Consider the following 47,296-nt stretch of genomic DNA (forward strand, 5'->3'; position numbering starts at 1 on the left):
GAAGAAGGTGCCTTCGTGGTCCGCGTAGAAGGTGTACGTGTGGCTGTCGCCGGGGTTCACGAGCGAGCTGGCGTTGTCCCCCACGTTGGCGCCGTCGTCGGCGATGCTCAGGTACTGCAATCCCTGCACGTGCACCGAGGCGCGGCGGGTATAGGGCGAGTCGTCCTTGTGGGTGGAGTCGAACTCCTTGTCCTGGCCCTCGAAGAACCAGAAGCCTCCCACTGCCTTGCCCTCCAGCATCGAGGCGATGCGATCCCACGTGCGCGTGAGCAGCCAGGTGGGCAGCACCTTGCGCACCACCGAGTAACCCGAGGCCGGATCCTCCACCTGCGAGACGGTGGGCTGGGACTCATGCGGGCTGGGGATGGCCGAGCGCGTGGGCGCCAGCCAGTTGGTGAAGTGGATGCGCAGACAGTCACCCACGTTGGCGCGCAGCGCGAGCGGGCGCGGACGTTTGTCCAATCGCAGGCGCGCGTTGCCCGGACCGGCGGGCTTGCCCGAATCAATGGGCTCCACGTCCCGCTTCAACGCATACATCATCCCCGTGGGGTTGTAGGCGCCGAACCGGTTGTAGGTGTAGACCTGATCCAACGCCACCACCTCGGCGGTGAGGGTCCGTTTGCAGTCCACCTCCAGCGCGGGCCGGGGCTGCGCCTCCACCAGGGGCATCTGCTGGGAGGCCATGGCCTGGTACCCGGGCTGAGAGGATGCGGCTCTCCCCTCCTCGGAACCGGCTCCGCCACCCTGACAGGCCACCGCCGAGGCGAGCACCGCCGCCAGGAACGCGCGGTGCGGCACCAGGGCGCGCCCTGATGACCTCGCTCTCTCTTCTCTTGCCAATGACGACACGTTTCCCTCCCTGAATGGACAGGGCTGTCTGTCATTCCTGAGAGGATTTTCAGGCTGAGAATCCTCTCAGGAATGAGCCCTTCACGGGGAATGCACTCGCACCGGGTCCGGAGCTATTCGTGCTTTCCTGGCTCCACTAGGGGGATGCGGCATGTAAAAGTAAAGCCACCGCGTAACCCCATGAACTCACGAGGGGGGTGAACGGTGGCTCGTTGCTAGCTGAGAATTTTCTGAGGAACGCGGGGTGTTACCGGACGCTGGCACGCGCCAGGTCACACTCCTCGCAGTGCTCCTCCGGCGCACAGAGGAACACGAGCGGCTCCGCCGCGAGGAGCTCGAGCGCGACGGAGACGATGGCGCGTGAGTCGCACAGCCGCGCCTGGGCGTGGCCCACGAGCCCCTCGTGCTGCAACCCGCGCGCACGCAGCGGTGCGTCGACCCGGTTGAAGCCCCGGCAGCAGTGGTCGGTCTCGGGAATCATCACGGTGCGTGCGGCACCGTCGACCTCGACGACGCAGGGGTGCTCGATGGAGTAGGGGACCCCCGCGATGGCCTCCGCCAGGTGCAGTGTGGTGTCCTCGCCGTGGCTCACGCCGAGGAGCAACACCTGCCCGGCGAGGTCATGGACGCGGCCCACCGGGCTGTCCGGGCCGTGCGGCGGTGCCAGCGGCTGGGGGGCGCAGATGCGCTCGGCCTGTGGACCCACGGCCGCGAACGAGCCGCCCGGGTGCGTGCTGCGCCGGACACCCGGCTGTCTCCAGAACAGCTCGGCGGTGATGCCCATGTCGCACGTCGGTGTCGACGCGGGGTCGAAGACCGACTCGCCATCGGTCATCGTCGGCATGACCAGCGTGCCTTCCTCCCCGAGCGCGGACCTCAGCGCGGCGATCAGCCCCAGGGGACCTCCCTCCACCGGGCGCACCGCACGGAACGACGTGTGGACGAGCAGCACGCCGCCCCGCCGTACACCCAGGGTCCGAAGCTGGGTGACCACTTGCTCGATGCTCATCTCCGCCATCGTGTCGCTCCATCCGCCGGGTCCAAGAGGGGCGGTGGGACTCTACGCTGGCGGCCCTCTCCGGTGTCAGGCCGCGGCGGCGGAGACGCGCGGGTGCCGCAGCGTGGCGGCGGCGGTGGCCAGGGCGCTCGTGAGCACCAGCGCCAGGGCCGAGAGCCCCACCGCGTCCCAGTGGACGATGGGCAGGCCCCGGAGCGCCTGCATCGCGAGCACCAGCATCACCCCCGTGTAGGCGATGCCCGTGGCCCGGACGGCGGCCAGGCGCTGCGCCTCGGAGCGGTGCCGCCGGCGCGCGAGCAGCGCCGCGAGGATGGGCAGCACCTGCATGGCGTGCAGCCCGAGGAAGTGCGCCGGCCGCATGTCGCCGGCCACGGTGCTCCAGCCGACCAGGGGCAGGCCCGGGCCGCCGTCCTTCGCGCCGAAGGTGTGCGAGCCCGCTTCCACCATCCGCTGCCCGGCCTTCACGGCCTCGAGCTGCGCCGCGTTCGGGTTCGTCATGAAGTACCCGAGCCCCGTGCCGATCACCGCCGCGATGAAGCCGATGCGCAGCGCCGCCGCGAGCGGGCGATCCGCCATCCGCGTGCGCAGCAGCGCGACCGCGAGCACCATCATCGTCACCCACAGCACCGTGATGGCGATGCCCATCGTGCTGAAGACGGCGGCGTCGAACGGCGTGCCCACGTTGAAGTGGCTGCGGACCCCGCGCGCCGCCTGGAGCGTGATGGCGATGATCTCCAGGATGCTGGTCGCGGCGAGGATGTTCCCCGAGATGCGCACGAGCCGCCGCTGCTCGGAGAGGAAGGAGAAGAAGTACAGCACGGTGGCGTTGTACGCGGCCAACGACACGTAGAACTTCGTCGGCTTGAGCCAGAGGGGCTCGCCCACCAGCTGCCGGGGATCCAGGAAGAGCCCGAGCGTGGTGAGCACGGTCCCGAGCACCATGGCCACGGTGGAGACGGCGAGGGGAGGAGAGAGCGCCCAGGCACGGTTCCAGAGCGAGCGCATGGACAGGGCGGAGGTGGAGGCGGACATCAGCGGACTCCTTCGGTGGCCAGGGGAGCGGCCGGCTGGGGCAGCGAGGCGATGGCCGGCAGGAAACGCCGGGTGAAGAGGCGGACGGCCGCGTAGGCGAGGTATCCGGTGGGACCGAGCATGAAGGTCATCAGGAGGCAGGGCGCGACGAGCAGGTGGGGGATGCCGCGGCGCTGGGCGTCCGCCAGCACGACCCGGCCCACCAGGAAGTCGAACGCGAGGTAGTGGATCCACCCGGCCAGCAGCATGCCGGGGCGCTGGAGGGCGGCGCCGATGTGCTCCAGCGTGTCGAACTGGCCGAGCAGCCCCGGCAGGTGCGGCGCCACCAGCGTCAGGTAGACGACGCCAATCACCAGGGGAATCACGTCGCTCTCCAACACCCACCGCGTGAAGCGGGCCCGGGGGGCCAGGAGCATCGAGGCCCAGCCCAGCAGCACCGGGACGTTCAACACCTTCAGGATCAGCTCGCCGTCCATGGCTCCTCCAGCGGTTCGTCCGCTTTGATGTTTCTCATGTAAACATCGGATGTGGCCGCTGTCAACATGCGGTGGGACGAGGACCCGCCGGAGGGCGAGCCCTCGGGGCCTACTCCACCTTGCGGACCTGGAAGCCGAGCCGGGGGAAGTGCACGACGACCTCGCCCGCGCGCGCATCCACGCGCCGGATGGCGAGCTCGTTGGGGCGCGACAGCACGAGCTCGCCTTCCACCGGGTCGATGCCGTAGTCGGTGGGGGCGACCGTCACGCGTGTGCCGCGCGCGAGTCCGTGCAGGTCGAGGAAGGGCTCCTCCTCGGTGGGCAGCGGCTTGCTGGCGGCGGCGAGCGCGACGGCCTCACCGCTCTCCAGCTTGTCCCAGGTGCCGTGACCGATGGCCTGCATGCGCTCCATCCAGGCGGCCAGGCGCGGGTGGGAATCGAGGATGCTGGCGACGGGACCGGCCCGGCGGATGAACCAGAGCGGATGGTAGACGGAGAAGTCGGCGATGCTCGCGGAAGCGCCGAGCATCCAGCGCCGGCCGTCCCCGAGCTGGGTCTCGAGTTGCTCGAGGTACAGCCGCATCGCCCCGGTGGCTTCCGGAGGCGCCATGGGGGGCAGATTGGCGCGGAAGGCGGCGCGGTCGGCGAGGAAGGCCTTGGCCTGCTCGGGTGGCATGCCCTCGAACATGGCCTTCAGGCCCGCCGGCTGAAAGGTGTAGGGAATCGCGGTCCAGAACAGCGTGGAGTCCGCCCACTGCGCCTGGGTGCGCGCCAGCCCCGCCGATTCCGCGGGGTACAGCGTCGGCGTGGGCGCGAGCCGCTCCAGCACGTCGGCGATCAACGCCGTATCGCAGTAGATGTCCGCGCCGATCTGCAGGAGCGGGGTCTTGCGGTAGCCGCCCGTCAGCGCGATCACGTCCGGCTTGGGCATGATCGGGGGAATGAAGACGGAGGTCCACTGCAGGCCCTTGAAGCCGAGGACGGTGCGGATCTTCTCGGCGAAGGGAGAACGCGGGTAGTGGTGGAGCATGAGTCGGGACATGTCCCCGAGTCTTTCCAGGGTCCGCTCCAGGAGGCGAGCGGGAAGTCCGGGGAGTGCTTCCTGGTCAGCTCGCTCCGCGCGCCGGCCGTGGCTTGAAGCGCAGGCGCGAGCGTTCGCGCGCCTTGTGGGCCTCGACCTCGCGGTCCCGGGGTTGGGCCGTGGTGGACAGCGAGTCGAGCAGCACGCGGGCGGCGGCCGTGACGTCCTCCACGGCTTGCGTGAAGGCCGCTTCGTTGGCCTGGGACGGTTTGTTGAAGCCGCTCAGCTTGCGCACGAACTGCAAGGCAGCCGCTCGGATCTCCTCCTCCGTGGCGGGCGGCTCGAAGTTGAACAGCGTCTTGATGCTCCGGCACATGGCTGCCTCCAATGCTCGATCCTCCGGGATGATAATCTGCGGCATGCGTTCACGGATGCGGACGGCCTCGTCATGGCGGAGAAAAGCTTGAGTTGAAACGGCCGCGGCCGTCACGCTGAGCTGACTTGACCCCGGAGGGTTTCTGGACGAATCCCCAGGGGACCCATGCTCCGCTCCGCCTCCCGCACCGTCCTCCTCGTGGCACTCGGTGCATTCGTGCTCTGCACCGTCCTGGTGACGCTCGCGGCCCGCTCCTCTCCCGAAGCCTACAGTCCCGCGCAACGCGCCTGGCCCGATGCCCCCACGCTGCGGGGCTGGGTGCGCTTCGACAGCGGGTGGTACGCCGACATCGCCACCGACGGCTACTTCTACTCCCCGGGCCGGATGAGCCCCGTGGCCTTCTTCCCCGCATACCCCCTCGCCATTCGGGGGCTCGGGCTGCTCGGCGTGGACCCCTTCCTCGCGGGCGTGGTGCTCGCCGCCCTCTGCGGTCTGCTCGCCCTGGTGCTCTTCACCCGCTGGGCCAGCCTCCGGGCCGGAGATGACGCGGCGCGCGACGCGGGACTGCTGCTCGCCCTCTACCCCTTCGCCTACTACCTCTACGGAGCGATGTACGCGGACGCCCTCTTTCTCCTGCTGGTGGTGGGCGCGTTCTTCCTGCTGGAGCGGGGACAGTTGCTGTCCGCCGTGTTGCTCGCGGCCGTGGCCACCGCCGCGCGTCCGGTGGCACCCGCGTTGGTGTTCGGGCTGGTGGTGCGCCGGCTGGAGTGGAAGCACGAGCGCGGCCTGCGCTGGGAGGCCAGGGACGCGCTGACGCTGCTGGCCGGACTGGGTTTCGTCCTCTACATGCTCTACCTCTGGCGCGCCTTCGGAGAGCCCTTCGCCTTCGTCAAGGCGCAGTCCGCTCCGGGGTGGGATCAAACGCCGGGCTGGCGCACCTGGCTCAAGGTGCACTGGTTCCAGGGCTTCTCCCGGCAGATGGAGCTCGCGGACGGGCTGCGGCTGGTGGGGCATGCCGCCATCACCCTGGGAGCGCTCGCCCTGGTGTGGCCCACCGCGCGCCGGTTGGGCTGGGGCTATGGCGCCTATACCCTGGCCATTGTGGGACTGCCCGCCCTCTCCAGCAAGGACTTCATGGGCATGGGCCGCTACCTGCTCGCCGCCTTCCCGCTCTTCCTCACGCTCGCGGTGTTGCTGCGCGAGCGCCCCCGGTTGCGCTGGAGTCTGCTCGCCGTCAGCGCGGCGCTGCTCCTCCTGCTCGCGACGGCCTACGGCTCCGGCGCCTACGTCTCCTGACGGCACTCTGTGGCATTGCGTCTCACACGCTCCCGAGCCGCGAGCGCGGTCCGAGAAGGGGTCCGCGGATTTCCTGCATGATTCTCCAGGTCACCGTCTCTCCTCGGATGCGGGGCAGCGGTTCGCGCCCACCGGAGTGAATGCCCAAGGAGAGAAGGTCATGACCGCGATGAAGAAGTATCTGTTGGCCTGGCTGTGTCTTCAGCTCCCCGTGCTGGCGCACGCCGAATCCACCGGGTCCGCGAGCGTGGCCCCCTCCGAGGCCGAGCGCTACGCGCGGCGCTGCCAGTCCCAGACGCGCCAGCGCACCGTGAAGCCCCAGGGGACGATGCTGTGGGGCACCCGGCGGAGCTGGGACACCGAGAAGATGGCCCCCGAGCGCAGCAGCGTGCTCGTCTCGGCCAGCCTCACGCCCGTGCTGCTGGCGGAGGCGCAGGGCAAGGCCTTGACGCTCGAGGGCGGGCACCTGGTGGCGCCCTCCACGGGCAAGGGCGTCGTCGGCGCCGTGCTCCAGGGGACGGCGAGCGACGGCAAGCCGGTGGAGGTGGCCATCTGCGGCGCGGAGCCTTCCGCCGAGGATCCCGGAATGGTCTGGTACCGCATCGAGGCCTGGAACGCGGTGGCCCAGGAGTGGGAGAACCCCTGCGTCGCGCTGGCTCGTGTGCCGGATCCCCGCGCGCTCGCGGTGGGCGGCGTCTGGGACGAGAGCGGCGCCCACCATCCAACGCCCGGCAGGTTCACCTTCGCCTGTGAGAACGGCGCCATCACCAAGTGCATCGGCTGGGGCTACAAGCCCTGGGCGAGCCGCGATGGGCAATCCCTGGCCCCCCTCCACCAGGCCTGCACGCGCATGGCCCGCGCGGACTACTGCGGCAATGGCCGCAGCCACACGCACGAGGACACTCCCCTCGACATCTATGATCGGCTCGGCGTGCTCGCGCGGACGACCGAGTCCTCGGCGGGATGGGAGCTCTCGCGGGCGTCCTTCGAGGCGGCGTGGGCAACGGATGGCGCCACCTGCCTGGCCCGGACGCGTGACGGCCGCGCGATGGAGACGATCCTCCAGGAGTGCCCCCACCGCTTCCAGACGGACGAGGCGCTCGAGCTGGGCGAGGGAGACCGGTGCACGGTGCGGCGCACGGACGTGAGCCCCGGGGCCGCGCTGCTGCGCAACCAGTCCTATGGCCCGTAGGACGCCTCAGGAGCGGGGCTCTCCGTCCTCCTGCTTCGTCTCCTCACTCAACAACTGGCTCATGTGCATCCGGCTCTCGAGGGTGGCCAGGAAGCTCTTGAAGTCACGGTGGGAGAGGCCCAGCCGCTTCTCCAGACGGCGCTGCGTCTCCTCGTAGATGGTCTGCCGTGTCGTCTTCAACCAGCGGGAGATCGTCGATTGATTGACGCGGAAGAGCGCGGCCAGCTCATACATCGACAGCTGATCGACGAAGTAGAGGCGGAGCCGGTGGCGATCCTCGTCCGAGAGCGTGGCGAAGGCCTCGCGCACGGCCTGGCGGAATTCGACCTGGTGACGCCGTTTGATGAGCTCCAGCTCCGTGTTGTCTTCCGTCGGGAGGTCGATGTCACCCGAGTCCTCCTCGGGAGCGGGCTTCTCGCCGAGCTGATGCTTGATGGCGGCGCGCACGCCGGTGACACGCACCCAGCTCAACAGGGCGCCCCGGCCCGTGTACTCCGAGATCTTCGGGCCCCCCTCGGGCGTGGGGACCAGGAGCTTCACGCGCACCTGCTGGCACACGTCGTCGAGCGTCGCGGTGGGCAGCTTGTGCCCCCGGAGCAGCCCCGGCAGCTTCGAGAGGTAGTGACGATCGAAGAGCTCGAGGGCGGAGGCCATCCCTCGCGTGCACGCACACGCGAGGTACAGCTCCGCCAGGGAGAGTTGCTCGAGGAGTGGCTCGACGGGACTGGGGGGCCGTGCCTCGGGCAGCCGTTCGGCGAGGTGCGTCACGAAGGGCTCGGCGGACAGGGCGACCGTTGGCCACTTCGCGCGGGCGCTCTCCCAGTGCTGGAGCAGCAGGCCTTCGAATGCGAGGGGATCCGCAGGAGGAAGGAAGCGCACCTTCACATGCGCGAGAAACGTCGCCGCCAACACAGACCCTTGCGCCATTGGGATTGCTGTACCATGCGCTCCGTCAGGCCAGCAACGGGCGCCCGGGCGCACTTCTCTGTCAGTGAAAGAGCCTGATTCTTTCGACGCCATGCATCCATTCACTCCCAACGACAATGGGTCGGGTGCATCCGATTGCCTGACGGACGAGCTCCTGGTGGATCTCCTCGATGGCCGTCTGTCCGACGAGGCGCTGGCCCGTGCCCATCGGCACGCCGCCGGGTGCGGTACCTGCCGGGCGCTCCTCGTCTCCATGTCGCGCGGGGGCCTGGGGGAGATGCCGGGTGTCCCGGAGAGCTCCGGACCGGGCGGCGCCGGTGTGGAGGAGCCAGGTCCATCGTGGACGCCGCCCGAGGTGTTCGACGAGTTCCGTCTCGAGCGCGTGCTCGGCCGTGGCGGCATGGGTGTCGTCTACCTGGCACACGACACCTCGCTGGACCGGCGCGTGGCGGTGAAGTTCATCGCCTCCCGCCAGCCCGAGCCCCGCGTCCGTGCGTACTTCGAGACCGAGGCCCGTGCGCTCGCCCGGTTGCAGCACCCGAACGTCGCCACGGTGTTCCGCGTCGGTGAAGTAAGGGGTCACCCGTACATCGTCTCCGAGTACGTCATGGGCCAGAGCCTCGCGGAGCTGCCCGTGCCCATGCCCTGGCGCCGGGTCCTGTCGCTCGGCGTGGGTCTGGCGCGGGGGCTCGCGGCGGCACACCGCCAGGGCGTGCTCCACCGCGACCTCAAGCCCTCCAACGCCCTCCTCACCGAAGCGGGCGAGGTGAAGCTGCTCGACTTCGGTCTGTCCGAGCGCTTCGAGCCGGGCGAGGCCTCTTCGCCGTCCAGCAATCACCTCGTGGGCACGCGGCCCTATCTGGCGCCCGAGCTGTTGGCGGGGGCTCCGGCGTCTCCTCGAAGCGACCTCTATGCCCTGGGCCTCGTGCTCCACGAGCTGTGGACGGGCGAGCTGCCACGGGGCCCGCTCCAGGTGGCGGAGGTGGAGGCCGCGCGGGAGGGAAGGCCGGAGATCGATCCGGACTTCGCCCTCCTCATCGCGCGGTGTCTGGCGCCCGAGCCGCTCGAGCGCTTCGCCTCGGCCGAGGCGCTCCGTGAAGCCCTCGAAAGGCTCGAGCAGAGCATCACCCCCGCGCCCCTGGCGGCCAGCAATCCCTATCGCGGCCTCGAGCCCTTCGAGGCCGAGCACCGGGCGCTCTTCTTCGGACGGGACGCGGACATTCGCGCCGTGCTCGAGCGCCTGCGCCACCAGCCGCTCGTCCTCGTCGCGGGGGACTCGGGGGCCGGCAAGTCCTCGCTGTGCCGTGCCGGCGTGCTGCCCCGGGTGGAGGCGGGGATGCTGGGCGAGGCCCATGAGCGGCTCACGCTGTGGCCCGGGCTCCGCCCGCTGGAGGCCCTGGCCGCCGCGCTCGCACCCGTCCTGGGCCGGAAGGAGGCGGAGCTCGTCACCGCGCTCGCGGACACCCCGGGCTGGCTCGGACAGGCGCTGCGCGAGCTGCACCAGGAGGGGCGGGGGCTGCTGCTCTTCGTGGACCAGCTCGAGGAGCTCCTCACCCTCTCCGAGCCGGTGCAGGCGGCGCACTTCGCCCGGCTCCTCGGCGAGCTCGCCCTGCCGTCGCAGCGAGTGCGCGTGCTGTTGACGGTGCGGGGCGACTTCCTGACGCGGCTGTGCGCGTTGCCCGGCCTGGGCGACGTGGCCGAGCGGGCGCTCTACATCCTCCGTCCCATGCCGCCCGAAGGGGTACGGGAGGCCATCGTCGGCCCCGCGCGTGGCCGGGGTGTGGTCTTCGAGTCCGCGGAGCTCATCCAGACGCTCGTCGAGTCCACGGCGCGCGGCGTGGGCAGCCTTCCGCTGCTCCAGTTCGCGCTCGCCGAGCTGTGGGAGCGGCGCCACCCGGCCCAGGGCCGCATCACCCGGGCGGCGCTCGAGGAGATGGGCGGCGTGGCCGGAGCGCTGTCGCGGCACGCGGATGGGGTGCTCGCGCGCCTGAGCCCCCACGAGCGCGAGGCGGCGCGGCGCCTGCTGCTCCAACTGGTGACAGGGGAGGGGACGCGCATCGAGCGCGCCGAGGAGGAGCTCGTCGAGAGCTCGGATGGGGCCACCGGTGCCGCCCTGCGCGCGCTCGTCGAGGGCCGCCTCCTGCACACGCGCACCACGGGAGGCCAGGCGCGCTGTGAGATCGCCCACGACTCGCTCATCGAGAGCTGGGGGACGCTGCGGGGCTGGCTCGACGACGACACCGGCCATCGCGCGGTGCGCAAGCGGCTCGAGACGGCGAGCGCCGAGTGGGAGCGCCTGTTGCGCGCCCGCGAGGCCCTGTGGGGCGAGCGTCAGCTCGATGAGGCGCGTCCGCTCGAGCCCTCCTCGCTGGGGCCCCGCGAGCGGGCCTTCCTCGTGGCCTCCCGCCGCGCCGTGACACGCCAGCGGTGGGGCCGTTGGCTCGTCGTGCTCGTCCTGGCCGTCACCGCCGCCGTCTCCTCTGGCGCTCTTCGCCTGCAGCGCTACCTCGAGGACGCGCGCTTCGTGGCCGCCCAGGCCGGCTCGGTGCGGGAGGCGCTCGCCACGGGCCGTGCGCTCGCCCTGCGCGCCAGCGTGCGCCGGGAGGAGGCGCTGGCGTTGTTCGACGGCCGGCCCTCCTCGACCATTGGTCCGGGCACCCTGCCGAGCCCCCAGGACCGCAGGCGGGCCGCCGAGCGGCGATGGAGCGAGGCGCTCGTCCTGAGGGAGCAGGCCAACGCGGAGTATGCCCGCGCGAGCCAGCTCCTGGAGAAGTCGCTGGATCGCGACCGCGGCCACGTGGAGACGCGCCGGCTCATCGCGGAGGTCACCTATGCCCGGTTCCTCCTCGCCGAGCGCTTCCACCAGCAACGCGAGCGCGACGCCTGGGCCCACCACCTGGAGCAGGTGACCGACACCGCGAAGGAGGGCGCGCAGTGGAGGCAACGGCTCCATGCTCCGGCCGAGCTGGAGCTGGTGACGGAACCTCCCGGCGCACGTGTCGAGCTCGAGCGCTACATCAATCTTCAGGGAACGCGGCACCGCCAGCCCGTTCCGAATATGGGTCCCCTGGGGCCCACCCCCCTCTCCCGGCTGCGCCTGCCCGAGGGCTCCTATCTCCTCCACGTCACGCACCCGGGCCGCGTGCCGGTGAGACTGCCGCTGCTCCTCGAGCATGGCGCCCGCGAGCAGGTCCGCCTCGTGCTCCCCACCGCGGTGCCCGCCGGCTACGTCTACATCCCGCCGGGCTGCTTCCTGCTGGGCAGCGCGGATCCGGAGGAGGTGCGGCTCTTCATGCTCAGCGCGCCGCTCCACCGGGTGTGTCTCAACGAGGGCTTCCTGATTGGCAGGCGGGAGGTGACGTTCGGCGACTGGCTGGCCTACCTCGACACCCTGCCCGCGGACGCGCCCGCCAGACGGCTGCTCGAGCAGCCGCGCTTCAGCAGCACCGGGGCCGTCACGCTGCGGTGGCAACCCGGTACCGGGTGGATCTTCTCCTTCTACCGCTCGCGCGAGGACGTCTTCTCGGCGAAGGAGGGGGAGACGTTCCGCTATCCGGCGCGCACCCTGCGCGACACCGCCGACTGGCGCCAGTTCCCCCTGTCCGGCGTCTCCTCCGAGGACCTGGTCCAGTTCTTCTTCTGGCTCGACCACACGGGGCGTCTGCCGGGCGCGCGCCTGTGCAGTCAGAACGAGTGGGAGTACGCGGCCCGAGGTGCCGATGGCCGCCGCTACCCCCATGGCGAGCAGCTGCAGCCCGACGACGCCAACATCGACGAGACCTATGGCCGGCTGCCCACGGCCTTCGGGCCCGACATGGTGGGCTCGCACCCGGCCTCGGTGAGCCCCTTCGGACTGGAGGACATGGCCGGCAACGCCTTCGAGCTCACCCGCTCGCCGACCGGGGAGTTCGGCCGCGTCGTCCTCCGGGGCGGCGCCTGGTACTACAACTCCTTCGGTGCCTACGTCGCGCAGATCTCCGAGGGAGATCCGACGGCGCGGGATGCCGCCATCGGCGTGCGCGTCTGCGCCTCGTTCTCGCCCTGAGCCGTCCGCTCCTGTCCCCCGGCCCCGGCCGTCCGCTCCTCGGGCGGGCCTCTGCATTGAGCTCGGGCAAGTCCGACCGGAGCAGCGAGACGCGCGAGCTGCTGCTCGTCACGGCGGAGCGGTTGTTCGCGGAGCACGGGGTGGAGGCGGTCTCCAACCGCCAGGTGAGCGAGGCGGCGGGCCAGTCCAACAACTTCGCGGTGGGCTACCACTTCGGCACCAAGGAGGAGCTCGTGGTGGCCATCGTGCGCCGGCACTACGAGCCGATCGAGCGGCGGCGGTCCGAGATGCTCGCGGAGATCAAGGGGGAGGCGGAGGTGCTCGTGCGGCAGGGGATGACGGAGCGCCGTCACATCGAGCTGTTCTCGTTCGTGGAAGGCATCAACGACGTCTACCTGGTGGCCACGGTCGTCGCCCTGCTGGCCGTGCCGCTCAGCCTCGGCATCCGCAAGAAGCCGGTGGAGTTCCAGGCCGCCGTGGAAGCACGATAGGGATTCCTGAGTGGGCCAGTGGAGTCGTGAGGCGCAGCGGCTCCGGGAGGGGCTCTCCGAGCGTCATGAGCGGCTCCAGCCCAGGACGCCCACGAGGCCGGGCAGGACAGGGTCCGTTCGGAGAAGCGACGCCACGGCAGCCCTCCCAATCGGAGCGACAGGGGCGCTCCTCGTCCTCGCGCGCCCTTCCTAACTTGAGGGTGGCTCTGGCGTGCTCGCGCCGCGCGGTGCACAGCGCCGGAACAAGGGGGTGGCGTGGTGTCAGCCTGGAAATCGTCCAAGGAATGGGTGGAGCTCGAGCTCCGGCGCGCCGGGGCCGAGGTGCAGGTGCGTGTCCAGGGCGGGAGCCGGGATGAGCAGACCGAACCCATCTCCCTCGGTCCCGACTTCACGCTCGAGTCGCTGGAACGGTTCTCGGCCGACGTGGGCAAGGCCGCCCAGGGGTGCAAGCCGCTCGAAGGGGCCCTGCTCGAGCGGGCCCATGCCCTCCACCAGGCCCTCTTCCGCGGGAAGATCCAGACGGTGTGGGCTCAACTCCACGAAGCGGCGGGGAGCGGCCAGGTCCTGCTCCGGCTGATGCTCCACGAGCCCTCGCTCCAGGCCGTTCCCTGGGAGGCGATCTGCGAGCCCGGGACGACCATGGGCTTCCTGGGCAACTCGCCGGACGTGCTCCCGACGCGGGGCGTGCACTCGACGGATCCCTTCAAGGTGCTCGAGGTGTCCGGTGCCATCCGCGTCCTGCCCATCGCCCCCTCGGGCCCCGCGGCCCTCACGACGCTGAAGCAGGCGCTCGCCGAGCGCATCTCGACAGGGGAGATCGAGTGGCTCGAGCCCCTCACCGATTCCCGCGCCGGGTGGCGCTCCCTGTCCGACCGCCTGGCGTGCGAGCCCTTCCCTCACGTCATCCATTTCATCGGCCATGGCGGCCTCGAGAAGGGCATTCCCACCCTGTTCCTGGGGGAGGACGACCGCGGCGAGCCGTGCTGGATTCGCGTGGAGCTGTTGGCCCAGCAACTCCAGGAGCGGTTGCGCCATCACCTGCTGCTGATGGTCCTCGAGGCGTGTGAAGGCGCGAATCCCGGGGCGCTGGCCAGCGCGGCGGAGCTGCTCGCCCGGGCCGGCGCGGATGCGGTCGTCGCCCATCTCTGGCCGGTCAAGACGGACGTGGCGCGCACGTCCTCGGCGACCTTCTACCGGGAGCTCACCGGCAAAGCCAAACGGCGGGGAGACGTGGCGCTCGCCCTCAACGATGCCCGGCGGGCGGTGTTGGGCGAGTTCCAGTGCAGCGCCGAGGCCTTCTCGCCGGTGCTCTACCTGCGCGGGCACGACTCCGTGCTGTTCGATTTCGAGGGCCGGAGGGTCTCCCCTCCGCGGCCCCTCTCCCCGGGGGCGGCCGTGGACGTGGCACCGCCCTCGCCAGCCCTGCAGCGGCTGCTGGAGGGGCCCTTCACCCTGCTGCTGGGGGACCAGTGGAAGGACGAGCGTCTGGTGCTGGAGGGGGACTTCCGCCAGCACCTGTGCGAGGAGCTCGCGAAGGAGGGAGAGGATGGCGACGCGCTCCGCTGGTTGCCGCTGAGCGCCCTCACCGAGCGGTATGTGCTGCATTGGTCGGAGGAGCGGCTGCTCTGGCGGTTCCAGAACGTGTTCAAGAGCGTCCAGCCGGCCTCGCCCCTGCTCGTGTCCTTGGCGCGGCGGCTCGTGCCCGGGGTCCACATCACCCTGCTGCGCTTCCCCATGCTGGAGCTCGTCCTGGCCGAGCAGCGGCCGGAGCTCACGCTCTATGCCATCCAGCCGCCGGCGCCTGGCGCACGCTCGGACGCGCCGGCGACCATGATGCGGCGCGCGGCGGGCGCGGAGGGCTGGGAGCAGATCGCAGATCTGCCCAGGGAGCGCGACAGGCAGCGGGAGCTCATGGTGCTCCGGCTCTACAGCGGCTTCCTGCCGGAGCGGGACTCCGGCCAGCCCCTCATCACCGAGGACCACTACCTGCTGGGCATCCATGAGCTGAATGAGCTGCGTCCTCCCGAGCTCACCAGCTTCATCGGGGGCGAGCTGTACAACCAGCCCGTCCTGCTGCTGGGCATGTCGCTGCTGTCCTGGCACCACCGCATGTTGCTCCACCGGCTCTTCGGGAGGAGGCCCCTGCCGTTCGGAAGCGTGGTGTTGCTCGAGCCCGAGGCGGCGAAGAAGGAGCGGCGCCTGTGGGAGAGCGGCAAGGGCCTGCCGGGGGGAGAGGGGGGCGAGGGCGTGCAGGTCGTCGGCTCGGGTGTTCCGGAGCTGGTGGGCTCGCTCGGCACGTCCGAGGAGGCGAGGGCGCCATGAGTGGAGCGGAGCGGATCAATCCCTTTCCGGGGCCCAAACCCTACCGGGAGCAGGAGCGCGAGCGTTTCCTGGGCCGGGAGGAGTGCACGCGGCTGCTGGCCAACAACATCCTGATGCACCCGTGTGTCCTGCTCTTCGGCCCGTCGGGGTCGGGCAAGTCGTCGCTGATGCAGGCCGGGGTGGTGCCCCTGCTGGAGGTGCAGTACCGCTTCCGCACGGTGCGCGTGGATGCCTGGCTGAAGGAGGAGCCGCCGCTGGAAGTGCTGGCGAAGGCGATGTTCTCCCGCTTCGAGCTGGGAGAGGTGCCCGCGGGGATGGCGCCCGCCGAGGCCATCGAGGAAGCCATCCGGTGGGAGAAGCGCTCCTCGGAGCGGCCCGTCCTCCTCTACCTGGATCAACTGGAGCAGCTGCTGTTCCCGGACAGGAAAGCGGAGGAGCTGGGCGAGCTGGTGAAGTGCCTGGAGCTGCTGGCGCACAAGCCCGTCCGGGGGCTGCAGCTGGTGCTGGCGCTGCGGGAGGACTACCTGGGGCGCTTCCGGCACAGGGCGAGGGGACGGAAGGTGCTGTGGGAGCAGGGCTTCCGGCTGGGGCCGCTCACGGTGGGGGAGATGGTGGGGGTGGCCTGTCAGCTGGCGGGCATGGGCGTGCCGAAGCAGACGTGGGAGAAGGACGAGGTGCGCCGGTTGATCCTCCAGGTGCGGGAGAAGGGGCAGGCAGAGACGGACGAGGCGGAGGTGCAGGCGGCGTTCGCGCAGATCGTCTGCCATGCGCTGTGGGAGGAGCGGGCGGAGAAGGGAAGCGTGGCGGGGCCGGTGGATGCGGAGCCCATCGTGCACAGGTACCTGGAGGCGACGCTGGAGGGGTTGGGGCCGCTGAAGGCGGATGCGCGGAGGCTGCTGGAGGAGTACCTGGTGGCGAGCGACGGCACGCGGACGCTGCTGATGGAGGAGCAGGCGCGGGCGGTGCTGCCGGCGGGGGAGGCGCAGAAGGTCTTGAAGAGCCTGGAGGACGCGGCGGTGCTGAGGGCGGAGGCGCACGGGGGGAGCCGCTACTTCGAGCTGGGCCACGACTGGCTGGCCAGGAAGGTGCTGGAGCTCCGGAGCAAGCGGCTGGGGGAGGAGCGGGCGCTCGAGCGCGAGCGGCTGAAGCGGGAGGAGGCGGCGCGCAGGCGGCAACGGGAGCGGGCCAGCCGGCGCAGGTTGCTCCTCGTCACGGCGGTGTCCTCCGCGGGGGCGCTGCTGATGGGCGCCCTGCTGCTCTGGACCCTGGGACTGAAGCGACTGGTCCTGGATCAAGCCCTGATGGCGGGCGCTCAGGAATGGGTGGCGCGCGATCAGCCCGATACGGCGATCAGTCTGCTCTCGGAGATCAAACATCCGAAGAAGGTGCGGGGGTGGGTGGAGCTGTCGAACGAGGCGCTGGCCTCGAATCATCTCATCGGGGTGCTTCCCGCTGGGGAGCTCATCACGGCCGCGGCGATCAGTCCGGACGGGCAGCACGTGGTGACGGCCTCCGAGGACGGGACGGCGCGGGTGTGGCGCGCGGATGGGACGGGCGAGCCGGTGGTGTTGGAGGTGCACGAGGGGACGGTGAGGTCTGTCGCGTTCAGCCCGGACGGGCAGCACGTGGTGACGGCTTCCTCGGACGGGACGGCGCGGGTGTGGCGCGCGGACGGGATGGACGTGCCGGTGGCGTTGACGGGGCACGAGGCGGGTGTCACTTCCGCCACGTTCAGCCCGGCGGGGGATCGGGTGGTGACGACGTCCTCGGACGGGACGGCGCGGGTGTGGCGCGCGGACGGGACGGGCGTGCCGGTGGCGTTGAAGGGGCACACGAAGCCGCTCACGTCCGCCGCGTTCAGCCCGGACGGGCAGCGCGTGGTGACGGCTTCCATGGACGGGACGGCGCGGGTGTGGCGCGCGGACGGGACGGGCATGACGGTGGTGTTGAAGGGGCTCGCGGAGCAATGCACGGCGCGTCCACTCCAGGGGACGCCACGCCAGGAGGAGCCACTCCAGTCCGCCGCGTTCAGCCCGAAGGGGGAGCGCGTGGTGACGGCTTCCTTCAACGGGACGGTGCGCGTGTGGCGGGCGGACGGGACTGGGAAGCCAGTGGTGTTGTGCGGGCACACGGAGTCGCTCACGGCCGTCGTGTTCAGCCCGGAGGGGGAGCGGGTGTTGACAGCTTCCTTCGACGGGACGGTGCGCGTGTGGCGGGCGGACGGGACGGGCGAGCCGGTGGTGTTGAAGGGGCACACGAAGTCGCTCACGGCCGCCGCGTTCAGCCCGAAGGGGGAGCGCGTGGTGACGGCCTCCTCGGACGGGACAGCGCGGGTGTGGCGTGTGGACGGGACGGGCGAGCCGGTGCTGTGGGCGGGGCACGAGGGGCCGGTGCGGTCTGTCGCGTTCAGCTCGGACGGACAGCGTGTGATGACGGCCTCCACGGACAGGACGGCGCGGGTATGGCAGGTGGACGGGACGGGCGAGCCGGTGCTGCTGCGCGGGCCCGAGGAGCCACTCGTGGCGGTCGCCTTCAGCCCGGACGGACAGCGGGTGGCAACGGCTTCCCTGGATGGGACGGCGCGGGTGTGGCGGGCGGACGGGACGGGCGAGCCGGTGGTGTTGAAGGGGCACGAGGGGCCGGTGATGTCTGTCGCGTTCAGCCCGGACGGGCAGCACGTGGTGACGGCTTCCGAGGACGGGACGGCGCGGGTGTGGCGCGCGGACGGGACGGGCGAGCCGGTGGTGTTGAAGGGGCACGAGGCGGGTGTCACCTCCGCCGCGTTCAGCCCCAAGGGGGAGCGGGTGGTGACGACATCCTCGGACGGGACGGCGCGGGTGTGGAACGCGGATGGGACGGGCACGCCGGTGGTGTTGAAGGAGCACGAGTGGGCGATCGAGCCCACCGCGTTCGCGGGCGGAGGGGGCAAGCCGCTGGTCTTCGGGCGCACGAAGCCGCTCACGGCCGCCGCGTTCAGTCCCAACGGGGAGCGGGTGGTGGCGGCTTCCTATGACGGGACGGCGTGGGTGTGGCGCGCGGACGGCTCGGGCGAGCCGGTGAAGTTGTCGGGGCCCACCCGGGGACTCCAGTCCGTCGCGTTCAGCCCCAAGGGGGAGCGGGTGGTGGCGGCCTCCCTGGACGGGACGGCGTGGGTGTGGCGCGCGGATGGGTCGGGCAAGCCGATCGAGTTGCACGCTCGAGAGGCGGATGTCTCGGCCGCCGTGTTCAGCCCCGAGGGGGAGCGGAAGATGGCTGCTTCCGGGGACGGGGCGAGCGAGCCGAGGGGGTGGGGGAACACGAAGCCGCCCGCGGCCGCCGTGTTCAGCCCGGATGGGAAGCGGGTGGTGACGGCCTCCCTGGACGGGACGGTGCGCGTGTGGCGGGCGGATGGGAAGGGCAGGCCCCTCACGGTGTGGAAGTGGTCCACGGCGTCACTCACGGCCATCGCGTTCAGCCCGGATGGGGCGCGGGTCCTCACCGGTTCCGTGGATGGAATCGCGAGAAACTGGCCCGTCTCCATCGAGTCCATTCAGCAACTGCTCCAGGAGGCCCGCACGAACTGTCTCTCCTCCGAATTGCGTCACACCTATTTCGACGAGAGCGAGGAGACGGCCCGGAGCAGATACGAGGCATGTGAGCGCTCCCACCACCGCACTCCCCTGCCCGAGGAGGCCTCTTGAGCCCCCGCAGGGCCGCCCGTCTTCTTCGGGGGGGCCTCTTTCCCCTGGAACCCCCCGTCTCCAATTCAACAGGGGGAAACAGCCACGCGGAGAGTCCCATGCGAAAAGCCCATGTCCTGCTGCTCGTCACGCTGAGCCTGCTCGCCGCCCCCGCCCTGGCCGAGGAGATCATCCATCCGGAGAGCGGCCTGAAATTCGTTCTGCCCCGTGGGTGGACGTACTCACAGGACGGCGACGCCCTCATCGCCACCAATCTGAACGGGACGGTCTCCATGATCTTCCTGGTGACGGATATCGACAGCTCCGCGGATCTGCTCGACGCCATCAGCCAGGAGCTGGGCGACAGCATCCAGGATGCCCAGCTCACCAACCAGCCCGTCAGCCAGCAGAGCCACGGCCTGACGCTGGTTCATGCCGAGGGCATCGGCATCTGCGGGGGTGAGGCGTGTGATTGGGATCTCACCCTCGTGACAGGTGGCAGGAAGAACCTCTTCATGGTGGCCATCGGCGATATCGCCACCAACGAGAGCGCCATCCACCGCGTGTACGACTCCATCAGGAGTCAGTGAAAGCCATCCCCCCGCTCACGGGGGCGCCGGAGAGGAACCGCTCAGGGCCGCTGGACGGAGCAGCGGCCCTCGGCGCGGCGCGTGAGGTCCTCGGCCACGGTGCGCAGCAGGCCCCGCGTCAGCGCCGAGCGCTGCGCCTCCGTCTTCTCCCCCTGTGTGAGCCACTGCGCCATCTTGCCCAGGCTCGCCGCCGTCACCACCTGCAGCCGCACCCCCACCTCCACCTCGAGGGCCGCGCCGGCCTCCGGCTCCTCCTCCAGCGTCCACGCCACCCGCTCCAGCTCCAGCGTTCCCACGCCCGCCGCCAGCGGCCTGCCGTCCAGCAGCCAGCCGCCCTCCTTCGCCGAGTACGCCAGCACCTGCGTCAGCCTCGCCGCGTCCATCCGCTCGGAGAACCACAGCGGCCGGCGCCGCAGCAGCGTCAGCTCCACCTCCAGCCGCCCCGCCAGCCCCAGCCGCATCAACCGCTCCAGCTCGGGCGCCACCAGCGCGAGCGCCTCGGGCCGCACCACCACGCGCCGCCCCGTCCGCGCCGCCGAGCACGTCACCTTCGGCGGCTCCTCGCCCCGGGCCACGGGCGCGAGCAGGCCCAACGCGGCCACCAGCGCCGCGCCGGAACTCCTCCCTCTGCTCGTGCCAGTCGGCCGCATGGTGTCTCAGAAGGGCCGCACGAAGAGCAGCCGCGCCTCGGGGGAGAGCGACGCGCGCTCGTCCGTGCGCCAGGCCACCGACAGGTGCACCGAGTCCCCGAAGTACAGCTGCGCGCCCAGGCCCAGCTTCGGATCCATCCAGCCCAGCTCCTGGGTGTGCACCGTGCCCATGTCCGCGAAGACCCCGATGAAGTCCCACCGGTACTCCGCGCTCGCCAGCAGCGAGGCGTCCCCGCGGAACTCCTTGAAGGCGTAGCCGCGCAGCCCGCTCCACCCGCCCAGGGCCTCCTGCTTCTGCAGGGGCAGGTCCTCGCCGCCCGCCGCGCGCACGCGCAGCCGCAGGCCGTCATCGTGGCCGGTGTTCACGTACAGCACGTTGTCGCTCACCAGCTTCCAGAAGCGGTACTCCGCGCCACCGCCCAGCGCCGGGCTGCCCACCTCCAGCGTCAGCAGGTTGCGCACCGCCGTCCGCTCCGGCCAACCCCAGTCGTGCCGCACCTGGGACAGCTCGGGGTTGCGGAAGAGCGGGCCCCCGCGCGAGGAGCGCTTCGCGTCGCTCGCGTACTCGATGCGGCCCACCACCGACGTCATCCGTCCCTCGTCCACCAGCGGGTTGGGGAAGGGCGCCGAGTCGCGCCGGAAGAGCGAGAAGGGCGGCGAGAAGCTCACCAGCGAGTCATACGTGTCCCGGCGGTACTCCGCCCCCACGAGCAGCTGGGGCGACAGGCGCCAGGTGGCGAAGCCCGTGAGGCCCTTGCGCCGGAAGTACTCCGCGTCCGGGCGGTTGAGCAGCGCGGAGTAGATGTACGAGTCGATGGCGCCCATCCGCCACCGGTCGTTGGTGTCCGTGAAGTCATACAGCTGGACGCCCACCTCGGCGAGCCGCACCGCCGGCACCTCCACCTTCGCTCCCACCAGCCAGTTGAGCCGCCGCTGGAAGGCCGTTTGCTCCGGATCGCCCGGGATGCGCTGGCCGCCCCAGCGCAGGGGGATGGTCAGTGCCCCCTCCAGCGTCACGTGGGCCCGGTTGTGCACGTCCCACAGCTTGAGCGAGCCCGACAGGCCGGGCGCGAAGCCCGTCACCTGCGTGTGCATGGGGATGAGCTCCGCGTCGAAGCTGGAGCCTCTCGGGCGCGCGTGCACCACCACGCGGCGGCCCACGGTGGTGATGGCCTCGTCCCCGGAGCCGTGCTTCCACCCCTCCGCCAATGCCTCCCAGGACAGCTCCACGTCGTCGTCCCAGTGCTTGCGCTTCTTCTCGCGCTGCGTCTCCTCCACCGGCCGGTAGCGCCGCCCGCCGTTCTCCTCGCGCACCTCCTCGAAGCGCGTGGCCGGCCTGGGCAGCGCCTCCACGTCCCGCAGCTTGAGGAAGGGCATCTCGTGCTCCAGACGCTCCTCCGCCCGGCGCAGATCGCTGCGCAGCAGGACGTCGCCGGGCTTGATGCCCATGACCTCGCGCACCCGCGCCGCCACGTCCTCCTCCACGCCCCGCACCTCCACCGCCTCCACCGTGCCCTCGTCCACCCGCAGCCGCAGCTGCCCCTCCGGTGTCAGCGTGGCGTCGAGGCTCGCGAGCAGGTAGCCCTCGTCCTCGAGCTCGTCCTGTGCGCGCTCCAGCGCCTCGGGCAGCCCCTTCCACACGAAGCCCGGGTGGAACCGGCCCTCGTCATCGAAGAAGGCCAGCAGCTCCTTCGGCGGGTTCGGCGCCAGGCACTTCCGGGAGGACACGTGCCACCGGATTCCCTCCGCTCCGATGTGCACGAGGGTCTCCGCGTCGTCGTCGTCGTCGTCCTCCTCCTCATCGTTCGTGGAGGCGGACGGCGGCAGGCGGAACAGCTGGTCCTGTACGTCCTCCTGCTCGTCCTTCTGCAGGCCGGTGATGTCCACGCTCGTCACGTGGGGCTGCTCCTCCAGGGCCACCACCAGCACCGGCGTCGCGCCCTCCGCGAGCCGAACCGTGGGCGTCACCTTCGAGAACAGCCCCGTGCTCGCGAGACGCTCGAGGATGAGGGCCGCCTGCTCCGGGGAGAGCGTGCCCTTCTCCGGAACGTGCGCCAGTGCGCGCACCACGGGCTCGGAGAGGCGCTGGAGGCCCTCGAGCTTCACGTCCGCCAGCGCGCGGTTCTCCCCGTTGACGCTCAGCCGCAGCGCGCCGAGCACCTCGGAGTCCGGCGCGTCGTCCGCCTCGGCCAGGCAGGGGTCTTCTGGCGGCCGGGGTGGGGGCGCCTCCTGGGTGGCGGCCGGGGGCGTCGTGCCGTCCTTGCCGGAGGTCTCGGGCGTCTGGGGCGTGGCGACGCCCTGGGCGTTGGCCGCGAGTGACAGGAAGCAGAGAAGGTGTGCGATGCGGTTCATGCGGGACGGGAGGAGCATGAGGCGTTCCAGGCCGGCGGGCGCTGCAAGTGCGCGAAACCACAGGGGGCCGCACCTCGCGGAGGATGTCATCTCCACATCCTGATGTCGCGGGGTGATGTGCTGATGACATCGGGCGGTCTCAACCGGGCCTCTGCCGCGCCGCCGGGCTGGCCCCCAGCAGCCAGTCACGCACCGCGAGGAATCGTGCGGTCGGAGCCGAAGCACGCCGCCAGGCCAGCCACAGGGTGGCTCGAGGCTGGCGCAGCGGGCCGTGCCGCCGCTCCGGCCTGAGCGCCAACACCCGCCCGGCGCTCAGGCTGGCTTCCACCAGGTAGTCGGGCAACACCGCGATGCCGCACCCGGCCTCGGCCAGGGCCAGCATCTCATCCAGGTTGGCGATATGGCACACCACGCCCTGGGGCAGCGGGGTGCGCGGCCCGAAGGCGGTACGCCACCAGGGCGCCAGCATGGCCAGGTCCTTGTCGAAGGCGATGTAGCGCTGCGCGGAGAAGTCCGCCACGGTGCGTGGCGTTCCCCGCCCGTCCAGGTAGCGAGGCGAGGCCACCGCGATGAACTCCTCCTGGGCGATGGCGCGTGACTCCAGCGCCACCTCATCGACGGGGGCGCCGATCACCGCCAGGTCCACCTCCCCGGCGAGCAGCCGGCGGACCAGCACCGAGGCCACCTCGAAGCGCACCGAGAGCGTGAACTCCGGGTAGCGGGCGAACAGCGGCGGCAGGCGCGGCCGCAGCCAGACACGGCAGAAGGGCGCCGGGCCACCCAGCCTCACCTCGCCGCGCACCGCCGTCTGCTCGGCCCTCGCTTCCTCGACGGCGGCTTCCACCGCGGGCAGGTGCTCCCGCAGCCGCGCCACCAACACCGCCCCGGCCGTGGTGAGCCGCGCGCGCCGTCCCACCCGCTCGAAGAGCGTCAGCCCCAACTGGCCCTCCAACGCCTTGAGCTGCTGCCCCACCGCCGAGGGTGTCACCCCCAGCCGGGCCGCCGCCGCCGCGTGGGTCCCCGCCCGGCTCACCTCCAGCAACGTCCAGAGCGCCTCGTGATTGACAAGCATGGCTCTACATTATGCGTAGAAACCCGAGCGTTTCTAAACACAGCCCCCGGGCTATTCCTCCGTCCATCGGGTGGCGGGAAGGCCCCGCCCCGCATGAGGAGCCAGGAGCATGGGCGCAATGACCGCGGTGAAGGTGTTGAAGATCCTGTTGATTGTCACCAGCCACGAGCAGATGGGCGCCAGCGGCGAGCGCACCGGCTTCTGGATGGAAGAGCTCGCCGCGCCCTACGCCGAGTTCTCCACGGCGGGAGCGCAGGTGGACATCGCCTCGCCGCTCGGAGGCAAGGCCCCGGCGGATCCGCGCAGCCTCGGGGAGCAGTCGGAGGTGGTGCGCGCCTTCCTGGCGGACCCGGCCGCGGTGAAGAAGATGGAGAACACCCTCGCGCTCGAGCAGGTGAAGGGCACCTATGACGCCTATTTCGTGGTGGGTGGCCACGGCGTCATGTGGGACCTGGCCGCGTATGCGCCGCTGCACAAGATGCTGGGGAAGGAGTGGGATCGGGGCGCGGTGGTGGCGGCGGTCTGCCACGGGCCCGCGGCGCTGGTGGGGGTGAAGGACAAGGCCGGCAAGCCGCTGGTGGCTGGACGGCGGGTGGCCGGCTTCTCCAACGAGGAGGAGGCGGCGGTGAAGCTCGACAAGGTGGTGCCCTTCGCGCTGGAGACGCGGCTGAAGGAGCTGGGTGGCAACTACGAGCGCGGCCCCATGTGGAAGAGCTTCGCGGTGCGTGACGGGCGCCTGGTCACCGGGCAGAACCCCGCCTCGTCCGCGGCCGTGGCCCGCGAGGTGTTGAGCGCCTTGCGCGAGCGCTGAGGCGCCGGCATCCCCTCACGTGGCGGGGATGCCGAGCGCCTTGATGCGGCGGTGGAGGTTGCCCCGGTCCACCTGGAGCAGGCGCGCCGCCCCGGCGATGCTGCCTCCCTCCTCCAGCGCCGCCTTGATGAGCGTGCGCTCGAAGTCGTCCACGTGCTCGCGGTAGCTCTTCTGTCCGAGCACCAGCCGCGCGGGGGCCGCCGCCGTCAGCGCCGCCGCGCCCGTGAGCGACTCGGGCGTCAGCGTGAGCGGTCCCTGGCCTCGCAGCAGGTTCTGCCGCTCGATGTAGTTGCGCAGCTCGCGCACGTTGCCGGGCCAGGGCCAGGCGCGCAGGGCCTCCTCGGCCCCGGGTGCCAGCTCCAGCTTCACGTTCGGCCTGGCCAGCTCCGCCGCGAAGGCGCGCGCCAGCGGGAGGATGTCCTCGGGCCGCTCGCGCAGGGGCGGCAGCGTGAGCGGCAGCACGTTGAGCCGGAAGTAGAGGTCCTGCCGGAAGCGCCCCTCCCGCACCGCCAGCGCCAGGTCCCGGTGTGTGGCCGCCAGGATGCGCACGTTCACCGGAATGGGCATTCCTCCGCCCAGCCGCTCCACCTCCTTCGTCTCCAGCACGCGCAGCAGCTTCGCCTGCAGCTCCAGTGGCATGTCCCCCAGCTCGTCGAGGAACAGCGTGCCGCCGTGCGCCTGCTCGATACGGCCGAGCCGCCGCGCCGTGGCGCCCGAGAAGGCCCCGCGCTCGTGGCCGAACAGCTCGCTCTCCAGCAGGGTGGAGGGGATGGCGGCGCAGTTGACCGCCACCAGCCGTCCCTTGCGTCCGGAGACCAGATGCAGCGCCCGCGCCACGCGCTCCTTGCCCGTGCCCGTCTCGCCCGTAATCAGGATGGCGGTGTCGCTCGGGCCCACCCGGGCGATGAGCGTGCGCAGGGACTCCATGGCCGGGCTGTCCCCCACCAGGTGCCCGGGCCGGGCCAGCTCCTCGCGCAGCCGCTGCTGCTCCTCGCGCAGCTCGCTCAGCGCCAACGCGTTGCGCAGCGCGGTGAGCAACCGCTCGGGCGAGGGCGGCTTCTCCACGAAGTCGGTGGCCCCCAGCTTCAGTGCCTGCACGGCCTCGGCGGGGGAGGCCTCGCCGGAGAGCACCACCACCGGGAGGGGCAGGGGACGAGGCAGCCGCGCGAGCAGCTCCAGGCCCGTCTCTCCGGGCATGCGCAGGTCCAGCACCATCAACGCGGGAGGCTCGCCGGGGGCGTCGAGCAGGCGCACGGCCTCGGCGGTGGAGCGGGCCTCCACGGGGGAGAAGCCCTCGTCGGAGAGCAGGCCCCGCAGGCCCTTGAGGACGCCGGGGTCGTCATCCACCAGGAGGATGCGCGGGCCGGACGTCTGGGGGCGTGGAGCGGTGACAGGCGAATTCACGGGCCCAGCGTAGCGCAAGGGCCCCGGCGCCTGTTCAACGCGGGCTGTCGTCCGCCACCGGCGTCGCCCCGGCGGGCGCGGGTTCACTCACGGTGGGAAGGGCGCGGACCGCCGCCAGGTAGTCGTCTCCCCGCTTCTCCGCGAACAGGTCCAACACCAGCATCAGCGACGCCTGCATCACCAGCCCCACGCCCACCCCGTACAGCACTTCCTTGCGGCGGAACGCATACGCGAGCCCCACCCCCACCAGCACCAGGCCCACCTCCACCCGCTTGTAGAGCTCGAAGTTGCGCATCACGACCTCCATGCGCGGTACCTCCGCCCGCTGGAAGGCCAGGGGGGATGCGGCGAGCTGCTGCGTGAGCGCCGCCACCTGCGCGTCGGTGCGGAAGGCCACCGTGCCGCCCACCACCAGCTGGATGAGGCCCACCGCGATGAGCGGGTACGCCATGCCCCGGTACGTGTGGCCCGTCACCAGCAGCCACACCGCCACGCCCACCGCCACCACCCCCGCGAGCATGAACAGCCAGCTCTCCGCCTTCTCCGCCGCGAAGTAGCCCACCATCTGCTCCTGCATTCCCATGACCCACCCTCTCGTCACGGTGCTCTCTCCGCGACAGTTGATGACCTCGGGTCATTAAATGGATGAGTGAGGGTCAGCAGTCAAGGGGACCGGCCTCGGGGAGTGGAGGGAGGGCCGCGCCCTGTTCCCCAGGAGCGGGTGCGGCATGGGGGCATGTGTTACCGAGCACGCTGGATGAGGGAGAAGTGGGCCTGGGTGAGCGAGCTGGGCTCACGGACTGAGGGGCGGGAAGGATGATGCTAATGCCACCCCAGCTTTCTGTCCCAGGCAGCCAACTGTATGGTCACCGTGTATTTGTAGGCACTGGAGAAATCATCGAAGTCCTTCGAGGGAAGCGTCGAGAGGCGCTCGCGCAGGAAGCCCGGGTCGCTGAGCACCTCGGGGTGCTTGAATTCGGTGTCCGCCGCGACCAGGGGGGGAATCATTCGCAGCAGGGCCTCGATGCAATCCTCTCGGGTCGCGCGAGACATGCGCTCCACGGTCAGGGCCATGTGCTCGCGGACCGAGGCAGGGCCTCCGGGGCACCAGGCCTCCAGGGTCCTGCGGTAGATGTCATCCATGAGCTCTTCCAGCGTGTACTTCTGATCGAATGACCAGAACGCGTAGCGAAGGCCCTGGAGCACCTCCCAGAAGTGGAGCACGGCGGCGAGCCGTTTCGCCATGCGCTCAGCGCTCCGCAAGGGATACGGAGACACGACATGGTCGAGAGCCCCCCAAGGGGTGCTGAGGCAGAAGGACTCGAAGGCATCCCTCATGCGCTGGCGCTCCTCCTTCGGGACTCCCTCATTCAAGTACATGAAGACGTCGCCGAACATATGCATTCGCCAGCGGGGGTCGCCCGTGTCGAAGTCGGCCCCTGAGTGCATGAGTAGCACTTCGCCAGGCGGCACCTGGCGCATCTCCCGGGGCTGGGGAAAGGAACCGGTCTTGAGGTACTCCCGGGCCCACCAGCGGCCCTCGGCACCCACCTTGCGGCGAGTGGTGACCTTGGTGCCGTAGAGCATCGCTGGAAACTCGAGCGCTGGGGCTTGTTCCATGGGCATGGCTTTCGGCCTAACACGGCGGTCAACAGCTCCTCAATCGCCTCCCGCCTGCTCAGCGGCAATCCGCGGGCAGGTAGACCTGACCCTGGAATCCCTTGGGGCGTTCTCCTCCTTCATAAGCAGACCGGATGGCCTGCTCGGCCAATTCGCCGCGCTGTTCTACCTCTTCCCTGGGCAACTCCTCTTCCTTCTGGGCCGCTCGCTCCTTCCAGGAAGCACCGGACTTCTTGCGCCGGTAGCTCCAGCGGTACAGCGTCACTCCGGGTTCTGGCGTGCGCCAGGACAACCTCCAGAGTGCGCCCCCGTTTTCGAATTCGAGGAAGAGCGACCCTTCGAAGCCGGTGCCTCTCGTGAGCTTCTTGTCAGGGTCGACAGCCTCATTCAGAGCCGCCAGGTAGCGCCCCACCTGTTCTCTCCCTTCCTCGCGTGACGCCTCATTGTCCGGTTTGATCTCGAAGAGCACGAGGGCGCGGGTATCGGTGATGTCCGGACGCAAGAGCCTCACGAACTCCGAAAGGCGTTCGGGGTCCCCCAACTTCCCTTGCTCCACGATTTTGTAGAGGTTGATGGTTCCGAGGAAGACGGTGTTGGAGGGATGCTGCAGGCGGTACTCTTTGCCAATGGCGTCATGTGCGGCCTTGCCAAGGAAAGGGCCCCAGGGCTCCTTGGAATCAGGCTTCCGGCCAGGAAGCTTCGAGGCGGGCGGCTCCGCCCAGGCCCCGAGGGCCGCCACGAGCACCACGAGAAAACCCGCCAGCCCCCAGGTGCGCCCCGTCCTGCTTCCACTGCGCCTCATGTCCCTCATGCTCCTTCCGGTGTGTTGTGGTTCTGGGGCAGCTCCACGAGCGCGAGCGTGCCGCCACCGGGCGCGGGCTCCAGGCGCAGGGTGCCGCCGTGCTCGTGGACGATCTTCTGGGCGATGGGCAGTCCCAGGCCGCTGCCCTCGGGCTTGGTGCTGAAGAGGCCCCGGGTGAGGGCGGGGCCCTCGAGCACTTCGTCAATCCCACTGCCTCCGTCACGGATGGAGACGCGCACCGCCGAGGCGAGTGTCTCGATGGCGATGCGCACGGGGGCGGAGCCGGCCGTGGAGGCCTCGGTGGCGTTCTTGACGAGGTTGCCGAAGAGGCGGCGCAGGCCGTCCGGGTCCGCGGAGAGCGAGGGCTCGGGGCCGGGTTGCAACTCCACGGGCACGGGCGAGGTGTCCTGGTAGAGGGCGCACACGTCGGCGAGCAGCGGGCGCAGGGCCACGGGTTGGATGCGCGGCGCGGGCAGGCGGGCGAAGTCGGAGAAGCTCCGCGTCATCCGCATGAGCCGCTCCACCTCCTCCTGCAAGAGGGACACGGACTCGGTGAGGCGCGTGGCGTCCGGAGGCGTGTCTCCGCGCGACAGCCGCGCCAGCGCGAGCTTCATGCCGGTGAGGGGGTTGCGCAGCTCGTGGGCGAGCGCGCGGGCCACGTCCTGCCATGCCGCTATCTGCTCGGCGGCCTTGAGGCGCTCGCGCTGGGCGGCGAGTTCGCGGCCCATGCGGTTGAACTGGACGAGGAGGAATTGCAGCTCGTCGCGGGGCGTCTCGGGGGCGGGGAGCTGGACGGAGAGGTCTCCCCGCGCGTAGGCCCACATGCCGCGGGTGAGGGTGGAGACGGGGCGGGTGAGGGCGCGGCCGAGCAGCACGGCGGCGCCGGTGAGCACGGTGGCCGAGACGAGCAGCAGCACGCCGATGAGCCAGGGTGTGCGGCGCGCGAGCGCACGGCGGGCGAGCTCCGCCTGGGCGAGGTTGAGCCGGGCCTCCTCCAGCACGTCCTGGGAGCGGCCCTCGCGGGCGAGCCCCGCGGACACGTCCTCGAGCACCTGCTCCACGGGCGTCAGCGAGACGGAGAGGAGATCCTCCAGGGCCTGCCGGGCGATGAAGCCGAGCAGCACGAGCGGCACCAGCCCCGTGACGAGCATCACGGCGAGGAGCCGGCGGCGGAAGTTCGCGGGAGGAGGCGTCAGGTCGGAAGGCATCGGCGGGGCGATGTTGACGCCACGCGGGGCCCGCTTCCAGCTTTGGCTTCAGGCGGAGAGAGGCGCAGCCCCTGCTCCTCGAGGCGCGCGCTCGCCCAGCCCATCGCCTCGTGCTCCTGGGCGGTGACGAAGTACGGCACCGGCAGCGGCTTGAAGTGCATGACGGTGCTCACCGACAGCCGCATGACGGGCGAGGTGATGACGAACGCCATCCCGAGCACCACCTCGCGCAGGAGTCCCTCGTGCTCCTGCATCCAGAGGACCTGCCGCTGCCGCTGCTCGGGCGTGGGCAAGCCTCCCCGGGTCAGGTCGGTGACGCTGAGGTACCGCTCCCGCCGCCGCAGGCTGGAGGAGACCGTCTCCAGGTAGTGCTCGTACTGCCGGGGCGTGGGCGTTCCCACGAACCGGACGAGCCGGAGTGGCCAGCGCGAGTCATCGAAGGTGATGGAGGAGTCGGGAAGCATGGCACTCCACGAGGGCCGGGGATTCTGGGCGCGTCGGCAGCTTCCCTGTCCGCCCGGCGAGCAGGTGGGAAAAAAAGAAGCACCTCACGTACCTGTTCAGCAGCGGTCCATTCGACGGCCCTCCATTCGACGTTCGAGGCTGGTACCCTCCGGCGTGATGTCTCGTTTTCTCGCTTCCTCCCAGGCCTGGCTCTTCGGACGAGGCGTGGACCTCTCCGTCTTCGCGGGCAGCGCGCTCGTGTCGGTGGCGCTCGTGCTCGCCGCGCCCGCGCTGGGCGCCGTGGGGGATACGCCGCTGTGGGCGTGGGCGCTGTTCGTCGTCTGTGTCGACGTGGCCCACGTCTGGTCCACGCTCTTCCGCACCTACCTCGATGGGGACGAGCTGCGGAGCCGGCCCGGGCTCTACATCGCCGCCCCGCTCGCCGCGTACCTGTCGGGCGTGTTCGCGTACCTGCTCTCCCCGGGCACCTTCTGGCGGCTCTTCGCGTACACGGCGCTCTTCCACTTCATCCGCCAGCAGTACGGCTGGGTGGCCCTCTATGGCCGCAAGGCCCGTGTCCCGGACACCGAGCGCGTGCTCGATGCCGCCGCCATCTACGCCGCCACCCTGGGCCCCGTGCTCTGGTGGCACGCGAACCTTCCCCGGTCCTTCTGGTGGTTCGTGGAGAACGACTTCGTCTCCGGTCTGCCCGCGTGGGTGGGCACCGGGGCGCTCGCCGTGCAGGGGCTGGTGCTGGCCGCGTGGGCGGGCTTCCAGGGGGCGCGCGTCCTGCGCGGCGAGGGCCTCCAGGTGGGCAAGGTGCTGCTCGTGCTCGCCACCGCGGTGACGTGGTTCGGCGGCATCGTGGTGGCCCGGGATGACTTCGCCTTCACGGTGATGAACGTCGTCCTGCACGGCGTGCCCTACTTCGCGCTGCTCTTCCGGTACACGCGCGGGCGGCTCGCCGAGGGGGGTTATGGCTGGCTGGGGCCCGTGGTGCGCGCGGGCCTGCCCGGCTTCCTGGGGGTGCTGTGCGTGCTCGCCTTCGGGGAGGAGCTGCTCTGGGACACGCTGGTGTGGCACGAGCGTCCGCGCCTCTTCGGCGAGGGCGGCCCGGTGCTGCCCGCGGACGTGCTGGCGCTGGTGGTGCCGCTGCTCGCGCTGCCGCAGGCCACGCACTACGTGCTGGACGCGTTCATCTGGAAGCCGGGCCGGGAGCCCCGGCTGCTCGCGCGGCTCGGGTGGACACGCGGCGGCCAAGGTTCTCCAGGTGGCACGGCCCCCATTTCAGGGGTGGCCATCTCCCGCGTGGCTGAGTAAGGGTCTGGGACGTATGTCCCGACTCCTGCTCGTTTCCAATCGCCTCCCCGTCACCGTGAAGTCGGACAAGGACGGGGTCTCCGTGGTCCGCAGTGCCGGAGGGCTCGCCACGGGCCTGCGCGGCCCGCATGAGCGCTCGGGGGGCGTGTGGATCGGCTGGCCGGGGGATGTCTCGCGCCTCACGCCGCCGCAGCGCGCGTCCGTGGAGGCCCAGCTCGCCGAGCTGCGCTGCGTGCCCATCCACCTGAGCGCCAGCGAGGTCAGCCGCTACTACGAGGGCTACTCCAACCAGGTCCTCTGGCCGCTGTGCCACTACCTCATCGATCGCATTCCCCGGCAGGACCGGGACTGGGACATCTACCGCAAGGTGAACGAGCGCTTCGCCGACCTGGTGGCGAAGCAGTACCAGCCCGGGGACACCATCTGGGTGCACGACTACCAGCTCATGCTGGTGCCGGCCTTCCTGCGCGCGCGGCTGCCCCAGGCGCGCATCGGCTACTTCCACCACATTCCCTTCCCCTCCAGTGAGATCTTCCGCAGCCTGCCGCACCGCGTGGAGCTGGTGCGCGGCCTGCTGGGCGCGGACCTCATCGGCTTCCACACGCACACGTACGTGCGCCACTTCGCCAGCACCCTCATGCGCCTGTTGGGGCTGGAGACGGTGGTGGACCGGGTGGACCACGAGGGGCGCGAGGTGCGGCTGGGCGCCTTCCCCATGGGCATCGACGCGCAGGCCTTCGAGAACCTCGCCAACGACCCGGCGGTGCTCGACGAGGTGCGCGTGCACCGGGAGAAGAGCACGGAGCAGCGGCTGGTGCTGGGCGTGGACCGGCTGGACTACACCAAGGGGATTCCCCGCCGGCTCATGGCGGTGCAGCGGCTGCTGGAGCGCGAGCCCGCCTGGCGTGGCCGGCTGCGCTTCGTCCAGGTGGCCGTCCCCAGCCGCACCGGGGTGGAGGACTACGCCACCTACCGCGAGAAGGTGGACGAGCTGGTGGGACGCATCAACGGCCTGTACGGCAGCGTCCACAACGTCCCGGTGCATTACCTCTACCGCTCCTTCAACGAGAAGCAGCTCGCCGCCCTCTACCGCGCCGCGGACGTGATGCTCGTCACGCCCATCCGCGACGGCATGAACCTGGTGGCCAAGGAGTTCTGCGCCGCGCGCCCGGACGAGGACGGCGTGCTGGTGCTCAGCGAGTTCGCCGGCGCGGCGGACGAGCTGGGGGACGCGCTGATCATCAACCCCTACGACGTGGAGGGCATGGCGGACGCGCTGGAGGCGGCGCTGGAGATGCCGCAGGAGGAGCGGCGCACGCGCATGCGCACCCTGCGCACCCGGGTGAAGGAGTACGACGTGCACTGGTGGGTGCGCTCCTTCCTGGACATGCTCGAGGCCACCCCCCCGGCCCCTCCGCGCGTGGAGCCCGCGGGCGCGGAGGTGGCGCTCGAGCGCATGCGCCGGGCCGGGCGCCTGCTGCTCCTCATCGACTACGACGGCACGCTCGTCCCCTTCGCGCCGAGGCCCGAGCTGGCCGCGCCGGACGTGGCGCTGTTGGACCTGCTGCAGCGGCTCGCTACCCGGCCGGATACCCGGGTGCACATCGTCAGCGGGCGCACCAAGGAGACGCTGGAGGCGTGGCTCGGCGCGCTCCCGGTGGGCCTGCACGCCGAGCACGGCCTCTGGTCCCGCCTGGCGCCGGGCCAGGAGTGGAAGGCCCTGGAGGGCGTGCCCACGGACTGGAAGGCCCTGGTACGGCCGGTGCTCGATGCCTTCGCCGCGCGCGTGCCCGGGGCCCTGGTGGAGGAGAAGTCCGCGTCGCTCGCGTGGCACTACCGGCAGGTGGACCGGGTGTTCGGCGCGAGGCAGGCGCTGGAGCTGCGGCTGCACCTCGGCGAGGTGTTCGCCCACGGCCCCCTGGAGGTGCTGCCCGGCGACAAGGTGGTGGAGGTGCGCGCGCGCGGGGTGAACAAGGGCCGCGTGGTGGGCACCCTCACCGGGGGCATGGCCCCCGGCACGTTGGTGGTGGCCCTCGGCGATGACCGCACGGACGAGGACCTCTTCGCCGCGCTGCCCGAGGGGGCCCTCGCCATCCACGCGGGCGGCAAGAAGACGCGCGCCGGCTACCGGGTGGACGGCCCCACCGAGGTGCGCCAGCTGCTCGCCGCGCTGCTGCCGGGCTGAGGCACCCGGCTCACAGCCGGATGTTCTCGTACTCGAGCAGCGCCGCGAGCCCGTCCTCCATGGCCTCGCGGGCGGCGGCCGTCTGCCGGTAGAGCAGGGCGTGCATCCGCTGGTCCTTCTCGTCGCGGCTCTCACACCCCTTCGAGTAGTCCTCGAAGGCGCGCAGGCCGCTGATGAGCTGGGCGAGGTGGTTGGGGCACTCGCACTTCACCGTGGCCACCAGCTCCATCAACCGGCCGAGCTGCTCGTGGGTGAAGCGCGGCGGCTTGGGCGCGTGGGCCGCGGCCCGGGGCACCTCCTGGCTCCGGGCCTGACGCGCCTCGTCCAGCGCCCGGTGGACGTGGGTGCGCAGCAGGCCGAGCGGCAGGGGCCCCTGGACGAAGCGGATCCGTTGAGAAGTGAGCGCTTGGAGCATGCCATGGTGCGTCAGCCGGTAGCTGACGACGGCGTGCGCGGCGCCGGTGAGGGCGAGCAGCTCGGGCACGAGCCGCTCGGGCACCTTGCCCAGGTCCACGAAGTCCAGCGCGAGCACCTGGGGCCGGAGTGCCGGCACCTCGGCGCGGAACGCCTCCAGCGAGCTCCCCACCCACACCACCTCCAGGTCCCGAATGGCCTGCGGGTTCGCCTGGAGCTGACTGGGGTAGGTGTCTCCCAACAGCGCCAACTTCACCATGTGTGCTGCCCCCTTGTCCCTATGCGGGCCGGCACATGGATGCGCGAGCGGTGAGTGCGTTTCCCGGGGGGGTGCTCAGGCGGCCTTGCCCGGAGCCTCGGCGCTGGACCCCTCTCGTTTCTACCGTTCCGCGGTGGGGGAGGCGGGCCCTCGCAAGGTCACCTTGCGAGCGAAGGACTGGTCCACCCGGCCGAGGAAGGAGCGGAAGGACGGGTAGTCATCCGCCTTCACCCGGGCGGCGGTGAGGGCCACCTCGCCGTCGCACAGCAGCTGGTTGCCCTCCTGCCGGAAGGAGACGCGCACGCGGCCGAAGGGCGTCTCCTCCTGATAGGCCGGGGGCAGCTCGGCCACGCCGTAGCCGGGGGGCAGCGTGTAGCGGAAGGAGAAGTGGTTGACCCAGGGGCCACTCATCACCAGGTCGAAGCGGCGCTCGGCGAGCGAGGCGTAGGACTGGGTATAGGAGCGGCCGGTGCCGAAGGGCAGGAAGCGCAGCTGGCCGGGCAGGGCCTCGGAGAAGCGCGGGATGGTCATCTTGAAGTCCACCTGCACGTCGTCATCCAGGCGGGTGGTGTCGTTGAGCTTCACGTCGTGCACGGTGAGGCCGGGGAAGCTCTGGGCCCAGGAGCGCTCGAAGGTGGACTTGCGCGAGGACACGGCGCGGTAGGCGCGGCGGTACTCGGGCGCCATCTGCCCGCCCACGCGGGTGGCGCCGGTGACGTCGGCGTTGCCGTCCGGGCGCAGCGTCAGGTTCATGGTGAGGCGGGTGGCGTTGTCCTCGGGGCGCGCCTCGGGCGTGGTGGAGAAGGTGGCCTTGCCGCCCGGCTCCACCACCAGCACGTTGGCCACGCGGTCCCCGCTGGGCAGCTCGCGCGCGCCGTGGAACTCGGCGGTGCCGTCCAGGTACAGGTCGAAGCGCGGCACGTAGACGATGGCGTGGTTGAAGGCCGCCAGGCTCGCCGGCTCCTCGCCGATGGAGCCCAGGTTGCGCATGCGCAGCAGCACCAGCCGGCTGTCCACGCCGGCCACCTTCAGCATGGCATGGATGAGGCTCGCCTTGTCCTTGCAGTCGCCGAAGCGCCGCGCCAGCACCCGGTCCACCCGGTACGGCTTGTAGCCGTGGATGCCGAACTCCAGCGCCACGTAGCGCGTGTTCGTCACCACGAAGCTGTAGATGGCCCGCACCACGGCCTGCTGATCCTTGCGGTCCACGCCCTGCAACACGGTGTCCACCGTGCGGCGCAGCTCCTCGTTGGGGGTGAGTTGGTCGCGGACGAGGCCCCACCAGTAGCGGCCCACCTCGTCCCAGGTGCGGTAGGTGGAGACGTGGAGGTTGGCGGCCACCTCGGCCCAGCCGGGCATGCCGGGCTCGGGCACCACCTTGGAGACGTGCTTCGCGCTCCAGCGGTAGAGGACGCTGCCGCCCTCCACGTCCTCGCGCGCGTGCGCCACGCCGGGCAGCTTCTTCTCGTTCCAGTAGAGGGGCCGCTCCTTGGGCATCTCCACGAGGAACTGGTACTGCACCTTCGGGTAGACGCCCTGCACGCTCTCCACGTCGCCCCAGTAGTCGGACAGGAGGTTGTCCTGGGCGGTGTCGTCCACGCGGTACTGGAGCTCCAGCACGTCGCCCACGGCGAGCGCGGGGAAGGAGAGCACCTTGGCGCGGGCGTCGTAGTACATGCCCGTCCAGGGCTCGTTGATGTTGCGGTCGCTCTCGCCGTAGCTGTCCACCACGGAGCCGTCCGGCTTGGTGATGCGGGCGCGCAGAATCCGCACCTCCTGCCGGTCCGGCGAGTAGGTGACGGGGTAGGAGCGGAAGGCGTCCACGCCACGGGTGTTGAGCACCTTCACGGCGAACTGGTGGAGCCGGCCGGACAGGCCGCTCTTCTGCACGCGCACGTAGGTGTTGTCCACCAGGTACACGGCGTCCTCGGTGGCGTAGGCGTCGGCGTCCTTCACCAGGCCCTTGAAGTCGGCGAGGTAGCGGGCGCCGGTGCTGGCGGACTCCCCCTTGAGGGTGCGCACGGCCTCCTTGAGGGCGGGGTTCTGCGGACGCAGCGCCAGCGAGCGCTCGAAGGAGGCGAGGGCCTCCTCGCGGCGGCCGGCGGACAGCAGGGCCCGGCCCTCGCGCTCGTACACCTCGGGCTCGTCCGGGGAGAGGGCGCGGGCCTCGGCGAAGTGAGCGGTGGCCGCGTCGAGCTGGCCGTTGGCGGCACGCAGCTCCGCCAGCTTCAGGCGGGAGGCGTTGTCGAAGGGGTCGAGGATGAGGATCTGCGCGAGCTCGCGCGCGGCGGCCTCCACCTGGCCCAGGTCCGCGAGCTGCGAGGCGAGCTGGGCGCGGCTGTAGCGGTCGTCATGGCGCAGGGCGAGGGCCACGCGCAGCCGGGCGATGGAGTCCTGGGGCCGGTCCAGCATGCGGGCGGCGGCGGCGGCGGAGCGCACCACGCGGGGGATGCGGGGCAGGCGCTGGAGCGTCTCCTCCACCATCACGTGCGCGCGGGCGGACTCGCCGAGCGTCTCGTAGGCGCGCGCCAGCGTGAGGCGGGCGGGGGCCGAGTCGGGGGAGAGCTCCACCACGGGCTTGAGCAGCTCGAGGACGCGCTCGGGGTGGCCGCGCTCCAGCTCGAACTCAGCGAGCGCCACGCGGGCCAGGGTGGAGGTGGGGTCGGCGCGCAGGGCGGCCTCGAGGAAGCCGCGGCGCAGGTTGAGGTCATCGCGGTGGGTGCTGGCGGCCAGCAGCTGCAGGCGCACGTCCTGGGGCGCCTCGCGGGCGGCGCGGTCGGCCTCCACGGTGGCGGTGTGCTCGCGCTCGTCGAAGGCGCGGAAGAAGTCGAGCACCGTGGCGTACTCGCCGCGCAGCCGGGCATCCGCGGGGGCCCTGGCCACCAGCGCCTCGAGGGCGGAGGTGACGGTGGGCAGCGGCTGGGGCGCGGCGGAGGGGCCCTTGGTGAGGGCGGGGAGGGTGGAGGGGAGGGTGACGCGCAGGCGGGGAGTCGGGTCGCGGCGCAGGAAGAAGCCGAGCGGGCCGGACTCCTGGCACACCTTGAGGAGGACGCGGTTGAGGCCCTTGCGCAGGCGCACGGAGACGCGCGCCTGGTCCGGGCGGGGCGCGTTGTAGGTGTCGCCGCTGGAGACCTTCTCGCCATTCACCCAGAGGCGGAAGGCGCCGGAGGTGCCCACGCCGAGCGCCACGCGGGTCTCGGCGGGGACCTCCAGCCAGGTGAGGGCATAGGCCACGGCCTCGCGGTTGGGACGCACGGCGGAGGCCAGGTCGACATAGCCCTCGGTGGGGCTGACGGCGAGCCGGCGCCAGGAGACCTGACGTCCCTTGGCGCCGGGGTAGGTGGCGGAGAGGTCCAGGGTGGCGGCCTCGGGGCCGAAGTCGGTGTCGCAGCCGGACTTGCCCTCGTTGTCGAAGCCGCCGACGACGTAGTAGTCGCCGATGAAGCCGAGGGAGGAGTCGTGGATTTCGGAGGCGCGGTTGAGCCGGCCGCGCGAGCGCTCCAGGTCCATGAAGAGGAACCAGGCGGTGGCGCGGGTGCCGGGGTCGGTGTCCCGGCGGGTGGCCACCTCGGCATAGGTCTTCACGAGGGGGGTGAGATCCTCGAGGTCCTCGCGGAGGGCGTGGAGCCGGATGAGCTGGGCGGCGCCGCGAGGGGAGGAGGCGAGCTGGAGGGCTTCCTCGGCCTGCTCACGGGCGGCGGTGACGCTGGACTCGGAGGCGGCCCGGGTGAGGAGCGGGCAGGCGAACGCGAGCAGCGCGACGAGCCAGGTGGTGCGCGAGAGCACGGCGAGCGGTGGGGTACGGGACATCCGTGTTCCTCGTCCGTCGAAAAGGGTGCCGGGGGTGAGAGTCGGCGCGGGTGAACAGCCGGGCATCGGAGAGCCTTCCCCTGCATGCGACGTCATGGGCGGACAAGCAACTGAAATGTCGGCCGCCGGGCGAGGGAGGAGCCTCATCCGTTGGCCGGTGACGGATTCCCCCTCCCTCTGCGTGCGGTGCGTGGCCTCGGGCGCGAACCTGGTCTGTCGCTCCCCGACGCATCCACGGACTGACTGCTTCACGGAAAAGTGACATTCCTTTGTTACTGGGATTAACAGGAGAAACATGCTAGGGGGTGGACGGCCTTTTCAGGCCCCTGTTCTGGGCCGCGCCACCTTTCGTGCGGGAGGGCGGCCCCGGTTCGAAACCCTTGCACGCGTACAAGACGAGGCATCCATGAAGCGCTTTTTCACGGCGTGCGCGCCGCTCATGCTGACGGCTCTGCTGTCCGCCACACCCGCGCTGGCCCAGAGCCCGGCCCTGGACCAGGCCAACGAGCCGTACAGCCTGTACTCGGTGCAGCTGTACACGGGAGCGGTGCCCGGCGGGCAGACCTTCACCGCGGGTAAGAACGGGTACCTGACCCGGGCCTCGGTGTACGTGCAGAAGCAGTGTCTGCCGAACTGCCCGGACATGCTGGTGCAGCTGCGCTCGACCTCGGGGGCCGTGCTGGCCAGTGGCACGGTGAGCCAGTCCGTGATTCCCACGGGCAGCTACAACTGGATCGACGTCGACTTCAGCGCTCCCGTGCTGGTGGCCGCCGGGACGCAGTACGCCCTGGTGGTGCAGAACGCCCAGCCGTACTACTCGGGTGGCTATGACTGGCGCTACGAGGCCAACTCCTCGGTGGACTCCTATCCGGGGGGCATGCTGTTCCAGGTCGGCTACAACTCCCACCCGGCCTACGATCTCTACTTCCGCACGTATGTCGTTGCCGCCGAGGTCCTGGACCAGGCCAACGAGCCGTACAGCCTGTACTCGGCGCAGCTCTACACGGGGGCGGTGCCCGGTGGGCAGACCTTCACCGCGGGCCAGAACGGGTACATGAAGCGCGCCTCGGTGTACGTGCAGAAGCAGTGCCTGCCGGACTGCCCGGACATGCTGGTGCAGCTGCGCTCGACCTCGGGGGCGGTGCTGGCCAGTGGCACGGTGAGCCAGGCCCAGATTCCCTCGGGCAGCTACAACTGGATCGACGTCACCTTCAGCGCTCCCGTGGCCGTGGCCGCCGGGACGCAGTACGCCCTGGTGGTGCAGAACGTCCAGCCGTACTTCTCGGGTGGCTATGACTGGCGCTTCGAGCTCGACTCCGCGGTGGACTCCTACGCGGGGGGCATGCTGTTCCAGGTGGGCTACAACTCCCACCCGGCCTACGATCTCTACTTCCGCACGTACGTGAGCTCCTTCCCCTGAGCTTGGGGAGGAAGCGGACTGTCATCCGAACCCACTCGTGGACTGGCTTCCACGAGTGGTGTTTGCTCACGGAGAGAGGGATTGAGGCGGGCGTGGCGCCTTCATGATCGGGATGTAGCACTTGCCCTGGTACTCGGCGTGATCCTCATCGCACGGCGGACGGCGTGCGATCTCTATCCAGCAGCCGCCGTTGATCGCGACATGGTCCGCCTTGGTTCGGCAGGGGGGCCTGACCTGGTTCGAGAAGGGCTTGTCGGGAAGGGGATAGGCGATACCCGTCCGGCCCTGTACTTCTCCGTCGATCAGGAATGAGGACGAAATCCCGGCGTCCGCCAGCTCAGCGAGGCCAGGAGTTGAAGGCTGCTGAGTGGAAGGGCCAGGACGGGTCCCCATGCCCCACCAGAAGCCACCCACCAGCACGAGCACGGCGAGTCCCGCGGCCACCAGTCCCCTGAGCCAAGGACGCCCTACCCGATGATCCATCGGGGCGCCAGTCAGGTGTGCGCGCATCCTGGCGTTGCTTCCCACGGCCTCGAGTGCCGCGAGAAGCAGGGTGAACAAGTTGGCCAGTTCCGCCAATCGGCCTGTTGATGGTGCCCGCTCCACCTCCAGGGCGATGTAGGGCGGCGTGCTCTGGAAGGAGGCGCGCACCTGCCAGTTCTTCCTGGGTCCCCAGGAGGGCCGAGGCCCGGGCATCATCACCAGGGCAGGCGCTCCCGTCTGGACGTTGCGCGCCTCGTGGATGTGGCCCAGTTCCGCCGACGCGTGCTTGTACCGTTTGCCGAGTTGGAACGGGCCCAGCCGCTCACCCTTCTTCTTCGTGACTGTCATGTGCTGTCCTCTATCGCTCCTGCCTGCTCGATTCATACCACGGCGGGAGTCTCTTCCGCAGGGAGAACTCACGAGGTCATGGGTCCGTCCCGGTCCAGCCGTTTGACGGAGCTCGGGACCAGTGGTCTGTTCGCCGGATGCATTTCATCGAATCTCCGTCGAGGCTTGCCCGTTTCCTCTGGGGATTGGGAATCCTCAACCTGCTCGTCATCATCCTCATCAACCTGAACGCGGACAGCGTTCCGGCCTCGCAGGGGCCGCAGGGGGAGTTGGGTTATCTGGTCAAGGCGCAGAGGCGCGCGCCCGCTCGCTACATGCGGCCCCACACCGGGTGGTTCATCGACCATGGCTTCTGGCTCGTGATTGGCCCCTTCTTCCTCGCCTTCGCGGCTCACGGCATTCACGTGCGGTCCTCTCGGTGACCCTGGTGACGACCCTCACCCCCCGCCCTCTCCCAGGGGGAGGGATCATGCGCGGGGCTGTACTGCTCTGCATGTTTCTCGTGGGGTGTAGCGGCGCGGCCCGAAGCGTCCGTCACGCCACGGGTCCGCAAGAGCGCTGCGTTCATGTCCCGCGCCGTTTCGTTGCGTCGGGGAGACTGAATGAAGCGTTTCATGCAGCTGGCGTGGACATGGTGCCTGTGGCGGCAACGCTGGGGGCTGCTTCGCCAGCGGCGCCGTTGACCCCACCCTCGTCACCGCTGTTGGAGGGGCTCTCTGGCGAGGGCCTGGGTAATGGCATCCCACGCGGCGTGCTCCGGCTGGTGCCAGAAGGCGGCACGGCCGCGGGAGAAGCAGGGGCCGGTGGTGCGGCGGGAGAGCTCGTCGTCACTGGAGGCGCCGTTGTCGCGGCAGCCGGTAGTGTGCTCTTGCTCTGTTTTACCTTCGAGGCGGCCGTGGATGGATCGGAGACACCGATCGACATCGCGGATGAGTTCTACGGCACGCACTTCGGCGATGTGTCCGGGTGGGTCCAAGGTCGATACACATCCCATGCGCCCAACGGCGCAGGTGCAGGGGGGTCCAGTGACCAAACGGGGCCGACGTACGCCCCGCTCTCTCCTCCCGGCGTATCTCCAGAATCAGAACCCGGCAAGGACACCAGGAAAAGGCGGGGGCGCATCTATGTGACCTACAGGAAGCTCAACAAGAACACCCACCGCTACTACCTGGGGCGAACCAGCATGGTTGTCGATCTCTCCAGGCCCCTCGAAGAACAGGCAGCTCTGGCCGTTATTTTTCGAGACATGAGCCATCACATCGACGAGACCGATGAACCCAATGGGGCTGTGTTCGGTTTCGCGAGGGTTGATCAATTCGATATAGGGACTGCCATTGACTATGGCCGAAGATATGACGACGCCGCATACTGGCGGATTCGAGGAAGGGAGCAGCAGTTGATTGATTCCTATGGGGGCGCCCAATCCGACACGGGAATGCCCTATCGTACCGAGAACATCGTACGTGGTGTGGCGAAAGACAATCCGTGGGGCAGGCGGTTTCATGACGCGGCCACGGAGCGCTGGGGTCAACTTCATTCTTATACGGGGCATTAGGAAATGAAGAAGGTGCGCATACATAGACCGGGGACCTTTCTGAGAATTCCCCTTGCCGACGGGACTTTCGGTTACGGGAGGGCGCTTACACGGGTGTTTGACGCTTTCTACGCATACAGGACCGAAAGCCCTGACTCGGACCTCGACCGGATCGCATCCAAGCCAATCCTTTTCAAGATTGCTGTCCGCCATCTGGAGCCGGGCTCGTGGGAAGTCATTGGACGCAGAAAGCTCGAGGAGCCCCTGACTCAACCCATTGTTCAATTCAGGCAGGACGTGGGGAACTTCCGTCGCTGCGAGATCTTCGACACCGTCGGCAATTCGAGAAGTGCTGAGCCCCAGGAGTGTGTTGGGCTCGAGGCGATGGCTGTTTGGGAACAGCACGGTGTCGAGGACCGCCTGCTCGATACCTTCATGGGGAGGCCCAATGACTCAGTGGCGCACCTGAAGGTACGCCTGCAATAGGAAGTCGAGGCTTGATACCCGGTCTTGGGAAGATGCCAGGCGAGATCTCATAGAGAAAAGGCGCGGGCGGCACGGACGGTGGCCCCCGTGGTGAGCACGTCGTCCAGAAGGAGGAACTCCCGGCCCGCCACTGTGGGAGACTCGGAGAAGGTCCCGGAAACGTCGCCAGGAGGCGCTGCATGTCACGCGGGTGGGCCGTGCTGCTCTGCATGTTTCTCGTGGGGTGTAGCGGCGCTGCCCAGAGCGTCCGTCACGCCACGGGTCCGCAAGAGCGCTGCGTTCATGTCCCGCGCCGTTTCGTTGCGTCGGGGACACTGAATGAATCGTTTCATGCGGCTCGCGCTGGCGTGGAAGTGGTGCCTGTGGTGGCAACGCTGGGGGCGGCTTCGCCAGCGGTGCCGTTGACCGCACCCTCGTCACTTCCATTGGAGGGGCTCTCTGGCGAGGGGCTTGGTGATGGCATCCCACGCGGCGTGCTGCGGCTCGTACCAGAAGGCGGCACGGCCGCGGGAGAAGCAGGGGCCGGTGGTGCGGCGGGAGAGCTCGTTGTCACTGGAGGCGCGGTTGTCGCGGCAGCCGGTAGTGTGCTCTTGCTCTGCTTTACCTTCGAGGCGGCCGTGGAGGGATCGGAGACCCCGATCGACATCGCGGACGAGTTCTACGGCACGCACTTCGGCGATGTGTCCGGGTGGGTCCAAGGTCGATACCCATCCCATGCACCCAACGGCGCAGGAGCGGGGGGTCCAGTGCCCAAATGGGACCGATCTACGCCCCGCTCGCTCCTCCCGGCGCATCTCCAGAATCAGAACCCGGCGAGGACACCAGGAAAAGGCGGGGGCGCATCTATGTGACCTACAGGAAGCTCAACATGAACACCCACCGCTACTACCTGGGGCGAACCAGCATGGTCGTTGATCTCACCAAGCCCCTCGACTTTCAGGCGTATCGGGCCGTTGCTTTTCGAGATATGAACCATCACGTTGATGAGAACGACGAGCCGAAGGGTGCTGTGTTCAAGGAAGCGGAGGTTGATGAGTACGATGTCGGGGCTGCCATTGAATATGGCGAAAGATATGCCGACGCTGCGTATTGGCGGATCCGCGGAAGAGAGCAGCAGTTGATTGACTTTCATGGGGGGCCCAGTCAGATACTGGCAAGCCCTATCGAACCGAGAACGTCGTGCGCGATGTAGCGAAAGACAATCCGTTGGGCAGGCGCTTTCACGGAGCAGCCACGGAATTCTGGGGTCAACTTCATCCTTACACAGGATATTAGGAAATGACGAAAACAGTCATGCCTGGACCGGGGTCCTTTCTGAGAATTCCCCTGGCTGACGGTTCCTTTGGTTATGGGAGGGTACTTGAGCTGCCGATTGATGCTTTCTACGAATACAGGACTCAGAGTCCTGACGCAGACCTTGACCGGATCGCATCCAAGCCAATCCTCTTCAAGATTGCTGTCCGCCATTTGGAGCCGAGTTCGTGGGAGGTTATCGGGTGGAAAGAGATTGAGGAGTTTCTGGCTCAACCGATCGTCCAATTCAGACAGGACGTGGGGAACTTCCGTCGCTGCACGATCTTCGACAACGCCGGCAATTCGAGAAGTGCCGAGCCCCAGGAGTGTGTCGGGCTCGAGCGAATGGCTGTTTGGGAACAGCACGCTGTCCAGGAACGCCTGCTCGACACCTTCATGGGGCGGCCCAATGACTCAGTGGAGCGCCTGAAAGTGCGCCTGCAATAGGAAGCCGAGGCTGCTGCCCGGTCTTGGGAAGATGAGGGGTGAGGTCTCATAGAGAAAAGGCCCGGGCGAGGGTGATGACCTCGACACGGGTGGCCCCGGCCTCCCGGAGCGCGCTGGCGGCGGCGCGGACGGTGGCCCCGGTGGTGAGCACGTCATCCAGCAGGAGGAACTCCCGTCCCGCCACCGAGGGCGGCGCGGTGAAGGCCCCGTCCACGTTCTGGGCGCGCTCGGCCTCGGAGAGCCCCACCTGCCGCCGCGTCTCCCGGGCCCGGTTGAGCAGTCCCACGGGCGCTTCTCGGCCCGTGATTCGCGCCAGCTCCCCCGCCACCAGTTGCGTCTGGTCGTACTTCCGCTCGCGGTAGCGCTGATCGTGCAGCGGCAACGCGACGAGCACGGCGGGCGCCTGCTCGAGGAACTGGCGGCACTCGGTGGCGAGCAGCTCCGCGAGGGCGGGGGCGAGCTCCGGGTGGTCCTCGTACTTGAAGCGGTGGATGGCGCGGGCGACGGGGCCCTCGTGGGCGAAGGGGGCCGAGGCGCGGGTGAAGGGCGGCGGCGACAGGTGGCAGCGCGGGCACGTGTCGCGGGGGAACTGCCCGGGCTCGGCGCAGGTGCGGCAGCGCGAGGGCGGGAGCCGCTCCACGGCGAGGTCACACGTCTCGCAGAAGGCCGCGCGCACGGGCATCACCTTCGCGCAGGCGATGCACGCGGGCGGGTAGAGCAGCTCGAGGAGCGAGGAGAGCACGGGCCGGGAGTTAATACGGATGAACGAGGGCGGGGAAGGTGTCTGGACCTGAGACGGGTCTTCGGTTTGGATGGCCTCATGAAGAAGCTCGCCATCGTCGTCGCCGGAGGACCTGCTCCGGGCATCAACAGCGTGATTGGAGCGGCCACCATCCGCGCCCGTCTCTCGGGTGTCGAGGTCATCGGCCTCCAGGATGGTTTCAAGTGGATCTCCGAGGGGGACCTCTCCCACGTCGTTCCCCTCACCATCGAGGACACCAGCCGCATCCACTTCCGCGGCGGCTCGTACATCGGCATCTCCCGCGCCAACCCCACCCGCTCCCCCGAGCACTTCCAGCGCACGCTCGACGGGCTCGAGAAGCTCGGCGTGGGCATGCTCATCACCATCGGGGGGGATGGCACCGCCACGCTCGCGCAGATCATCTCGGAGAAGACCCGCGGGCGCATCCGCGTGGTCCACGTCCCCAAGACGATCGACAACGACATCGACCTGCCCGACGACACCAGCACCTTCGGTTTCCAGACCGCGCGCCACGTGGGCGTGGAGATCGTGAAGAACCTGATGGTGGACGCGAAGACGACCCACCGCTGGTACTTCGTCGTGGCCCAGGGCCGCAAGGCGGGGCACCTCGCCCTGTCCATCGGCAAGGCCGTGGGCGCGACCAACACCATCATCCCCGAGGAGTTCCAGAAGGGCTGTCCCGTCGCGTTCAACACCGTGGTGGACATCCTCGCGGGCTCCGTCATCAAGCGGCTGGGCTATGGCCGTCAGGATGGCATCGTCCTCCTGGCCGAGGGCCTCGCCGATTGCATCGACCCCGAGGATCTCGCCCGGCACACGGACATCCCCCGGGACCACATGGGCAACGTCCACGTGGCGGAGATCAACCTGGGCGAGGTGCTCGAGAAGGCGGTGAAGGAGCGGCTCGCCGGCCTGGGCATCAAGGCCACGCTCATCACCAAGTACATCGGCTATGAGGTGCGCTGCGCGGACCCCATTCCCTTCGACATGGAGTACACGCGAGACCTCGGCTACTGCGCGGCCCGCTACATCATCGAGGGGGGCACCGAGGCGGTGGTGTCCATGATCGACGGACGGTTCCGGCCCATCTCCTTCCAGCAGATGAAGGACCCGGCCACGGGGCGGCCCCGGGTGCGGTTGGTGGACGTGGACTCGGACCGATACAAGATCGCCCGGAGCTTCATGCTGCGGCTCAAGCGGCAGGACTTCGACAAGCCGGAGGAGCTGGCCCGGTTCGCCGCGGCCGCCCGGCTCACGCCGGAGGCCTTCCGCGAGCAGTTCTACCACCTGGTGAAGGACGAGCCCCAGGTGGCCGTCGATGTGGAGTTGGGCCTCACCACCAAGGTGGTGGATGCCGCCAAGGCGGTGGATGCCGCCAAGGCGGGAGAGCCGGTGGGTGGCTCGACGCGGTAGGGCCGGGGTCCAGGCCAACGGGGCGCCCTCCGGTCGCGCGGCGTGCCGACTGGTCCGACCATCGGACCAGTTGCTCCCCATCGCGGCCGGAACCTCCCCCCTGACAGGGCTGACTCCTCCTGGCCTTGCCCGAGCCCCGTGCACGCTCGGGGCGTGGGGGTCAGGCGGCGCGGGAGGTGATTTCCTCCTGGGCGGACGTCTCCTGCTCCGCGCAAGCCTCGTACAGGGGGAGGTTCACGCTGAAGGTGGTGCCCCGGCCCACCTCGCTGCGCACGGAGATTTCTCCGCCCAGCGCGGTGATGATGCCGTGGCACACCGAGAGTCCCAGACCCGTACCCACGCCCACCGGCTTGGTGGTGAAGAACGGGTGGAAGATGCGCTCCAGGTTCTCCGGTGGGATGCCGCAGCCCGTGTCGCTCACCTCGACGACGACATGGCGGGGGCCGCCCATGCGGGTGGAGATGCGGATCTCATTGCGCGCCGCCTGTCCCGGCGGGATGGCGTGGGCCGCGTTGATGAGCAGGTTGAGGAACACCTGGCACAGGCGCGCCTTGTGTCCGGAGACAGGTGGCACCGCCACCAGCTCCTCCACCAGGCTCGCCCGGTCCCGCAGCTCGTACGCCGCCACCTTCACCGCGCTGCGGAGGCTGGCTACGGCATCCACCGGGCCGCGCTCCATGTCGTTGGGATGGGAGAGGACCTTGAGATCCCTCACGATGAGGCTGACGCGCTCGGCGCCGTCGCGCGCATCGGCGATGGCCTCGATCATCTCCTGCTTCTCCTCCGGCGTGGGGGCGCCCTCGGTGCGGAGCAGCTGCTGCTGCACGTAGTCGAGGTTGCCGACGATGAACGCGAGCGGGTTGTTGATCTCATGTCCCAGGCCCGCCGCGAGCTGGCCGATGGTGGCCAGCCGGTCCGCGAAGAGCAGCTGCGCCTGCGTGGCCTGGAGCTGCTTCAGGCTCTCCTGGAGCCGGGCATTGGTCAGCTCCAGCTCGCAGGTGCGCTGGCGTACCGTTTCCTCCAGCAGGGCGTTGTAGTGGCGCATCTCGTGCTCGGAGAGCTCGGCCTCGGCCTTCAGGAGCCGGTTGCGGATGGCCTCCGCGCGCTCCCTGCGGCTCTCGAGCACCGTGAACGACCCTCCCATGCCTTGCGCCTTCATCATGCGGACCTCGCGAACGGGACAGCCGTGCTCATTGCGAGGCGCATGCCACCGTGTCTTCCAGGAAGGCGGGCGGGGAGGCCCGGGGTGTGGGTGTGGCGTTTCGCACCAGGGGAGGACACGAGAGGGTGTGGCCTTCTGGGTGGGTGCGGCGATCCGCCACACCCTAGTGGACTGTCCGACAAGTTTTTCAACATAGTCAGGACAGGTGCCGGTCCACCCACGAGTGCATCTTGGCGCGAGTCCAGGACCAGGTGAAGGGGTGGGCGTAGAGGCGGTTGTACTCGGGCCAGCTGGCGTCGAGG

At 69.9% G+C, this 47,296-nt stretch carries 38 protein-coding genes (1 of these 38 only partly in view); 17 read left to right on the forward strand and 21 right to left on the reverse strand.

The genetic code is table 11. The features are described from left to right. The 6 genes from VFZ09_RS10280 to VFZ09_RS10305 all read right to left on the reverse strand — a co-directional run. Positions 1 to 684, reverse strand: partial view of a copper oxidase gene (locus VFZ09_RS10280; RefSeq protein WP_329727341.1) — the start only. It extends 4,473 nt beyond the left edge of the window; only the first 684 of its 5,157 coding nucleotides appear in the window; the start codon lies at positions 682 to 684; its stop codon lies off the left edge, out of view. 412 nt (positions 685 to 1,096) lie between these two features. After that, positions 1,097 to 1,858, reverse strand: coding sequence for an AAC(3) family N-acetyltransferase (locus VFZ09_RS10285; protein WP_329727342.1), 762 nt, complete (start codon positions 1,856 to 1,858; stop codon positions 1,097 to 1,099). A gap of 75 nt (positions 1,859 to 1,933) precedes the next feature. Then, on the reverse strand, positions 1,934 to 2,899 hold the full coding sequence (locus VFZ09_RS10290; RefSeq protein WP_329727343.1) for a hypothetical protein: 966 nt from the start codon (positions 2,897 to 2,899) through the stop codon (positions 1,934 to 1,936). After that, positions 2,899 to 3,375, reverse strand: a complete 477-nt coding sequence (locus VFZ09_RS10295; protein ID WP_329727344.1) for an ABA4-like family protein — start codon at positions 3,373 to 3,375, stop codon at positions 2,899 to 2,901. Before VFZ09_RS10295 ends, VFZ09_RS10290 begins: the two co-directional genes overlap by 1 nt. Before the next feature lie 109 nt (positions 3,376 to 3,484). Beyond that, complete coding sequence (locus VFZ09_RS10300; RefSeq protein WP_329727345.1) at positions 3,485 to 4,417, reverse strand: glutathione S-transferase family protein; 933 nt, start codon at positions 4,415 to 4,417, stop codon at positions 3,485 to 3,487. 64 nt (positions 4,418 to 4,481) lie between these two features. Beyond that, entirely contained in the window at positions 4,482 to 4,772 is a 291-nt protein-coding gene (locus tag VFZ09_RS10305) for a DUF2277 domain-containing protein (RefSeq protein WP_329727346.1), read from the reverse strand. Between the two features lie 165 nt (positions 4,773 to 4,937). Between VFZ09_RS10305 and VFZ09_RS10310 the strand changes: the two genes are divergently transcribed. Both VFZ09_RS10310 and VFZ09_RS10315 read left to right on the forward strand, forming a co-directional pair. Beyond that, positions 4,938 to 6,068: a mannosyltransferase family protein gene (locus VFZ09_RS10310; protein WP_329727347.1), complete on the forward strand. Its 1,131-nt coding sequence runs from the start codon at positions 4,938 to 4,940 to the stop codon at positions 6,066 to 6,068. 160 nt (positions 6,069 to 6,228) lie between these two features. Continuing rightward, complete coding sequence (locus tag VFZ09_RS10315; RefSeq protein ID WP_329727348.1) at positions 6,229 to 7,260, forward strand: ADYC domain-containing protein; 1,032 nt, start codon at positions 6,229 to 6,231, stop codon at positions 7,258 to 7,260. A 6-nt stretch (positions 7,261 to 7,266) separates the two neighbouring features. On the opposite strand, the gene VFZ09_RS10320 is transcribed toward VFZ09_RS10315, so the two are convergent. After that, positions 7,267 to 8,172, reverse strand: a complete 906-nt coding sequence (locus VFZ09_RS10320; protein ID WP_329727379.1) for a sigma-70 family RNA polymerase sigma factor — start codon at positions 8,170 to 8,172, stop codon at positions 7,267 to 7,269. 172 nt (positions 8,173 to 8,344) lie between these two features. Between VFZ09_RS10320 and VFZ09_RS10325 the strand changes: the two genes are divergently transcribed. The 5 genes from VFZ09_RS10325 to VFZ09_RS10345 all read left to right on the forward strand — a co-directional run bounded on the left by VFZ09_RS10325 (position 8,345) and on the right by VFZ09_RS10345 (position 19,294). Next, the gene (locus VFZ09_RS10325; protein ID WP_329727349.1) at positions 8,345 to 12,232 is read left to right on the forward strand and encodes a bifunctional serine/threonine-protein kinase/formylglycine-generating enzyme family protein; all 3,888 of its coding nucleotides are present in this window, start codon (positions 8,345 to 8,347) and stop codon (positions 12,230 to 12,232) included. Between the two features lie 56 nt (positions 12,233 to 12,288). Next, entirely contained in the window at positions 12,289 to 12,723 is a 435-nt protein-coding gene (locus VFZ09_RS10330) for a helix-turn-helix domain-containing protein (protein ID WP_329727350.1), read from the forward strand. 258 nt (positions 12,724 to 12,981) lie between these two features. After that, positions 12,982 to 15,045: a CHAT domain-containing protein gene (locus tag VFZ09_RS10335; RefSeq protein ID WP_329727351.1), complete on the forward strand. Its 2,064-nt coding sequence runs from the start codon at positions 12,982 to 12,984 to the stop codon at positions 15,043 to 15,045. After that, positions 15,042 to 18,725 carry a hypothetical protein gene (locus tag VFZ09_RS10340; protein ID WP_329727352.1) on the forward strand — a complete coding sequence of 1,228 codons (3,684 nt, stop codon included), beginning with the start codon at positions 15,042 to 15,044 and terminating at the stop codon, positions 18,723 to 18,725. The genes VFZ09_RS10335 and VFZ09_RS10340 overlap by 4 nt, the downstream gene beginning before the upstream one ends. Before the next feature lie 98 nt (positions 18,726 to 18,823). Continuing rightward, positions 18,824 to 19,294 carry a hypothetical protein gene (locus tag VFZ09_RS10345; RefSeq protein WP_329727353.1) on the forward strand — a complete coding sequence of 157 codons (471 nt, stop codon included), beginning with the start codon at positions 18,824 to 18,826 and terminating at the stop codon, positions 19,292 to 19,294. A 41-nt stretch (positions 19,295 to 19,335) separates the two neighbouring features. On the opposite strand, the gene VFZ09_RS10350 is transcribed toward VFZ09_RS10345, so the two are convergent. The 3 genes from VFZ09_RS10350 to VFZ09_RS10360 form a co-directional block, all read right to left on the reverse strand. Continuing rightward, entirely contained in the window at positions 19,336 to 19,944 is a 609-nt protein-coding gene (locus VFZ09_RS10350; protein WP_329727354.1) for a hypothetical protein, read from the reverse strand. 6 nt (positions 19,945 to 19,950) lie between these two features. Continuing rightward, positions 19,951 to 22,314 carry a hypothetical protein gene (locus VFZ09_RS10355; protein ID WP_329727355.1) on the reverse strand — a complete coding sequence of 788 codons (2,364 nt, stop codon included), beginning with the start codon at positions 22,312 to 22,314 and terminating at the stop codon, positions 19,951 to 19,953. Between the two features lie 121 nt (positions 22,315 to 22,435). Beyond that, positions 22,436 to 23,368, reverse strand: coding sequence for a LysR family transcriptional regulator (locus VFZ09_RS10360; RefSeq protein WP_329727356.1), 933 nt, complete (start codon positions 23,366 to 23,368; stop codon positions 22,436 to 22,438). A 109-nt stretch (positions 23,369 to 23,477) separates the two neighbouring features. Here VFZ09_RS10360 and VFZ09_RS10365 point away from each other — a divergent pair, with 109 nt between their 5' ends. Beyond that, positions 23,478 to 24,179 (forward strand): type 1 glutamine amidotransferase domain-containing protein, encoded by a 702-nt coding sequence (locus tag VFZ09_RS10365; protein WP_329727357.1) that lies wholly within the window; start codon positions 23,478 to 23,480, stop codon positions 24,177 to 24,179. A 15-nt stretch (positions 24,180 to 24,194) separates the two neighbouring features. On the opposite strand, the gene VFZ09_RS10370 is transcribed toward VFZ09_RS10365, so the two are convergent. The 6 genes from VFZ09_RS10370 to VFZ09_RS10395 all read right to left on the reverse strand — a co-directional run bounded on the left by VFZ09_RS10370 (position 24,195) and on the right by VFZ09_RS10395 (position 29,677). After that, complete coding sequence (locus VFZ09_RS10370; protein ID WP_329727358.1) at positions 24,195 to 25,583, reverse strand: sigma-54 dependent transcriptional regulator; 1,389 nt, start codon at positions 25,581 to 25,583, stop codon at positions 24,195 to 24,197. A gap of 34 nt (positions 25,584 to 25,617) precedes the next feature. Beyond that, a complete protein-coding gene (locus VFZ09_RS10375; RefSeq protein WP_329727359.1) occupies positions 25,618 to 26,166 on the reverse strand; it encodes a hypothetical protein in 549 nt (182 codons plus the stop codon). A gap of 239 nt (positions 26,167 to 26,405) precedes the next feature. Beyond that, complete coding sequence (locus VFZ09_RS10380) at positions 26,406 to 27,203, reverse strand: hypothetical protein (protein WP_329727360.1); 798 nt, start codon at positions 27,201 to 27,203, stop codon at positions 26,406 to 26,408. Between the two features lie 58 nt (positions 27,204 to 27,261). Next, entirely contained in the window at positions 27,262 to 28,005 is a 744-nt protein-coding gene (locus tag VFZ09_RS10385; RefSeq protein WP_329727361.1) for a hypothetical protein, read from the reverse strand. A gap of 5 nt (positions 28,006 to 28,010) precedes the next feature. Next, a complete protein-coding gene (locus tag VFZ09_RS10390; RefSeq protein WP_329727362.1) occupies positions 28,011 to 29,213 on the reverse strand; it encodes a sensor histidine kinase in 1,203 nt (400 codons plus the stop codon). Continuing rightward, complete coding sequence (locus VFZ09_RS10395; RefSeq protein ID WP_329727363.1) at positions 29,198 to 29,677, reverse strand: STAS/SEC14 domain-containing protein; 480 nt, start codon at positions 29,675 to 29,677, stop codon at positions 29,198 to 29,200. Before VFZ09_RS10395 ends, VFZ09_RS10390 begins: the two co-directional genes overlap by 16 nt. 157 nt (positions 29,678 to 29,834) lie before the next feature. On the opposite strand from VFZ09_RS10395, the gene VFZ09_RS10400 reads away from it, so the two are divergent. Both VFZ09_RS10400 and VFZ09_RS10405 read left to right on the forward strand, forming a co-directional pair. After that, entirely contained in the window at positions 29,835 to 30,977 is a 1,143-nt protein-coding gene (locus VFZ09_RS10400) for a hypothetical protein (RefSeq protein ID WP_329727380.1), read from the forward strand. A gap of 13 nt (positions 30,978 to 30,990) precedes the next feature. After that, positions 30,991 to 33,162, forward strand: a complete 2,172-nt coding sequence (locus VFZ09_RS10405) for a bifunctional alpha,alpha-trehalose-phosphate synthase (UDP-forming)/trehalose-phosphatase (protein ID WP_329727364.1) — start codon at positions 30,991 to 30,993, stop codon at positions 33,160 to 33,162. Between the two features lie 10 nt (positions 33,163 to 33,172). Here the strand turns inward: VFZ09_RS10405 and VFZ09_RS10410 are convergent, their stop codons facing one another. Both VFZ09_RS10410 and VFZ09_RS10415 read right to left on the reverse strand, forming a co-directional pair. Continuing rightward, positions 33,173 to 33,835: a hypothetical protein gene (locus VFZ09_RS10410; protein WP_329727365.1), complete on the reverse strand. Its 663-nt coding sequence runs from the start codon at positions 33,833 to 33,835 to the stop codon at positions 33,173 to 33,175. A gap of 120 nt (positions 33,836 to 33,955) precedes the next feature. After that, the gene (locus tag VFZ09_RS10415; RefSeq protein WP_329727366.1) at positions 33,956 to 37,645 is read right to left on the reverse strand and encodes a DUF3857 domain-containing protein; all 3,690 of its coding nucleotides are present in this window, start codon (positions 37,643 to 37,645) and stop codon (positions 33,956 to 33,958) included. Between the two features lie 406 nt (positions 37,646 to 38,051). Here VFZ09_RS10415 and VFZ09_RS10420 point away from each other — a divergent pair, with 406 nt between their 5' ends. Next, positions 38,052 to 39,065 (forward strand): DUF4082 domain-containing protein, encoded by a 1,014-nt coding sequence (locus tag VFZ09_RS10420; RefSeq protein ID WP_329727367.1) that lies wholly within the window; start codon positions 38,052 to 38,054, stop codon positions 39,063 to 39,065. Between the two features lie 66 nt (positions 39,066 to 39,131). On the opposite strand, the gene VFZ09_RS10425 is transcribed toward VFZ09_RS10420, so the two are convergent. Next, positions 39,132 to 39,896 carry a hypothetical protein gene (locus VFZ09_RS10425; protein WP_329727368.1) on the reverse strand — a complete coding sequence of 255 codons (765 nt, stop codon included), beginning with the start codon at positions 39,894 to 39,896 and terminating at the stop codon, positions 39,132 to 39,134. A 137-nt stretch (positions 39,897 to 40,033) separates the two neighbouring features. On the opposite strand from VFZ09_RS10425, the gene VFZ09_RS10430 reads away from it, so the two are divergent. The 5 genes from VFZ09_RS10430 (at position 40,034) to VFZ09_RS10450 (ending at position 43,656) form a co-directional block, all read left to right on the forward strand. Next, entirely contained in the window at positions 40,034 to 40,318 is a 285-nt protein-coding gene (locus tag VFZ09_RS10430; protein ID WP_329727369.1) for a hypothetical protein, read from the forward strand. Positions 40,319 to 40,521: 203 nt separating this feature from the next. After that, entirely contained in the window at positions 40,522 to 41,451 is a 930-nt protein-coding gene (locus VFZ09_RS10435; protein ID WP_329727370.1) for a hypothetical protein, read from the forward strand. A gap of 3 nt (positions 41,452 to 41,454) precedes the next feature. Further along, positions 41,455 to 41,916 (forward strand): immunity 26/phosphotriesterase HocA family protein, encoded by a 462-nt coding sequence (locus VFZ09_RS10440; RefSeq protein WP_329727371.1) that lies wholly within the window; start codon positions 41,455 to 41,457, stop codon positions 41,914 to 41,916. A gap of 868 nt (positions 41,917 to 42,784) precedes the next feature. Further along, on the forward strand, positions 42,785 to 43,108 hold the full coding sequence (locus VFZ09_RS10445) for a hypothetical protein (RefSeq protein WP_329727372.1): 324 nt from the start codon (positions 42,785 to 42,787) through the stop codon (positions 43,106 to 43,108). An 86-nt stretch (positions 43,109 to 43,194) separates the two neighbouring features. Next, complete coding sequence (locus tag VFZ09_RS10450) at positions 43,195 to 43,656, forward strand: immunity 26/phosphotriesterase HocA family protein (RefSeq protein ID WP_329727373.1); 462 nt, start codon at positions 43,195 to 43,197, stop codon at positions 43,654 to 43,656. Between the two features lie 46 nt (positions 43,657 to 43,702). On the opposite strand, the gene VFZ09_RS10455 is transcribed toward VFZ09_RS10450, so the two are convergent. Then, positions 43,703 to 44,398: a ComF family protein gene (locus VFZ09_RS10455; RefSeq protein WP_329727374.1), complete on the reverse strand. Its 696-nt coding sequence runs from the start codon at positions 44,396 to 44,398 to the stop codon at positions 43,703 to 43,705. A gap of 78 nt (positions 44,399 to 44,476) precedes the next feature. Here VFZ09_RS10455 and pfp point away from each other — a divergent pair, with 78 nt between their 5' ends. Next, on the forward strand, positions 44,477 to 45,832 hold the full coding sequence (gene pfp / locus VFZ09_RS10460) for a diphosphate--fructose-6-phosphate 1-phosphotransferase (RefSeq protein ID WP_329727375.1): 1,356 nt from the start codon (positions 44,477 to 44,479) through the stop codon (positions 45,830 to 45,832). A 160-nt stretch (positions 45,833 to 45,992) separates the two neighbouring features. On the opposite strand, the gene VFZ09_RS10465 is transcribed toward pfp, so the two are convergent. Further along, entirely contained in the window at positions 45,993 to 46,994 is a 1,002-nt protein-coding gene (locus tag VFZ09_RS10465; protein ID WP_329727376.1) for a sensor histidine kinase, read from the reverse strand. Positions 46,995 to 47,296 lie beyond the last annotated feature (302 nt).

Source organism: Archangium sp., from assembly GCF_036277355.1.
Lineage (GTDB): Bacteria > Myxococcota > Myxococcia > Myxococcales > Myxococcaceae > Archangium.

Excerpts from the sequence above, each read along its gene's own strand:
- VFZ09_RS10465 (WP_329727376.1), bottom strand. The coding sequence starts at position 46,994 with ATGATGAAGGCGCAAGGCATGGGAGGGTCGTTCACGGTGCTCGAGAGC.
- VFZ09_RS10400 (WP_329727380.1), top strand. The coding sequence starts at position 29,835 with ATGTCTCGTTTTCTCGCTTCCTCCCAGGCCTGGCTCTTCGGACGAGGC.
- VFZ09_RS10365 (WP_329727357.1), top strand. The coding sequence starts at position 23,478 with ATGGGCGCAATGACCGCGGTGAAGGTGTTGAAGATCCTGTTGATTGTC.
- VFZ09_RS10390 (WP_329727362.1), bottom strand. The coding sequence starts at position 29,213 with ATGCCTTCCGACCTGACGCCTCCTCCCGCGAACTTCCGCCGCCGGCTC.
- VFZ09_RS10385 (WP_329727361.1), bottom strand. The coding sequence starts at position 28,005 with ATGAGGCGCAGTGGAAGCAGGACGGGGCGCACCTGGGGGCTGGCGGGT.
- VFZ09_RS10340 (WP_329727352.1), top strand. The coding sequence starts at position 15,042 with ATGAGTGGAGCGGAGCGGATCAATCCCTTTCCGGGGCCCAAACCCTAC.
- VFZ09_RS10305 (WP_329727346.1), bottom strand. The coding sequence starts at position 4,772 with ATGTGCCGGAGCATCAAGACGCTGTTCAACTTCGAGCCGCCCGCCACG.
- VFZ09_RS10420 (WP_329727367.1), top strand. The coding sequence starts at position 38,052 with ATGAAGCGCTTTTTCACGGCGTGCGCGCCGCTCATGCTGACGGCTCTG.
- VFZ09_RS10415 (WP_329727366.1), bottom strand. The coding sequence starts at position 37,645 with ATGTCCCGTACCCCACCGCTCGCCGTGCTCTCGCGCACCACCTGGCTC.
- pfp (WP_329727375.1), top strand. The coding sequence starts at position 44,477 with ATGAAGAAGCTCGCCATCGTCGTCGCCGGAGGACCTGCTCCGGGCATC.
- VFZ09_RS10355 (WP_329727355.1), bottom strand. The coding sequence starts at position 22,314 with ATGCTCCTCCCGTCCCGCATGAACCGCATCGCACACCTTCTCTGCTTC.
- VFZ09_RS10450 (WP_329727373.1), top strand. The coding sequence starts at position 43,195 with ATGACGAAAACAGTCATGCCTGGACCGGGGTCCTTTCTGAGAATTCCC.
- VFZ09_RS10310 (WP_329727347.1), top strand. The coding sequence starts at position 4,938 with ATGCTCCGCTCCGCCTCCCGCACCGTCCTCCTCGTGGCACTCGGTGCA.
- VFZ09_RS10430 (WP_329727369.1), top strand. The coding sequence starts at position 40,034 with ATGCATTTCATCGAATCTCCGTCGAGGCTTGCCCGTTTCCTCTGGGGA.
- VFZ09_RS10375 (WP_329727359.1), bottom strand. The coding sequence starts at position 26,166 with ATGGGAATGCAGGAGCAGATGGTGGGCTACTTCGCGGCGGAGAAGGCG.
- VFZ09_RS10350 (WP_329727354.1), bottom strand. The coding sequence starts at position 19,944 with ATGCGGCCGACTGGCACGAGCAGAGGGAGGAGTTCCGGCGCGGCGCTG.
- VFZ09_RS10300 (WP_329727345.1), bottom strand. The coding sequence starts at position 4,417 with ATGTCCCGACTCATGCTCCACCACTACCCGCGTTCTCCCTTCGCCGAG.
- VFZ09_RS10380 (WP_329727360.1), bottom strand. The coding sequence starts at position 27,203 with ATGGAACAAGCCCCAGCGCTCGAGTTTCCAGCGATGCTCTACGGCACC.
- VFZ09_RS10295 (WP_329727344.1), bottom strand. The coding sequence starts at position 3,375 with ATGGACGGCGAGCTGATCCTGAAGGTGTTGAACGTCCCGGTGCTGCTG.
- VFZ09_RS10360 (WP_329727356.1), bottom strand. The coding sequence starts at position 23,368 with ATGCTTGTCAATCACGAGGCGCTCTGGACGTTGCTGGAGGTGAGCCGG.
- VFZ09_RS10445 (WP_329727372.1), top strand. The coding sequence starts at position 42,785 with ATGAACACCCACCGCTACTACCTGGGGCGAACCAGCATGGTCGTTGAT.
- VFZ09_RS10315 (WP_329727348.1), top strand. The coding sequence starts at position 6,229 with ATGACCGCGATGAAGAAGTATCTGTTGGCCTGGCTGTGTCTTCAGCTC.
- VFZ09_RS10285 (WP_329727342.1), bottom strand. The coding sequence starts at position 1,858 with ATGAGCATCGAGCAAGTGGTCACCCAGCTTCGGACCCTGGGTGTACGG.
- VFZ09_RS10345 (WP_329727353.1), top strand. The coding sequence starts at position 18,824 with ATGCGAAAAGCCCATGTCCTGCTGCTCGTCACGCTGAGCCTGCTCGCC.
- VFZ09_RS10395 (WP_329727363.1), bottom strand. The coding sequence starts at position 29,677 with ATGCTTCCCGACTCCTCCATCACCTTCGATGACTCGCGCTGGCCACTC.
- VFZ09_RS10405 (WP_329727364.1), top strand. The coding sequence starts at position 30,991 with ATGTCCCGACTCCTGCTCGTTTCCAATCGCCTCCCCGTCACCGTGAAG.
- VFZ09_RS10425 (WP_329727368.1), bottom strand. The coding sequence starts at position 39,896 with ATGACAGTCACGAAGAAGAAGGGTGAGCGGCTGGGCCCGTTCCAACTC.
- VFZ09_RS10410 (WP_329727365.1), bottom strand. The coding sequence starts at position 33,835 with ATGGTGAAGTTGGCGCTGTTGGGAGACACCTACCCCAGTCAGCTCCAG.
- VFZ09_RS10440 (WP_329727371.1), top strand. The coding sequence starts at position 41,455 with ATGAAGAAGGTGCGCATACATAGACCGGGGACCTTTCTGAGAATTCCC.
- VFZ09_RS10290 (WP_329727343.1), bottom strand. The coding sequence starts at position 2,899 with ATGTCCGCCTCCACCTCCGCCCTGTCCATGCGCTCGCTCTGGAACCGT.